Source organism: Bifidobacterium pseudolongum subsp. globosum, assembly GCF_000741295.1.
Classification (GTDB): domain Bacteria; phylum Actinomycetota; class Actinomycetes; order Actinomycetales; family Bifidobacteriaceae; genus Bifidobacterium; species Bifidobacterium globosum.
This window is the reverse complement of the sequence record NZ_JGZG01000002.1, coordinates 115,343-173,013: the sequence shown is the minus strand read 5'-3', so window position 1 is coordinate 173,013 and position 57,671 is coordinate 115,343. Positions and strand designations below refer to the sequence as shown.

The 57,671-nt window shown below is 62.2% G+C and carries 43 protein-coding genes, 1 tRNA gene and 3 pseudogenes (2 of these 47 running past the window's edge); 26 read left to right on the top strand and 21 right to left on the bottom strand.

Features of this window, described 5'->3' with window-relative positions; genetic code table 11:
- The 4 genes from BPSG_RS08255 to BPSG_RS01660 all read right to left on the bottom strand — a co-directional run.
- Positions 1-463: the 5' portion of a BspA family leucine-rich repeat surface protein gene (locus tag BPSG_RS08255; RefSeq protein WP_080720424.1), read on the bottom strand. Its footprint begins 3,071 nt before the window's first position; only the first 463 of its 3,534 coding nucleotides appear in the window; its start codon is at positions 461-463; its stop codon lies beyond the left edge, outside the window.
- Positions 464-566: 103 nt separating this feature from the next.
- On the bottom strand, positions 567-6,266 hold the full coding sequence (locus BPSG_RS01670; RefSeq protein WP_034878932.1) for a Cna B-type domain-containing protein: 5,700 nt from the start codon (positions 6,264-6,266) through the stop codon (positions 567-569).
- A complete protein-coding gene (locus BPSG_RS08250; RefSeq protein ID WP_238548920.1) occupies positions 6,259-7,197 on the bottom strand; it encodes a sortase in 939 nt (312 codons plus the stop codon). Before BPSG_RS08250 ends, BPSG_RS01670 begins: the two co-directional genes overlap by 8 nt.
- Positions 7,198-7,288: 91 nt before the next feature.
- Positions 7,289-9,190 carry an isopeptide-forming domain-containing fimbrial protein gene (locus BPSG_RS01660; RefSeq protein ID WP_160268239.1) on the bottom strand — a complete coding sequence of 634 codons (1,902 nt, stop codon included), beginning with the start codon at positions 9,188-9,190 and terminating at the stop codon, positions 7,289-7,291.
- 206 nt (positions 9,191-9,396) lie between these two features.
- On the opposite strand from BPSG_RS01660, the gene BPSG_RS01655 reads away from it, so the two are divergent.
- Entirely contained in the window at positions 9,397-10,386 is a 990-nt protein-coding gene (locus BPSG_RS01655; RefSeq protein WP_238548919.1) for an IS256 family transposase, read from the top strand.
- Between the two features lie 272 nt (positions 10,387-10,658).
- Here the strand turns inward: BPSG_RS01655 and malQ are convergent, their stop codons facing one another.
- Together malQ and BPSG_RS01645 are read right to left on the bottom strand one after the other, a co-directional pair.
- A complete protein-coding gene (gene malQ, locus BPSG_RS01650) occupies positions 10,659-12,869 on the bottom strand; it encodes a 4-alpha-glucanotransferase (protein WP_026644128.1) in 2,211 nt (736 codons plus the stop codon).
- Positions 12,870-13,239: 370 nt separating this feature from the next.
- Positions 13,240-14,847 carry an alpha-amylase family glycosyl hydrolase gene (locus BPSG_RS01645; protein WP_026644127.1) on the bottom strand — a complete coding sequence of 536 codons (1,608 nt, stop codon included), beginning with the start codon at positions 14,845-14,847 and terminating at the stop codon, positions 13,240-13,242.
- Positions 14,848-15,105: 258 nt separating this feature from the next.
- On the opposite strand from BPSG_RS01645, the gene BPSG_RS01640 reads away from it, so the two are divergent.
- The 13 genes from BPSG_RS01640 (at position 15,106) to BPSG_RS01580 (ending at position 31,802) form a co-directional block, all read left to right on the top strand.
- Positions 15,106-16,368, top strand: coding sequence for an extracellular solute-binding protein (locus tag BPSG_RS01640; RefSeq protein ID WP_026644126.1), 1,263 nt, complete (start codon positions 15,106-15,108; stop codon positions 16,366-16,368).
- Positions 16,369-16,587: 219 nt separating this feature from the next.
- Positions 16,588-17,991 carry a carbohydrate ABC transporter permease gene (locus BPSG_RS01635; RefSeq protein ID WP_026644125.1) on the top strand — a complete coding sequence of 468 codons (1,404 nt, stop codon included), beginning with the start codon at positions 16,588-16,590 and terminating at the stop codon, positions 17,989-17,991.
- Positions 17,992-18,029: 38 nt separating this feature from the next.
- A complete protein-coding gene (locus tag BPSG_RS01630; protein WP_051592118.1) occupies positions 18,030-18,884 on the top strand; it encodes a sugar ABC transporter permease in 855 nt (284 codons plus the stop codon).
- A 2-nt stretch (positions 18,885-18,886) separates the two neighbouring features.
- Entirely contained in the window at positions 18,887-20,938 is a 2,052-nt protein-coding gene (gene pulA, locus BPSG_RS01625) for a type I pullulanase (RefSeq protein WP_033502359.1), read from the top strand.
- A gap of 28 nt (positions 20,939-20,966) precedes the next feature.
- Positions 20,967-21,740 (top strand): HAD family hydrolase, encoded by a 774-nt coding sequence (locus BPSG_RS01620; RefSeq protein ID WP_051592117.1) that lies wholly within the window; start codon positions 20,967-20,969, stop codon positions 21,738-21,740.
- A 43-nt stretch (positions 21,741-21,783) separates the two neighbouring features.
- Complete coding sequence (locus BPSG_RS01615; protein WP_026644122.1) at positions 21,784-22,548, top strand: TraX family protein; 765 nt, start codon at positions 21,784-21,786, stop codon at positions 22,546-22,548.
- Between the two features lie 50 nt (positions 22,549-22,598).
- Complete coding sequence (locus tag BPSG_RS01610; protein ID WP_026644121.1) at positions 22,599-23,639, top strand: LacI family DNA-binding transcriptional regulator; 1,041 nt, start codon at positions 22,599-22,601, stop codon at positions 23,637-23,639.
- A gap of 435 nt (positions 23,640-24,074) precedes the next feature.
- Entirely contained in the window at positions 24,075-25,937 is a 1,863-nt protein-coding gene (gene dnaK / locus BPSG_RS01605) for a molecular chaperone DnaK (protein ID WP_026644120.1), read from the top strand.
- The gene (grpE, locus tag BPSG_RS01600) at positions 25,937-26,590 is read left to right on the top strand and encodes a nucleotide exchange factor GrpE (protein WP_026644119.1); all 654 of its coding nucleotides are present in this window, start codon (positions 25,937-25,939) and stop codon (positions 26,588-26,590) included. The genes dnaK and grpE overlap by 1 nt, the downstream gene beginning before the upstream one ends.
- 127 nt (positions 26,591-26,717) lie before the next feature.
- On the top strand, positions 26,718-27,761 hold the full coding sequence (locus BPSG_RS01595; protein ID WP_026644118.1) for a DnaJ C-terminal domain-containing protein: 1,044 nt from the start codon (positions 26,718-26,720) through the stop codon (positions 27,759-27,761).
- 4 nt (positions 27,762-27,765) lie between these two features.
- Entirely contained in the window at positions 27,766-28,329 is a 564-nt protein-coding gene (locus tag BPSG_RS01590) for a heat shock protein transcriptional repressor HspR (protein WP_026644117.1), read from the top strand.
- Positions 28,330-28,510: 181 nt separating this feature from the next.
- Positions 28,511-29,233: an HAD family hydrolase gene (locus BPSG_RS01585; RefSeq protein WP_051592119.1), complete on the top strand. Its 723-nt coding sequence runs from the start codon at positions 28,511-28,513 to the stop codon at positions 29,231-29,233.
- Positions 29,234-29,462: 229 nt separating this feature from the next.
- Positions 29,463-31,802 carry a glycoside hydrolase family 3 N-terminal domain-containing protein gene (locus BPSG_RS01580; protein WP_026644115.1) on the top strand — a complete coding sequence of 780 codons (2,340 nt, stop codon included), beginning with the start codon at positions 29,463-29,465 and terminating at the stop codon, positions 31,800-31,802.
- Between the two features lie 127 nt (positions 31,803-31,929).
- Here the strand turns inward: BPSG_RS01580 and BPSG_RS01575 are convergent, their stop codons facing one another.
- On the bottom strand, positions 31,930-32,403 hold the full coding sequence (locus tag BPSG_RS01575) for a flavodoxin (protein WP_051592116.1): 474 nt from the start codon (positions 32,401-32,403) through the stop codon (positions 31,930-31,932).
- 869 nt (positions 32,404-33,272) lie between these two features.
- Positions 33,273-33,345 (bottom strand) — tRNA-Ala (locus BPSG_RS01570).
- 307 nt (positions 33,346-33,652) lie between these two features.
- Here BPSG_RS01570 and BPSG_RS01565 point away from each other — a divergent pair.
- Both BPSG_RS01565 and BPSG_RS01560 read left to right on the top strand, forming a co-directional pair.
- On the top strand, positions 33,653-34,135 hold the full coding sequence (locus tag BPSG_RS01565; RefSeq protein WP_051592115.1) for a LacI family DNA-binding transcriptional regulator: 483 nt from the start codon (positions 33,653-33,655) through the stop codon (positions 34,133-34,135).
- Positions 34,063-34,281: pseudogene (locus BPSG_RS01560) on the top strand (hypothetical protein); the annotation flags it as partial. The gene BPSG_RS01565 and the pseudogene BPSG_RS01560, both read left to right, overlap by 73 nt.
- A 189-nt stretch (positions 34,282-34,470) precedes the next feature.
- On the opposite strand, the gene BPSG_RS01555 reads toward BPSG_RS01560, so the two are convergent.
- The 6 genes from BPSG_RS01555 to BPSG_RS01530 form a co-directional block, all read right to left on the bottom strand.
- Positions 34,471-35,022: a GtrA family protein gene (locus BPSG_RS01555; RefSeq protein WP_026644112.1), complete on the bottom strand. Its 552-nt coding sequence runs from the start codon at positions 35,020-35,022 to the stop codon at positions 34,471-34,473.
- 55 nt (positions 35,023-35,077) lie between these two features.
- The gene (locus tag BPSG_RS01550) at positions 35,078-35,803 is read right to left on the bottom strand and encodes a DedA family protein (protein WP_026644111.1); all 726 of its coding nucleotides are present in this window, start codon (positions 35,801-35,803) and stop codon (positions 35,078-35,080) included.
- 76 nt (positions 35,804-35,879) lie between these two features.
- Positions 35,880-36,359, bottom strand: a complete 480-nt coding sequence (locus BPSG_RS01545) for a YesL family protein (protein ID WP_129865824.1) — start codon at positions 36,357-36,359, stop codon at positions 35,880-35,882.
- Positions 36,284-36,808, bottom strand: a complete 525-nt coding sequence (locus BPSG_RS08385) for a TetR/AcrR family transcriptional regulator (RefSeq protein ID WP_080699285.1) — start codon at positions 36,806-36,808, stop codon at positions 36,284-36,286. The genes BPSG_RS01545 and BPSG_RS08385 overlap by 76 nt, the downstream gene beginning before the upstream one ends.
- A 79-nt stretch (positions 36,809-36,887) precedes the next feature.
- The gene (locus tag BPSG_RS01535) at positions 36,888-37,709 is read right to left on the bottom strand and encodes an alpha/beta hydrolase (protein ID WP_026644110.1); all 822 of its coding nucleotides are present in this window, start codon (positions 37,707-37,709) and stop codon (positions 36,888-36,890) included.
- Between the two features lie 85 nt (positions 37,710-37,794).
- Positions 37,795-39,396, bottom strand: a complete 1,602-nt coding sequence (locus BPSG_RS01530) for a dolichyl-phosphate-mannose--protein mannosyltransferase (RefSeq protein WP_080699284.1) — start codon at positions 39,394-39,396, stop codon at positions 37,795-37,797.
- A 107-nt stretch (positions 39,397-39,503) separates the two neighbouring features.
- Between BPSG_RS01530 and rsmI the strand changes: the two genes are divergently transcribed.
- Positions 39,504-40,442 (top strand): 16S rRNA (cytidine(1402)-2'-O)-methyltransferase, encoded by a 939-nt coding sequence (gene rsmI, locus BPSG_RS01525; RefSeq protein WP_051592113.1) that lies wholly within the window; start codon positions 39,504-39,506, stop codon positions 40,440-40,442.
- A 2-nt stretch (positions 40,443-40,444) separates the two neighbouring features.
- Here rsmI and BPSG_RS01520 read toward each other — a convergent pair whose 3' ends face one another.
- Both BPSG_RS01520 and BPSG_RS08595 read right to left on the bottom strand, forming a co-directional pair.
- On the bottom strand, positions 40,445-40,765 hold the full coding sequence (locus tag BPSG_RS01520) for a variant leucine-rich repeat-containing protein (protein WP_236710311.1): 321 nt from the start codon (positions 40,763-40,765) through the stop codon (positions 40,445-40,447).
- Positions 40,766-40,782: 17 nt separating this feature from the next.
- Positions 40,783-41,436 (bottom strand): hypothetical protein, encoded by a 654-nt coding sequence (locus BPSG_RS08595; protein ID WP_052108660.1) that lies wholly within the window; start codon positions 41,434-41,436, stop codon positions 40,783-40,785.
- Between the two features lie 167 nt (positions 41,437-41,603).
- Between BPSG_RS08595 and metG the strand changes: the two genes are divergently transcribed.
- On the top strand, positions 41,604-43,472 hold the full coding sequence (metG, locus tag BPSG_RS01510) for a methionine--tRNA ligase (protein WP_026644107.1): 1,869 nt from the start codon (positions 41,604-41,606) through the stop codon (positions 43,470-43,472).
- Positions 43,473-43,742: 270 nt separating this feature from the next.
- Here the strand turns inward: metG and BPSG_RS01505 are convergent, their stop codons facing one another.
- Together BPSG_RS01505 and BPSG_RS01500 are read right to left on the bottom strand one after the other, a co-directional pair.
- Positions 43,743-45,539: an ABC transporter ATP-binding protein gene (locus BPSG_RS01505; RefSeq protein WP_026644106.1), complete on the bottom strand. Its 1,797-nt coding sequence runs from the start codon at positions 45,537-45,539 to the stop codon at positions 43,743-43,745.
- A gap of 12 nt (positions 45,540-45,551) precedes the next feature.
- Positions 45,552-45,875, bottom strand: a pseudogene (locus tag BPSG_RS01500) (hypothetical protein); the annotation flags it as partial.
- Here BPSG_RS01500 and BPSG_RS01495 point away from each other — a divergent pair.
- The 8 genes and pseudogenes from BPSG_RS01495 to BPSG_RS08240 all read left to right on the top strand — a co-directional run.
- A pseudogene (locus BPSG_RS01495) lies at positions 45,874-46,407 on the top strand (glycoside hydrolase family 36 protein); the annotation flags it as partial. The pseudogenes BPSG_RS01500 and BPSG_RS01495 overlap by 2 nt on opposite strands.
- A gap of 21 nt (positions 46,408-46,428) precedes the next feature.
- On the top strand, positions 46,429-47,385 hold the full coding sequence (locus BPSG_RS01490) for a TatD family hydrolase (RefSeq protein WP_026644103.1): 957 nt from the start codon (positions 46,429-46,431) through the stop codon (positions 47,383-47,385).
- A gap of 213 nt (positions 47,386-47,598) precedes the next feature.
- Positions 47,599-49,788: a KUP/HAK/KT family potassium transporter gene (locus BPSG_RS01485; RefSeq protein ID WP_026644102.1), complete on the top strand. Its 2,190-nt coding sequence runs from the start codon at positions 47,599-47,601 to the stop codon at positions 49,786-49,788.
- A gap of 207 nt (positions 49,789-49,995) precedes the next feature.
- The gene (locus tag BPSG_RS01480; protein WP_026644101.1) at positions 49,996-50,865 is read left to right on the top strand and encodes a class II glutamine amidotransferase; all 870 of its coding nucleotides are present in this window, start codon (positions 49,996-49,998) and stop codon (positions 50,863-50,865) included.
- A gap of 82 nt (positions 50,866-50,947) precedes the next feature.
- On the top strand, positions 50,948-51,535 hold the full coding sequence (locus BPSG_RS01475) for an IS607 family transposase (protein ID WP_034878931.1): 588 nt from the start codon (positions 50,948-50,950) through the stop codon (positions 51,533-51,535).
- Positions 51,528-52,760 carry an IS607 family element RNA-guided endonuclease TnpB gene (gene tnpB / locus BPSG_RS01470; RefSeq protein ID WP_238548918.1) on the top strand — a complete coding sequence of 411 codons (1,233 nt, stop codon included), beginning with the start codon at positions 51,528-51,530 and terminating at the stop codon, positions 52,758-52,760. The genes BPSG_RS01475 and tnpB overlap by 8 nt, the downstream gene beginning before the upstream one ends.
- A gap of 79 nt (positions 52,761-52,839) precedes the next feature.
- Positions 52,840-53,973, top strand: coding sequence for a glycosyltransferase family 1 protein (locus tag BPSG_RS01465; protein WP_033502307.1), 1,134 nt, complete (start codon positions 52,840-52,842; stop codon positions 53,971-53,973).
- Positions 53,974-53,981: 8 nt separating this feature from the next.
- Positions 53,982-55,106 carry a glycosyltransferase gene (locus BPSG_RS08240; protein WP_051592015.1) on the top strand — a complete coding sequence of 375 codons (1,125 nt, stop codon included), beginning with the start codon at positions 53,982-53,984 and terminating at the stop codon, positions 55,104-55,106.
- A 69-nt stretch (positions 55,107-55,175) separates the two neighbouring features.
- Here the strand turns inward: BPSG_RS08240 and BPSG_RS01455 are convergent, their stop codons facing one another.
- The 3 genes from BPSG_RS01455 to BPSG_RS01445 all read right to left on the bottom strand — a co-directional run.
- Entirely contained in the window at positions 55,176-55,433 is a 258-nt protein-coding gene (locus BPSG_RS01455) for an S-layer homology domain-containing protein (RefSeq protein ID WP_034878930.1), read from the bottom strand.
- 84 nt (positions 55,434-55,517) lie between these two features.
- Positions 55,518-56,405 (bottom strand): Ig-like domain-containing protein, encoded by an 888-nt coding sequence (locus BPSG_RS01450; protein WP_026643696.1) that lies wholly within the window; start codon positions 56,403-56,405, stop codon positions 55,518-55,520.
- On the bottom strand, positions 56,353-57,671 hold the 3' portion of the coding sequence (locus tag BPSG_RS01445; protein ID WP_034878928.1) for a leucine-rich repeat domain-containing protein. 301 nt of this gene lie beyond the right edge of the window; the window shows 1,319 of its 1,620 coding nt (coding positions 302-1,620); its start codon lies off the right edge, out of view; the stop codon is at positions 56,353-56,355. Before BPSG_RS01445 ends, BPSG_RS01450 begins: the two co-directional genes overlap by 53 nt.

Sequence of the window (57,671 nt, the reverse complement as noted above, 5' to 3'; positions counted from 1 at the left end):
GGAATTTTTGCCCATAAAACAGATAACTTGAATCCTGATTCAGGATGATCGTACCTTGAGACTCGATGCGCGTCACATTCATTCCGTACCAAGGAGCTCCTTCCTCACGGCCATTCGTGGAACCCAGTTCACCGCTATCGCCCGACTTGGGGCGAATACGAAGCACACCATCCTCAACGCTCCACAAGCATGTACCCCATTCATTCCATTGCATAGTGTCCTCAACCGGGATAACCCTGTTCTCCATGGTTGTATCATTCACTGCTGGTCTGACGGTCGGCTCGTATTCCACCAGTGTCTGCGTGATGCCGGTGTCTCGCTTGATCTCGTGAACCTTGGACTGTTCACTGTCCGTGTTCGCGCCCATGCTCGACACTCGGCCCAACCATTGCGAAGTGGTCATGGGAATACCCGGCATCATCACCGTAAGTCCCATGACAAGTGCAATCAGTGCGCGTACCATGATGCTCCTCTTCCTCTCGTTCTGTTCCTATCAACGGGTTGTTGTGTGTTGTGTGAATGTGGTTGGGGAGGGGAGTGCCGGGGCGGAGCCCCCGGCACCCGTGTCAGTCGATCGAGGCGACTTCGGAAACCATGTAGGTGGTGCCGCCCGGCAGTTGGTCGATGATCTCGATCCAGCCTTCGGCGGGAACCATGATGCGGATGCGGTTGTTCTTGACTTCGATCTCGCTGGTGGTTTCGTCCATGTGGTCGATTTCAAGGTCGGTGGCCTCAGGATTCCTCCACACCGGGGTCGAGGTCTTCACGGTCAGCTTGCCGGGCAGGCTCGCCCCCCTCGGCGCGTTGAACACGATCTCTACAGGGAATTGCGTGTCCCTGCGGGCCACGGTCTGTTCGTCCTCCGTGATGTTCTTGACCACCTTCAGGCCGCCGTTCGCTGCTTGGTTCGTCCACACGAGCGGCTGGGCCGGGTTGCTGAACTGTTGTGCGATGTTCAACGAGCCGTCGCCGTTGTCCGTCACAGTCACGGTGACGGTTTCCTCGTGGTTGTCCCAGATGATGCTCTTGTCCGCGGCATCGACCTGTTCTCGAACCGTGTAGGTCAGTGTCTGGCCGACGTTCTTCTCCGTGTAGGACAGGGCGGGGAAGCGGGCTTCGCCGTTCGTGTCGGTGGTGGCGGTGGAGACGATGTTGCCTGCCGCGTCCACGAGTTCGAACGTGAACCGCTTCTTGGACAGGTCGCCGCCGATGAACTGTTTCGCTGCGGTCAGGTTCACCGTGCCGGATGCATGGTATTCGTTCCTGAACTCCGGCAGGTTCACGTTCTCACCGTCCTTGACCCGATAGGTGGGGGTGGCGGTGATTGTGCCGTCGCCGTTATCCACGACCGTGACAGTTGCCTCATAGGTCGCTGTGCTGTACGTGTATCCGGGACGGTTGGCGTTCACCTCACGGATCGTGTACGTGTAGGTGCGTCCCACGTCCTCGTTCGTGTAGCCGATCTGGCTGAACTGGACTTTCCCGTTCTTGTCGTTGGTGGCCGAACGGATGACATCGCCGTCCTCGTCCATGACCTCGAAACGGAACTGGTTGGCGCGAAGGTCGCGGCCCTCAAGGGTCTTCTTGGCTTCCAACTGTGCCGAGCCGATGGTGGTGTACACGTTTTCGACTTCGGCCGCATGGCTGCCGCCGGACGTGACCGTGCCGCTCATTCCGGTGCTGCTGCCGATCTGGAAGCCATTCGTGTCGCGTTCGACCCACACGTATTCGAAGCTGGACGGCACCTTATGCACAGTGATGGTCTCACCGTCACGGATGGTCACGGTTCCCCCGTTTTCGATGGTGCCTTCGCGATCGCCACGGCTGCTCGTCCACTCGTATCGGCCGGTCGCATACTCGTAGATGGGTGTGCCGTCCGTGCCGGTGCCGATCTTCTTGCGCAGGGTCAGTTCGAACGTGAACGGCGTGTCCTTGCTGGCGTCGGTCGTGTCGGTGGCGCGTTTGGTCAAGGTGATGTCGCCATACGGGTAGTACGTGTTGACGATGCCTTCCGCCGTGTATGCGGGGGTATAGCCTTCCGTGTACTCCTCTTCGACCTCGTACACGTATGCGACGGTCTTGCCATCCACGCGATGGTTCTTCAACAGGTTTACGAACTGGTAGTGCCAGTTGCCGTTCGTGTCCGCATGGACGGTCTGTGACTTGATGCGCTTGCCGTCCTGCTTGAGCCAGACGGTGATGCTTGCCGGCCGGGTGTTCGGATCGGTCTCATTTTCCCATGTCTTGACGCCTTCGATGTTGACACGATCCGGTTCGTGCCGGTTCGTGGCGGTGATGGTGGCTGTATTGCCATCCTGTTTCACCGTGTTCGACACTTGGTATCCATTGGGAACCGGCTCTTCGCGCAGTGTCCATTCGATCATGTCACCGTTCGGCAGGGTCTTGGGTAGATACTCGTATCGGTGCGTCCAATCGTTGCCGTTGTCCAACGTCACCGGCTCGCCATACGGTTCGCCGTTGCGCAGCAGTTGCATGGTCACGTTCGGCGTGCGCAGACCGTCACGATCGTCGTCATCGTCCCACATCTTGCTCACGTTCAGGTTGTACGGTTCCAAGCCGAGTTTCGTGTAGTCCTGATGGATGTAATGGTTGGATTCCTGCCCGCCGGAGGTGAAATGCGTGCTGGACATGTACACGTTGTTGTAGGCGTGCGCCTTGGCTTCGATCGCCTGTCTTGCCGTGTCGGAGTCGGGTGCGCGCATGCGGATGGTGAACTGGACGGACTGGTTGGCGTCAAGCACGAATTCGCCCCCGTCACTCTGGTGTCTGCAATCCACGGCGATTGCCTTGACTTCGGCGGGATTGGCGGGCATGCTTGTCGTCCACACGCCGGTGTCGTTCAGGTCGGGAAGATGCACGGCCTCGCCGTCGTCCTTGTATTGGGTCAGATCGACATGGCGGGTCGCGTAATACACGGTCGGTTCGATGCCCTTGCGTCTCAATGCTTCCACGTCCACTCCGAGGAAGGAGCCTTCCCACTGCCTGTCACCATGGTCGGGCTTGTCCGCCGTGGGCTTGTAGGCCTCCAGATCATCGTAGAACACGATGTTCTTCAGCCTCTCACCGTCCGTGTTCTCCATGCGGATGCGGTACTTGTAGGTGCCGCTCGTGGGGACGACGATGGACTGGGTTTCGTCGATCGAACCGTCCTTGTCCTTGTCCAAGCCGGTGCCCCAACGGCCGTCCACGTCGCTGGACACGTCCTTCTGCAAGCCGGTGAGCGCGTAGGTGCGTGCGTGGATGATGTTGCTTGCCTTCGCGTAGACGACAGACGGGTTGTCGTTGCCGTCCACGAGGCCGGTCATGAGGTCGGCCGCACCGGCCGTCGCGTCCTTGGAATACGTGTTGTTACCGGCGTCGGGATTGTCAGGCTCGCCTTTCATGCCGTTCACCGTGCCCAGATAGGGGGCGGTGGACGCATAGGCGATATGGTTGTCGAGCTTGATGTCGATATCCTTCATCTCGTTCCATGTGTAGTAGCCGTCGAACGTGACCGAATGACGCTGTCCCCAACGGTAATCCTCGGGGTATGCGCCCTCATAGCGGGGCACCCATTGCGGTGCAGTGTTGTTGTCCACGGTGACAATGAGCATGGTTCGTCCCGAGCCACGCCAATTGTCCACGGTTCTGAACGACTTCAATCCGGGTGCGCTCACACTGTTCGCATTGAGACGGAAGCCCAATGGCAGCAGATCATAGTAAGTGCCCGACTCGTCCAATGGGAGCACATGGTCTGCCACGACCTCCTCGTAGTCATTCCTGGAGGTCTGGTTCGTGACCACGGTGACGGTCGCGGAATAGTTCACGCGCACCTGTTTGGCGATCTTGTCCGCCTGCCCTTGCGGCTGGGGTGTGCCGGTCTTGGTCATCCACACCGACTGTGCGGCGCTGGAGAGACGATCGACGCCCTGTGTGCGGTCGGAGTAGAGTGTGACGGTGGTCGGATTGCCGCTCGCCGCGCCCTGTACTTGGGTGATGGTCTCACCTGCCGTGTTGCGCACGTCCGTGTACCCGTTCGTATCCGAGTTCGCCATCAGATCCTGCACGGTTTTGACTACTTTGTCGGTGGCGCGGAAACGAATGGTCGCAAGCGCGCCGGTCAGGATGCCTGCGGCGGCGGTCTCGTATTCGCATTTCCATTCGGTCAGGCGCGCCCCCTGCGGGAATGTGATGGTCGCACCGTTCGCGGTGGCACCGTTATGTGCGGTGACGGTCGGAGTGGCCGCCAGCCCGTCGTCGCCCCATGTGACGGTCGCGTAATGCACCCATTCGCCTTCACCCGAACGGGCATGGTATTCCTGTACCGGGCGTGCAACCGTGCTGTCTGTACGATAATTCCAACCGTAGTGGCTGGAACCGCCATAGGAGTACATCTGCGGGGTGAGCACCCTGATCTTCGTGAATTCATAGTCGTCGGCGGTCAACTTGTCACCGCCCGCGTTGTTCAATTCGTTGAAGTAGATGCCGTCGTCGAAGTTCGTCACATGCACTGGCAGTTTGCCGTAATGCTCGGAGCCTATGATCGCACATCCGCCGCGAGACCATGTGCCGTCCGTGGGGTTCTGCACAGGCGGCTGTGATTCGTCGCACGTCCACGGATACGGATAATTGTGTGTGCCCACATTGTAGGTCAGATCGACGTCCTGCCCCCTGGCGAGACGGTTGAGCACATATGGGTATTGGCCGATGTGGTCGGAGGCCCCCAGATACGAGTAGTCGCCGTTGGAGCTGACGCCCGACTTGTAGCTGATGAAGTGGCCGGTGGGCACGCTCCACGGGTATTCGCGGTATACGTCGGTCGCCACGGCGTTTGTCGAGGTGACACGGTTCTTGCGGTATTCCTCACTCGATGGGTCGTTGCCTCCGTCGCCACGTTGGGTGAGGCTGTCGGCTGTGATCAGCGTGTAGTTCACATTGTTCTTGACCTGTTTGATGTTCACCGGCCCGCTCGGCTGCCCGTTCTTGTCGTAATCATACGCGAACTGCTCTTTCGGGTAGGCGCAATACGTGTGGTAGAAGAAGTTCGTCCCATTGTTTCGATACACGGCGCCGTTCGTCACGTTCTTCGCCGTCAGCGACTTGCGGTCGGCGCTGACGGTCGCGTTCGGGATGGTGGTGCCGACGATGATGCCGTCCGCGTACCGGTTGTCCGGCGTGTCCGGCCTGTTCGGGTCGATGATCTCGTTGAATGCGGGTGTATCCTCTACGTCAACGGTGAAGTATTGGTTTCCCGAGATGTAGGCGTAGGAATACCAGTCCACGTAATAGTAGTCGTCCGGGTTCAGACCGGCTGGCATCGTGAACCCGCTCGGCTTGCTCGTCACGACACCGCTGGAACGTTTCGTCGCGGAGCTGATCTTCTCATCCGTGATGATCTTCGCGTCGATCAGATTCGACGTCTTGGAAATCTCGTTGCCCTCATGGGTGGTGACCTCGATGACCGCGCCGAACTCGGCCGACAACGCGCCGGAGACGACTTCGGCGGGCACCACGTCATCCCAATACACTTCGAAGTAGCCTTGGTAGGCGGCCGGTATCGTCTGCGCGTTGGAGATGACGATCTTGTCGTCCACACGCTTGTAGGTGAGCACCGCGCCCTTGGCCGGGTCTTCAGGCACGGATATGTCGATCCGGCCCTCGTCCTTGCCGAACCTGTCCTTGAAGATGTTCAACGGTATGGTGATCCGCACGTCACCCGGCTCACACTGGTATTGGCCGGACACGGAGAAATCCACGCGCGCGCCGAATGTCAGACCGGTGTTCGTGCTCGGCTGTTTGACCAATGTTTTCTCGCTGGTGTCCAACCATTTCGCGGTGATCTTCTCGATGGTCGTGCCATCCAGCGTGGGGCGATCGTCCTCTCCGTCGGCGTTTATTGCCGTCTTACCGACGTTCCTGTCCGTGACGAACAGTCTGTTGAGCAGTCCGCCGATCAGCGGCCATCCGCTGTATCGTTCCTGCGGCAACGGTTCGGCCTGCGTCGGCTTATATTCGCCGACAAGCCCATCGAGCTTCGTGTCCTGTTCGGATTGCTTGGCGAGATCGTCACCGGTTATCATGTGCTCGCCGTCACCTTGCGTTGTTGCCTTGTCGTCCGCTTTCAACGTCTGATCTGCCGTGGTGATCGTCGTGTTCGCCTTCACTGTGTGCAGCATGTTTGATCCGGTGGCGTACGCACTTGTCGGCATGAGCAGACCGAACGAGACGGTGAGTGCGGTCAACGCCTTGAGAACTCGCTTACGCATGATGCCTACCTTTAGCTGTTTTGATGTTCGAATGCTTGCGGATGATATGGAAGATGACGGCGGCGGTGATTGCAATGACGAGAACGACCAGTGCCCAAATCAATGCCTGCAATCTGGTGTCTTTGACCGAATCCGCTGCGGGGGCGGGCGACGGTGTTCCGACCCTGTGCCCGCTGATGATGAGCCGGTGCGTGTTCACGCCGATCGGGGTGCATGTGACCATGCTCACCCTTGCCGTTCCCGACTTGTCCGGCGCTGGTATCTGCGTGCGCATGTCACTGGGGTCATCGGTCTTCTTGGCTGTTACCGAGGTTGCCGTGCGGGCTTTGGCTTTTTCCTCTTGGAGTGCTTGTTCCACTTGGTCGGGTAGCACGGTTGTGGTCGCATCCACTTGGTATGCGTGGGTTGTGCCGTAGATGTTCACGTAGAAGTATGCGCCTTGCCTCAGTTCGACGAGCCTGCTGAACAGCAAACCCTGCACGCCTCCCGAATGGGCGGCGATCACGGAACTGGTGCCTTCCTGACCGACCGGCAACGCAGTGCCGTACATGTGGCCCGCTCCCTTGTCGAGCACTGTGTCGAGGGTCGTATGGTAGATCGGCACGGTCACGCTGATGCTTGGTATGTTCAACGTGGCGATGGTATTCCCACCCATGTTGATGTATTCGGAGTCGAGCAATTCCAGTGGCTGTCCGTCCTCATTGCGCATGTCCGCCGGAATGCTGGACCCGAATCGTTGCTCAAGACGGTTGTTGTATTCAAGTGCGGCCTGGAACATTTCGGCGCGCTTCACCATGGGCCATCCTGACGTCTCGTGAACCGCGTCCTTTGCGCTTTGCCTCACCATATGGTCATTGACGAGGATATGGTAGATACTCCATGACAGGAGGAGTGAGCTGAGCAGGTACAACAGCCACGCGATGACGGTCACGGCGAGAAGTATCCGGTCTTCCGCAGTCCTGTGCGCCTTGCGTCTGGCTGTGCCCATGCTGTGTGCTCACCCCTCCCCGGAGTTCCGATTGTCAAGCCATGCTTGATGTGGAGCCGTTCTCGTCGGACATCTGCTTACGACGCAGTTTCACACCGACGATCAGCAGTGTTGCGAACGCGCCAGTGGCGAGGGCAGCGCCGATGGCCTTGCTGATCGTGCCGCCGGTCTGAGGCAGGTCGGAGATGTTCTTCGTGTTCTTCACCGTGACCTGTCCGACGTTGAACTCATGGCCGGAAACCGGTGCGTTCGTGTTCGAAGTGCCGTTGACGACGAAGTTGCCGAATGTGCCAGCATTCACGGCGGCGTCCACGCCATCCACTGTTCCGTCGCTGTTCGCGTCCTTCGGGGTCAGGGTCACGGTGAACGTGACCGGATTCGCGCCGAGGATGTAGCCTTCCGGCGCCTGCGTTTCGGTGAACGTGTACACGGTCGCACCGGAGTTGTCCGCAGCCAGGCCATTGATCGTCACCGGTTTGACGGTGCCGTTGTCGTCGTAGCCCACGCTGATCGAATCGACGCTGTTCGCGTCCTGAGCGCTACCGGCCTTGACCGCCGTGTACTGGTCTCCATTGGCGCTCTTGATGAACTTGATCTTCGTGCCACCGACGGTCACATCGAACCTGGCTCCCAAGAGCTTGCGGGTTTGCATATCCGTCTTCTCGATGTCGAGTTTGACGTCGTAGAGGTTCACGTCGTCGGTGAGCCTGGCCTTGTCGTCGGCGACGTTCGGATTGTTGGAGAAGTCCAAGTCCACTGTGTTCAGCGTGGTGTGCGCGTCATCGTCGGCGGTGTCCATCTTGAGGCTGGTGATGACGCCATCGTAGGTGAGTTTGATCCGCTCTCCCTGATGTGCGATGAGCGCCGCCGGGGTCAGTGCGACGATGAAATCGTTTGAATCCTCGGTGGTGGTGTTCTTTGCCTGTGTGTACTCGGAGGCAACCATGTCCGTCCATGTGGTGCCACCATCATTGCTGGACTGGAGCTTGAGATTGCGCACCGTGCCGTCCGTGTTGAACGGGTCGATGTTGTCCGACGGATTATCGGTGAACTGGAACGTGGTGGGCGTCCATGTCGGATAGTCCGTCTGATAGTTCGGCACGTTCGTGGTGATGGTGAACTGGCGGCTCGTGCCGATCTGGATAAGCTGGTCTGGGTGTTCGACCTCTTTATCCAAGGTGACTTTCTCGGCCTTGAGGTTCAATGCGCCGAGCGTGTAGGTCACATCCGTGTCGCCGTGTTTGGTGGATACCTGAGTGTAGATGGTGCCGTCCACGGTCGCGCCGGTGCCGGTGAGCATCGCACGGGAGACGGTCTCTCCCTTGAATGCGTCGGTTGTGGTGTCGATCTTCGGTTCCTCGACGATGAGGTACAGGCCTTCCCGATCGTCGGGCACGTCGATGACCACCTTGCCCTCTGAGCCGATGGCGGTGATTGCCGGGTTAGAGGAAAGCGAACCCATCAGCGAGTCGGCCAGTTTGCGCACTGCCTCGGAGCCCGCGTTCGTGTTGCCATACACGTCACTGCCGTTACCGTAGAAATACTGTCCGATGAATTGAATCAGCGTCATGTTCTCGTATGCGCCTTGCAGGGTGATCTTTCCGTCTGTGACGGTGAACACGCTCTCCACCCCACTCGGGTAGGCGGCGAGGATCGCCGTGGTCAGTGCCGAGTCGGTCACTCCGTCCGCTAGGGTCAGGTCGAAGCCGGTGATCTTGCCGTCCTTGACCGCCACATCCTTGTAGCCGGCGATACGAATCGCTTTGAATGTGCGCCCGTCCACGGTGGGGGCGATCAGATTCGTGCCGCCTGCGGGCGCGGTGATGGTGATGTCGTTGTTCGCCGATGTTTCGTCGGCGTTGGCGATCAGGCCGGTTGCAAAGGTCGCCGTGATGGAAAGCAGGGCGATTACGGCCAATCCGGTTCTTTTATGCATGCTCGCTGTCCTTCCTCGATGTTCGTGTAATGGGTCGGGGCACTTGATGGCTCTTCTCTCCATGACGAACCGTTTTCGCAAGTAGACACAGTGTAGCATAGTTGTCTGGTTGTGCGTCAAATGTTGGTGTCTGGCTCCGGGTATGAAAAGGGGTCGTCGCCTGGAATCGGTTAAAGCCAAAAAACAACTGATTTGAGGAGATGACCTTGACGGCCAGTGTATCCGATGATGTGGCCTTGACGATGGATGACATGCCGTTGGGCGAGGGCGACCGCAGGAACGGCTACCGCGAGAGAAGGCTTCGGACGGTGATCGGCGAGATCGTGCTGCGGGTGCCCAAATTGCGTGAGGACACGTATTTCCCCGAACGGGTGACGCGCCCGTACTCGCGTGTGGACCGGGCGATGGTGGGCGTGGTCTCCAGGGCGTATGTCAACGGGATGAGTGCCCGCAGGATCGAGAAGGTCGCGGGCGGGCTGGAGTTCGGCCGGTCGGGCCCGTCGACGGTCTCGCGCATGCTCGCTTCGCTGGACGGGGAGGTCGACGCGTCGCGCCAGGGCGAGTTCGACGCCGGTTCGCCGGTGCCGTACCTGTGGCTGGACGCGACCTACGTCAAGTGCCGCGACGACGACTCGCGCGTGTGTTCCCGGGCCACCGTCACCGCGATCGGCGCGTTCATGGACGGCACGAGGCGTTTCGTGGGCTTCGACCTGGTGGACACCGAGTCGTACGACTCGTGGAAGCGGTTCCTGCCCTCGCTCAGGAAGCGTGGGGTGGGCGGGGTGCGCTTGGTCACCTCGGACGCGCACGCCGGCCTTCGCCGCGCGGTCATGGACCGCATCGGCCGGATCGGCCGGCGCGCCGGCGAACTGCTCGAGGACGCGCTGGCCCATCTGGCGTTCCACCGGGAGCACTGGGTCGGACTGCGCATCAACAACGTGCTTGAACGCGCCAACGCCGCGATCAAGCGACGCACCCGCGCCGTGCGGATCTTCCCCTCACGCGAGTCCCTGATCCGGCTGGTCGGCGCCGTGCTCGTCGACATGAACGAGACCTGGACCCGGCACCGGTTCATGAGTGCGGACGACATGAAAACCACACTCGACCCTGACGAGAAGCCATGCGTGAAGATCACCGCCGAGACACGGCAACGCGCCGACCAGATCACCATGACCGCGCTCGAGTCCGTGGCATGAGCATATAATCAAAACCAACCGAGGCCGGCGACGACGCCGACACCAACATTTGAAACGCGATCATGTTTTTCGCCGTTCCTGTCATTTTTCCAATGCTTTTGTGACCAAAACAGCGAAAGCAGGGGGATGACAGGGCGGAAGGCATGGTAGTCGTTCGGCGGTGAAGATGGCGCCGCAATGTAAATGGCCTCCCCTGAGGAAGGCCATTTACATATGAGGTACAGGCGAATCAGTGGTCCGTAATTTTCGGCGGCACCATCACACGCGGTGAATCAGCGGTTCATGATCTTCGACAGCGCCATCACGCGCGGCGAATCAAACACCTCGTCGGTTGGCACGACCTTGCCGTGCTTGTCGCACAGCGGCATGCGCCAGTTCGGGTATTCGCTCGACGTGCCCGGCTGGTTCTGCGTGCGGGTTTCGCCCACACCGTCCACAAGCGCGGCCTGCAGCAGCAGCGAAGGGGCGTCCTTGAGCATCGCGTGCATCGCCTCGACGATCTCTTCGATATGCCCTGGCACATCCTGCGCGGCCTCGGCGTTGAGCCAGCCGCCTTCGATGAGCACGTCGAGCATGGCGCGCTGTTCGGCCTTCGCCGAGGCCATGAACGCGTCGACCGGTTCGCTGAGCAGATGCAGCCGCTCGCGCAGCTTGACGTGCTCGTACTGCAGGTAGCCGGCGGTCGGAGGCAGGTCGTGCGTCGTGACCGAGGCCAGCGCATATTCGCGGTAAGTGCTCGGCATGGCGTATGGGTCGCCGGCGGTGGGGGAGTCGTCGATGCGCGCGAACCATTCGACGATGGTGCCGAGCACGCCGTGGTCGGCGAGCACCCTCGACACGTACTTCGGCACCGTGCCAAGGTCTTCGCCGATGACCATGCCGTTGACACGCGAGGCCTCGAGCGTCAGCACGGCGAGCATCGCCTCATAGTTGTAGCGCACATACGCGCCGCCGCGCGGGCCTTCGCCGGCGGGAATCCACCACAGGCGGAACAGGCCGAGCACATGGTCGATGCGGATCGCGCCGGCGTGCGCGAACATGTTGTGCACCATGTCGCGGTAGACGGTGTAGCCGGTCGACTCCATGTAGTTCGGGTCGAACGGCGGCTGGCCCCAGTCCTGGCCCTGCTGGTTGTAGAAGTCCGGCGGGCAGCCCACGGTCACCGTGCCGACGGCGAAACGTTCGGGGCTCCACCATACGTCCGAACCGTAGGTGTGCACGCCCACGGCCATGTCCTGCATGAGGCCGAGCGCCATGCCGCTATCTTTCGCGGCCTGCTGCGCGGCCGACACCTGCTCGGCGGCGATCCACTGCAGCCAGCACGCGAACTCGTACAGGTCGGCATGGTCCTGCTCGAGTTGCGCGATCTCAGGGCTGTCCCGGTTCGTGGTGGAGAACCAATCGACGCCTTCCTCCCACGGTGCGCCCCACACTTCGAACGCGACGCACCACAAGGCGAACGCGCGCAGGTCGTCGCCCGCTGCATGGCGGAACTCCGCGAACGCCGTCTCGCGCTCGGCGGAGCGCTTCTGGTGGAAGATGATCTCGAGCGCCGCGCGCTTGGCGTCCCATGCCGCGTTGATGTCGATCGGCTCGGGATTGGTGTTGTTCGCAGCCACGCGGTCGTGCAGGTCGCGCACGGTGGCCCGGTCGGCGTCATCCAGCTTCTCGAATTCCGGGATGTCCTGCGGGCGGATGTAGGTGACGTTCAGGAACCGGCGCGACTCGGGCAGGTACGGGGAGGGCTCGAGCGGGGTGATCGGGGCGCTCGCGTGGATCGGATTGATGAGCATGAAGTCGGCGCCGGATTTGGCGGCCGCGTCGGAGGCGAGCATGCGCAGGTCGCCGTAGTCGCCGACGCCCCACGACCCGGCGGAACGCACCGAGTACATCTGCGCCATCCAGCCCCAGCGCTGCTGGTCCTGCACTGCCTGCGGCACGGGGATGCGCGCGGGGGCGCACAGCAGCGCGCACGAGATGGTGCGCTTGCTGTCAGTGAACGTGAGCGTGTGGTAGCCGGCCGGGATGCCGTCGTTGAGGCTGAGCGTGTAGACGTTCACGTCGTCGCTCTCCGACTGGAACGCCAGCTCGCCGAATTCACCGGTGAACTCGGAGCCGTCTTCGAGTATGAGCGTGACGCGCGGGTCGGTGCCGAAGACGTGCAGCTGCACCGACTTGGGGGTGCCCAGGAACTTGACGATGGTGGGGGGAGCCAGCAGTTCGTGCTCGTACTTCCGGCGGTCTTCGAGCGCCGTCGTGATCGCCTCGTCGGTGGAGGCGTCCACGCCGAGCGCCTGCAGCACGGTGACGAGCACTTCGTCGCGGATTTCCACATAGGTGCCCAGCTGGTCGATGTACGAGGTGGAGATGCCCCATGCATTGGCGAGGCGGATGAGCGGGCGGGCGAGACGCTCTGCGCTTTCCCTGGGATTGTCGGACGCCTTGAGCGCGTTCCCCTGCTGTGCGGCGTTGGCTTCGGCCATCATTGCTCTCTTTCCCCTGCAATACGCAAGTAGTCAACATAGAGGGTGGTTGGCGTGCGCGGTGGTCCATCGTTGGCTCCGCGCGCGTCTGATTGTGCTTCAGTATACCGCATTGTGAAAGCGTTTGCAAAATAGTTGACACGAGCAAACAAGCTGGAAAAGCAAGGAAACAGTGAAATCTGACTGTGTTCTGGGCGCGTTGCGTTCTCCCACGTTTGCAAGAGCCAAAGCGTTGTGTGGAGGTGTGGAACGGGCGCACTGCATGGGCCCGGCGGTCGATTGCAGGCGCCAGACCCATGCCGGTGCATGCAAAAGCCCGCGTGCGCGGGTGGTGCACGCGGGCTGGGATGGTTCGTGCGGTTAGCTGGATCTACTGCAGCACGGCGAAGGACTGCGGGGGCAGTGTGAGCGTGGTGCCGTCGAGGGCGGGTTCGCCCACCTCCAGCGTAATCGTGCGCGCGCCGGAACCGTCGCCGGCCGGCAGCTCAATGATCTCCGTCTCGCGGCCCGGATTGACGGCGACGATTGCGCTGACGCCTTCGGCGCTGCGCTTGAAGACGAAGGACCGCTTGTCGTCCGCCGCGAACAGCGTCTCGAACGCGGCGTCCGGGCGGAATGCCGGCGTGGCGTGGCGCGTCTGGAGCGCCGCGTGCACGATGTGCCACAGCGAATCGCCATCATCGATCTGGCCCGCCACGGTCGGCGCATCCTGCGCGCCGTCGGTAGGCAGATAGAGCGCATTGGCCGAGGCGCCGGAGAAGCCGGCGTTCGCCGAGGTGTCCCACTGCATCGGCGTGCGGCTGCCGGTGCGCGTATAGGCGCCTTCGTGCGTGGGCAGGTCGCGGTAGCGCATACCGATCTCGTCGCCGTAATAGATGAACGGCACGCCTGGCATGAGGAGCATCGTCGCGTAGGCGAGTTTGATCTCACGCGGGCTGAGGCGCGGCGCCACGCGCGCGGTGTCGTGGTTGCATGTGATCAGGTTGAAATAGCCGTGCGCACGCTCGGCTTCGCGCAGGCGCGGCTCGTATTCGGCGAGGAACGGGCGGATGCCCGCACCGCTGTCCGCGTTGAAGTAGCTCTTGTCGCCTTCGTGAACGAGCGGCGTGTCTGTGTTGCGCAACAGCAGGTTGTAACCGTTCGGCTCGCCGTCCCAGCGCCAGTCGAGGTAGAAGTCCATGTCGAATCCGGCCTGCAGCGATTCTTCGGGGCGGCCCCATTCGGCCACGAACGCCGCTTGGGGGAACTCCTCGCGGATTTGGCCGAACATGTACTGCCATGTGGCGATTGTGGCGGGTTTGCCGCTGTCGTCGCCCTTGACGAGGCTGTCCGCCATGTCGACGCGGAAGCCGTCGGCGCCGCGCGAGAGCCAGAAGCGCATCACGTCGAGCATGGCGTTGCATGTGTCGATTGCTGGATCGGAGAGCACCGCGTTCTGCCATGGGCGTGAAGGATGCGCGAACCCGTAGTTGAGTGCGGGCTGGAACGCGAAGAAATTGACGATGTATGCACCGTTGCGCGGCATTTCGCCACCGATGAACGGCAGGCCGTCGCCGCCGGAGATCCATGTGTCGGTCCAGATGTAGCGGTCGGTGTACAGGTTCGGCTTGTCTTGGCCGCTCGCGATGAACCACGGGTGTTCGTTGCTCGTGTGGCCTGGCACCAGGTCGAGCAGCACATGCATGCCACGCGCGTGCGCTGCGGCGAACAGGTTCTCGAGGTCCTCATTTGAGCCGTAGCGGTCGGCGACACGCGTGTAATCGCTGATGTCGTAGCCCGCGTCGCGGAACGGCGAGGCGAAGCATGGGTTGATCCACAGCGCGTTGCAGCCCAGCGTTGTTATATAGTCGAGGTGCTCGGTGATGCCGCGGATGTCGCCGATGCCGTCATTGTCGGAATCGGCGAAACTCGCGGGGAACACTTGGTAAAACGCCGCATCGGAGAGCCATGGTGCGGGGGTGTGTTGCGGTTGATTCATGAGTCGCTCCTTAACAATGCAAACGTGTTTCATTTGTCGAAAAACTGGTACTCGCATGGTGGACAATTTTGACAACGTTTGCAGGTGTGGTATACAGTATAGGCCACTGAAGCGTTGCGCGGATTGGTGGTGAACAGCATCACCGCCTGCGCTGTTTCATTGCGGGGGCTTCCCTTGGGAAAGTCGCCGTATGAGGCATGTCCGCGTGGCGTTGAGGATTGACAAAAATGCGATTGCATTGATGGAAAGGAAAGGTCAATGATGATCAATTGGAAGAAGGCGGTTGGGGTCACAGCTGCTGCAGCTATGCTCATTCCGATGGCGGCTTGCGGTGGCAATGACAACAACAGCAACGGTGGTGCGTCGAGCGCCCCGGCTGAGACCCAGTCCGTGAACCTGAGCGTGTGGTCCCCGCAGGAGGACGCCGACTGGCTCAAGGATATGGAAGCGGCCTTCGAGAAGGCTCACCCTGAGTACAAGGTGACTTGGAAGAACTCCGTGGTCTCCGAAGGCGACGCGGCCAAGACCGTGCAGACCGACCCGTCTGCCGCCGCCGACGTCTTCATGTTCGCGAACGACCAGCTTGGCACCCTGCAGGAAGCCAACGCGATCGCCCCGGTGAACGACACCGTGGCCGCCCAGGTCAAGGAGCAGAACGACCAGACGATCGTCGATTCCGTCACCGGCACCGATGGCAAGATCTACGGCGTTCCGTACACCGGCAACACCTACTTCATGTTCTACAACAAGTCCAAGTTCACCGAGGACGACATCAAGTCGCTCGACACTATGCTCTCCAAGGGCAAGGTCAGCTACCAGCTGCAGAATTCCTGGTACATCCCGGCCTTCTATCTGGGCGCCGGCATGACCATGTTCGGTGAGAACGGCAATGATGCCAAGGCCGGCATCAAGTTCGAAAACGCCGATGCCGTCTCGAAGTACCTCGTTGACCTGGTTGCCAACCCGAACTTCACCAACGACGATGGCACCGCCGGCCTGTCGAACCTGACCTCGGGCGCCGTCGACGCCTACTTCTCGGGCTCCTGGGACGCCGCCAAGGTCAAGGAAGGCCTGGGCGACAACTACGGCGCCGCCGCCATGCCGACCTTCAAGGCCGATGGCAAGGACTACCAGATGAAGTCCCTCGCCGGCTCCAAGGCCGTCGCCTTCAACCCGAACGCTCAGAACCAGAAGGCCGCTTCCGAGTTCGCCGCGTTCCTCGGCTCGACCGAAGCCCAGAAGAAGCACTGGGAGATGCGTCAGATCATCCCGACCGACAAGACCCTCACCGATCTTGAAGGCATGAAGGAAGACCCGGCCGTCGCCGCCCAGCAGAAGACCCTGGCCGAGACCTCCGTCGTGCAGCCGACGATCGCCGCCATGAACGCGTGGTGGACTCCGGCCGAGACCTTCGGCAAGTCGCTCGTCAGCAAGGAAACCAATGCTGACAACTACAAGGAGAAGACCCAGGCCTTCATCGACAGCGTCGACAAGGACGTTGCCGCTCAGAGCGCTGAATGATTCTGAGCCTGGCATTCACCCCGGTGAATACTAGTCAGCGATAACTCAAGTGTGCGGAAGGTTTGAGACTCTGAGCCTTCCGCACACATCATGTTCGGAGTCACCACAACGTGCCCCGGGCGCTTGCCGCACAGCCGCGCGAACGTCCCATTCCAGTGCAATGCCGCCGGAACCGCAGGCACCAACCATCTGTTAGTACAAGAAGAGAGGCGGTAGGGGATGAGTACAGTCACCCTTTCACAACGAGAACTCAAACGCCGCCGGAAACTGGGCGCGGAGTATGTGGCCCCCTCGCCATATACGCTCAAGGCAGCGCTCGAAAAAGGCGACATCTTCACCAAGCTGTCGGCCCTGGTTTTCGGTCTGGGCAACATCGTCCATAAGCAGTACGTCAAAGGTCTGCTGTTTCTTGCGGGCGAAGTCGGCTTTATCCTATTCATGATTTTCTCGGGTGCACACAACCTGTCCATGCTGCCGTCGCTCGGCTGGCGCAAGGAAAGCTCGGGATGGGTCGGTGACGAGTTCGTGCACACCCCCGGTGACAACTCGGTCACCATCCTGCTGTACGGCGTCTGCACGCTTGTGATCTGCCTGCTGTTCCTGCTGTGGTGGTCGCTCGCGATCCGCTCCGCCTACAAGGCGCAGTGCCTCGGCGGCAAGAACGGCCGCGCGCCGTCGTTCATGGACGACATCCACACGCTGTTCGACTCGAAGGCGAACATCCTGCTGCTCGCCCTGCCAGTGGCCGGCATCCTGATCTTCACCGTGCTGCCGCTGATCTTCATGATCTCGATGGCGTTCACGAGCTACGACCACAACCACTTGGTCCTCTTCGATTGGGTCGGTCTGCAGAACTTCAAGGCCGTGTTCTCGAACTCTGGCAGCATCATCTCCGGCCGCCTATTCCTCTCGGTCCTCACATGGACCCTGGTCTGGGCGTTCTTCGCGACCTTCCTGAACTTCTTCTTCGGCCTGTTCCTGGCGATGATCATCCAGCGCAACACAACGCGCGGCAAGGGCTTCTGGCGTGCGGTCTTCTCGATGTCGATCGCCGTGCCGCAGTTCGTCTCGCTGCTCGTCATGCACCAGATGCTGCAGCCGCAGGGCGCGGTGAACCGCATCCTCGAGCAGTGGGGCTGGATCAACGGCCCGATGCCGTTCTTCACCGACACCACATGGGCCCGCGTCACGGTCATCGTGATCAACCTGTGGGTGGGCATCCCGTACACGATCATGCAGGTCACTGGCATCCTGCAGAACATCCCGGCCGAGCTCTATGAGGCGGCCAAGATCGACGGCGCGAACTGGTGGCAGATCTTCGTCAAGATCACGATGCCGTACATCATCTTCGTGCTTACCCCGTACCTGATCACCACCTTCACCGGCAACGTGAACAACTTCAACGTCATCTACCTGCTGACCCGCGGCGACCCGATCCCGGTCGGCGACTCGGCCGGCAAGACCGACCTGTTGATCACATGGCTGTACAAGCTCACGGTTGATCGCAGCGACTACAACCTCGGCGCCGTCATCGGCATCATGACGTTCATCGTTCTGGCTGTCGTGTCGCTGATTACCTACCGCAGCAGCGGTTCCTACAAGAACGAGGAGGCATTCCGGTGAGTAAACACACTCAAATCAAACCGCAGAGCCAAGGATTCATGCATGACCAGCGCAAGCGCCGCATTGTGGCCGACATCGCGACCTATGTGTTGCTGACGGTGCTGGGCATCATCTGGCTGCTGCCGATCGTGTGGATCTTCCTCGAGAGCTTCAACAAGAACACGGCCCCGTACCAGGAGACATTCTTCCCCACGGAGTTCTCGCTCGACAGCTATATCAGCCTGTTCACCGAAACGAAGGTGCTCAACTTCCCGCGCATGTTCATGAACACGTTCATCATCGCGGTCTTCGTGTGCATCATCTCGGTGTTCTTCGTGCTCTCCGTGGCGTATTGCATGAGCCGCATGCGCTTCCGCGGCCGCCGTTCGTTCATGAACTTCGTGCTGATCCTGGGCATGTTCCCGGGCATCATGTCTGTTGTCGCTATCTACTTCATCCTCAAGGCCATGGGCCTGACAAGCGACGGCATGACGATCCTGGCGCTGATCCTCGTGTACTCCGCCGGCACCGGCGCGGGCTTCTACGTGATGAAGGGCTACATGGACACGATCCCGACTTCGCTCGACGAAGCGGCGATGCTCGACGGCTGCACCCGCTGGCAGGTGTTCACCAAGATCATCATCCCGATGTGCCGCCCGATGATCGTGTACCAGGCGATCGTGGGCTTCCTGACCCCGTGGCTCGACTTCGTCATGGCGAAGGTCATCGCCCGCACGCAGGACAACTACACCGCCTCGCTGGGCCTGTGGCTCATGCTTGACAAGGAGTACATCAACAGCTGGTTCGGCCGCTTCGCGGCGGCCGCGGTGCTCATCTCGATCCCGATCGCAATCCTGTTCATCGTGATGCAGCGCTTCTACCAAGAATCCATGTCGGGCGCGGTGAAGGGCTAATCATGATCCAGGCATTCGAGCCTCTGTCCGAAGGACTGGAGCCGGGTGTCGCAGAACCGTTCCCGCTGTGTCTGGAACGCCAACTGGGTGCCGAGGTCACTGAATCCGGCACCCAGTTCGCTCTCTGGGCACCTTCGGCGCAGGCTGTGACGCTGAGGCTGTTCACATGCGGTTCGCAGCAGCAGACCGGCGACCGGCTCATCGAGTCCGTTGCCATGCAGTTGCAGGACGATGGCGCATGGACCGCCGCGTTCGACCGCAATCTGGACGGCGTGTACTACGACTTCATCGTCGACTTCGCCGACGGCGCCTCGTTCCGCTCGGCCGACCCATGGGCCCGTGCGGCCGGCATCAACGGCCGGCGCAGCATGGTCGTGGACCTGCCGCGCACCAATCCGGAAGGCTGGGCCGACGACGAGCGCCCGCGCACACCGCTGAGCGAGACGATGGTGTGGGAGGCCCATGTGGGCTCCTTCAGCAACAACCCACACGGCGGCTTCCCGAAGGAGCATCAGGGCAAGTACCTCGCGTTCACTGACACCGGGACCTCGCTCGACGGCGACGGCACGTTCCCCACCGGCATCGCCTACCTCAAGAGGCTCGGCGTGACCGCGGTGCAGCTGCTGCCGTTCTACGACTACGGTTCGGTCGACGAATCCGACGCCCGCCAGTTCAACTGGGGCTACGATCCGCTCAATTACAACGTGCCGGAAGGTTCGTTCTCGACCGACCCATACGACGGCGCTGTACGCATCACCGAATGCAAGCGCATGATCCAGTCGCTGCACGCGGCCGGGTTCAAGGTGATCATGGACGTGGTCTACAACCACATGTATTCGGCTGACAACTGGTTCGAACGCACGGTGCCCGGCTACTTCATGCGCCGCAACGAAGACGGCACGCTGTCCAACGGCTCCGGCTGCGGCGACGACATGGCCACCGAGCGTGAGATGTTCCGCCGGTTCATTGTGGAATCCGTGACCTACTGGGCGCGCGAATACCACATCGACGGCTTCCGCTTCGACCTCATGGGTCTGATTGATGTGACGACGATGAACGCGATCCGTGCATCGCTTGACGCGCTGCCGGGTGGCCATGAGATCATCATGTACGGCGAGCCGTGGGCCGCCGCTTCGACCGCGACGCTCGCCGGCACCGATCTGGCCGACAAGCAGGGCCTGCGCCTGCTCGACCCGCGCATCGGCCACTTCTGCGACCGCACGCGCGACGCGATCAAAGGCCACGTGTTCTACAGCGAACTCAAAGGTTACGTGAACGGCGACGCCCACACGAACAAGCCGCTCATCGAGCTGGCGGCCGACGCATGGCGCGCGCCGGAGACGAACGAAGGCAACGCCGGTCAGATCGTGCAGTATGTTTCGGCACACGACGACCTGACGTTGTGGGATAAACTGAGCATGAGCATGTTCGGCGCGGACGACGCGGTCGATCCGCAGGCGTTGTATGAGGCCGAGCCGGGCGAGCAGACGGAGCGCGTGCTCGAGGCGAACAAACTCGCCGCCGGCATCATCTACACCGCCGCCGGCCTGCCGTTCATGCTCTCAGGCGAGGAATACGGCAAGACGAAACACGGCAACGACAATTCGTTCGACTCGGGCAAAGAGGTCAATCAGATCGACTGGGTGCGCGCCGCGCGCATGGGGGATCTGCTCGACTTCTACCGCACGCTCATCGCACTGCGCCGCGCGAACCCCGACTGGTTCAGCACCGAGCACATCGCGGTCGAGGCGCCCGGCGACACCGTGGCGTACCGCGTGCACGACACCGCCGTGCTCATCAATCCCGGGCATAACGACGCCGCACTCGACGCGCGCGCGATCGAGCAGGCATATGCCGACGACGCGCACGACGACCTGCCCGCCGCGCCCTCCGGCACGCAGTCCGCACAGCCGCAGGCCTGGACGTGCGTGCTCGACTCGACGAGCGCCGACCCCGCGCGTCCGACGCTCGCGGCGGTGCGGCCGGACGGCGTGTTCCCGATGCCCGCGCGCGCACTGACCATCTGGAAGCGCACACCAAACACCGGCGCATGAGCTGCGACACTGACTGGAGTTGATAGCGATGACCGCGAACCGTTACCCTGTGGTGCTGTTCGATCTGTACGGCACTTTGGTGGACATCCACACGGATGAGCAATCCGAGGACGCCTGGACCGCGTTGCGCGCCGCACTGTACCGGGAGGGTGCGGAATACCCGACGAACGGGCGCTTGCGCGAGCAGTTCGCGCGCGAAGTGGTGCGCGCGAACGCCCGCCGCGACCGCGGCGACTGGTTCGAGCCGGATCTGCTGCCCGCGTACCGCGCGCTGTTCCGCGCGTGCTGGGTGGACGGCACGCTCGACCAGGCGCGCCGCGCCGCATGGACGTTCCGGCGCGCCTCGACGTCGAAGCTGCGGCTGTTCCCCGGGGCGAAGGACCTGCTGCACACGCTCAAGGACGAAGGGCGGCGCGTCGTGCTCGTCAGCAACGCGCAGGCGAGCTACACGCGGCCCGAACTCAAGCTGCTCGGGCTCGACGACATGTTCGACGATGTGCTCATCTCGAGCGACGAAGGCATACGCAAGCCGTCGGTCGAAATCTTCCGCCACGCGCTCATCCGCGAGGAAGTCGAGTCCGATCACGCGCTGATGGTGGGCAATGACGAGGCGAGCGACATCTTTGGCGCCGCGCAGGCCGGCATCGACGCGGTCTACCTGCACACCGACGACAACACGGGCGGAGAGACCGCCGACCAGGCCGTCGCGTCGTTCGAAGGCGCCGACTATCAGGGCCTGCTCGACTACATCCATAAGGCCGAAGCCGAAGCATCCGGGGCCAACGGAATGGGGCAAGCGTGACGAAGCCATGCCCGGCATGCCGGATAACTACAGGAAGTGAAAGATGGACGAATACGCGAAGTACCTCGAAGAGAAGAAAGCGAAGCCGAAAGGCCTGTCGACGTTCAAGCTGAAAGTGATTGGCGATGTGCTCATGTTCCTGTCCGCGGCGAGCATGACCCTCGTGCCGAGGTTCCTTGGCGCACCCTCGACCGACGACATGGGTGTGCTCACCGTGGTCGTGCTATGCGAGGCGATCTCGTGGGTGGCCATCCCGATCTACGCGTGGCTGCTGTACATGGGCTTCGACAGGACCCGAAGCTGGTTCAAATACGGCATGCGCCTGTTCATCCTCGCGCTCGTGTGCGAAGTGCCGTACGACATGGTCACCTTCGGCCCCGACCACCTCTTCGACTTCCGCTCGCAGAACCCGGTGTTCGGCCTTGTGGTGGCGCTTGTGGTGATGGTGCTACTCGACGCCGTGGAAGACCTGAAGACCGGGGTGCGCGTCACGCTTTCGGTGCTCCTCGTGATCATCGGCCTGCTGTGGGACGTGCTCCTGCGCGTCGGGCAAAGCCAGGCGATTCTCAACATCGGCTCGCTCACGTTGGGCTTCTGCGTCATCTACTACTACCTGCACCGGCGCGAGAACACGATGATGCTCACCGCCGCGACACTGGGCGCCGTCTCGGGCATCGCCCCCGGCTTCGGCGTCGCGTTCCTGCACTACCGCAATGGAGAGCTCGGCTACCGCCACTTCTGGACGTCATGGGTGTTCTACGTGGTCTACCCGGCCATCCTCCTCGCCTGCGCATGCATGGCGCTCTGATTCCAACCATCCAACGTAACTGACCAATTTCACCACCAAGGGGGGCAATCGTGCACAAGAAAGGCATTCGTGAAGTAGCGCATATCGCCGGCGTGTCGATTTCCACGGTTTCCCGTGCGTTCACTCGCCCGGAGCTCGTCTCCGAAAAAACACGTGAACGGGTTATGGAAGCGGCATCGATGCTCGACTTCAATATCTCCCGTTCCGCGACCGCGCTCAAATCGGGGCAGACGTTCCGCGTGGCGCTGTTGATGAACGAAGAGGTGACGAGCTGGTTCAACACCCAGGTCTTCACCGGCCTCAATTCGGTGCTGCACGACGCGGGGTACGACATCTCGCTGTTCCAGCACATCGACGACGCGAAGAACCGCGAATCGTTCTTTGTGAACCTGCCGGTGCTGCGCAACGTAGACGCCGTGTTCGTGGCGTCGTTCGCGATCGAGCCGAACGAGGTCGAGCAGCTGCGGCGCACGCATGTGCCGATCATCGGCATCAACACGCCGTCGAGCAGCGCGTTCGACGCCTCGATCAGCATCGACGACGAAGCGGGCATGTTCCGCGCGGCACAGCACATGATCAACCTGGGCCACCACAAGATCGTCTACACATGCTCCGCCGCCGAGGAGTCGCTCGAAGCGTCGATCGACGCGCGCGGGCGCGGGTTCGTGCGCGCGTGCGAGGCGGCTGAAGGCACGCACGACATCGATTGGAAGGTGCTTTCGGTGCCGCGCGGCCGCGATTTCGCGGATGCCGCGCTCGCCGCCGTGCTGTCCGAGGAGACATTCCCCGACGCGATCTGCTGCCAGATGGACATGATGGCGATTCCGCTGATCATCAAACTGCAGCGGCACGGGTACTATTCGCCGCGCGATTATTCGATCATTGGTTTCGACGACAGCTCATATGCGGATACGGTCGATTTGACCACCATCCGGCAGGACCCGTTCGCGATGGGTGCGACCGCCGCGAAGAAGGGCCTCAAGCTGTTGCGCGGCGAGCCACTCGATGAGCCGCATTCGATTGTGGAACCGCGCCTCGTGCTGCGCGGCACCGATGCTCGCTTGGAGCCAGACAGGCCGCTCGAGCGGTAAGCGTGGCTCTCCGCGACAGTCGTCTGATTGGGTAGACGGATATCGCGGATAGCGGCATAGATGATGACGTCCGTCGGAATGGCTCTGACGGACGTCATGCTTTTTGGGGGTGCTGCATGACGTTCGTCTGTGCTGCCTTGACGAACGTCATGTTTTGCGCCAGTCCGGTATCAACCTACGCTGAGTGTTGGCTGAAACGCCGCCTCAACAGTCTGTTTGAGGCGGCGTTTTTGTTGGGATTCCGCGGTTCCGGGAATTATGGAGAAAATCTTTTCCGCAGCGGGAATAAAGTTTGACATCCAATAGTTGAGTGATGTAGGCTCAAGTTTTGGAAGGTCCAAGAAGGCCGCCCACGCGAGAGTGAGGGCAGCGCGCCTGACGGGACTTGAGCAAGCATTGTTAATGAATAAGCGAACCTAACAAAGGAGAACAAGTATGGGACGCGCAGTTGGTATTGATTTGGGTACCACCAATTCCTGCATCGCAACGCTGGAAGGTGGCGAACCCACCGTTATCGTGAACGCCGAAGGATCGCGCACCACCCCGTCGGTGGTGGCCTTCAGCAAGTCCGGCGAGATCCTCGTCGGCGAAGTGGCCAAGCGCCAGGCCGTGACGAACGTCGACCGCACCATCAGCTCGGTCAAGCGCCACATGGGCACTGACTGGACCGTGGACATCGACGGCAAGGAATGGACGCCGCAGGAGATTTCCGCACAGATCCTGATGAAGCTCAAGCGCGACGCCGAAGCGTACTTGGGTGAGCCGGTCACCGACGCCGTCATCACCTGCCCTGCGTACTTCAACGACGCCCAGCGCCAGGCCACCAAGGACGCCGGCACGATCGCAGGCCTCAACGTGCTGCGTATCATCAACGAGCCGACCGCCGCGGCTCTGGCCTACGGTCTGGAGAAGGGCAAGGAAGACGAACGCATCCTGGTCTTCGACCTCGGTGGCGGCACCTTCGATGTCTCGCTGCTGGAGATCGGCAAGGACGACGACGGCTTCTCGACGATCCAGGTGCAGGCCACGAGCGGCGACAACCACCTTGGTGGCGACGATTGGGACCAGCGCATCATCGACTGGCTCGTCGGCGAAGTCAAGAACAAGTACGGCGTCGACCTGAGCAAGGACAAGATCGCCCTGCAGCGTCTGAAGGAAGCCGCGGAGCAGGCGAAGAAGGAACTGTCTTCGTCCATGTCCACCACAATCAACATGCAGTACCTGGCCATGACCCCTGACGGCACGCCTGTGCACCTCGACGAGACGCTCACGCGCGCCCACTTCGAGGAAATGACGAAGGACCTGCTCGACCGCTGCCGCACGCCGTTCAACAACGTGCTCGCGGACGCCGGCATCTCCGTCTCGCAGATCGACCATGTCGTGCTCGTCGGTGGCTCGACGCGTATGCCGGCCGTCAAGGACCTCGTCAAGGAACTCGATGGTGGCAAGGAACCGAACCAGTCCGTGAACCCGGATGAGGTTGTGGCCATCGGCGCGGCCGTGCAGTCGGGCGTCATCAAGGGCGACCGCAAGGACGTCCTGCTGATCGACGTGACCCCGCTTTCGCTCGGCATCGAGACCAAGGGCGGCATCATGACGAAGCTCATCGAGCGCAACACCGCCATCCCGGCGAAGCGTTCCGAGATCTTCTCGACGGCCGAGGACAACCAGCCGTCCGTGCTCATCCAGGTCTATCAGGGCGAACGTGAATTCGCGCGCGACAACAAGCCGCTCGGCACGTTCGAACTGACCGGCATCGCGCCGGCGCCGCGTGGCGTCCCGCAGATCGAGGTCACCTTCGACATCGACGCCAACGGCATTGTGCACGTCTCCGCGAAGGACAAGGGCACCGGCAAGGAGCAGTCGATGACGATCACCGGCGGTTCCGCACTGCCGAAGGACGAGATCGACCGCATGGTGCGTGATGCCGAGGCCCATGAAGCCGACGACAAGAAGCGCAAGGAAGAGGCCGAGACCCGCAACCAGGCCGAGGCGTTTGCCTACCAGACCGAGAAGCTCGTCAACGACAACAAGGACAAGCTGTCCGACGACGTCGCGAAGGAAGTCACCGACGCGGTCAACGAACTCAAGGACGCGCTCAAGGGCGACGACATTGAGAAGATCAAGGCCGACCAGGAGAAGCTCATGACGGCCGCGCAGAAGATCGGTCAGGCGCTGTACGCGCAGCAGGGCGCTGAAGGCGCGGCCGCCGCGGGCGATCAGGGCGCCGCCAACAACGGTGGCGACGACGACGTGGTGGACGCCGAGGTCGTGGACGACGACAAGGACAACAAGTAATGTCCGAATTCAACAAGGACGATTACCTCAACGACCTGCCTGACGCCGACGAACTCGCGGCCGGGCAGGTCGCCCCTGAGGGGGACGCCGATCAGGCGGAACCCGAATCGAACAACGATGCGCAGTCCAGTGAGGCGCAAGGCGAGCAGCAGCCGAACGAAGAACCGGCCACGCCCGAAGAGGGCGAAGAGGCGGACTCGGAGGATGGCAAGCTGACCCCGCTTGGCCAGGCCAAGAAAGAGGCCGCTGAATACCTCGAGGCGTTGCAGCGCGAGCGTGCGGAGTTCATCAACTACCGCAACCGCACCAAGAAAGACATGGAGCGTGCCCGCCAGCAGGGCATCATCGATGTGCTTGCGGCGGAGCTGCCCGCGCTCGACGACATTGACCGCATCCGCGAACACGGTGGCGAGATGGACGAATCGTTCCAGGCCGTCGCCGCGAAGATCGACAAGGCCTTCGAGAAGTTCGGCGTGGAGAAGTTCGGCGTGAAAGGCGAGGATTTCGATCCGACCCGCCACGACGCCATCCTGCACAAGCCGGATCCGCAGGCCGAGAAAGCGACCGTGGACACCGTGGCCGAGGCGGGGTACCGCATCGGCGACCGCGTAATCCGCGCGGCGCGCGTGGTGGTCGCCTCACCGCAGGAGTGACGACTGCCGCACATGCAGGCGAGCGTGGCCGTGGACCGCATTCGATTCCGGTCCACGGCCACGCTCGCGTATACACAGACTTACAACGACCAACAGTGCAACATAAGACCTCGAAAGGAGGCACAATATGGCTGAGAATGAATGGCTGAACAAAGACTTCTACAAGACCCTCGGTGTCTCCAAAGACGCCACGGAAAGCGAAATCACCAAGGCGTACCGCAAACTCGCGCGCAAGTACCACCCCGACATCAACAAGACGAAGGAAGGCGAGGAGAAGTTCAAGGACATCTCCGAAGCGTACGACGTGCTCAAAGACAAGGATTCGCGTGAGAAGTACGACGCGATTCGCCAGTTCGGCATGGGCGGCGCCCGCTTCGCCGGTGGCGCCGGTGGCGGCGGCTTCGACGGCGCCGATTTCTCCGACATCTTCGGTTCGATGTTCGGTGGCGGCGCCGGCGGCAACGGCTCGCATATCCGTTTCTCCACGAATGGCGGCGCGTCGAACCTCAACGACATCTTCTCGATGTTCGGTGGCGGTGCCGGCGGTGGCGAAGGCTTCGGCCGCGGCTATGGCTATGACGATTACGGCGAGGGCGCCTACCAAGGCTACCGCCCGACCCCGGTGCCGGAGGACGGTGGCGACCTGAACTCGAAGATCACGCTGACATTCCGCCAGGCGGTCAAGGGTGCCACGGTCTCGCTCAAGGCCAACGGCAAGAAGTTCAAGACGCGTGTTCCGGCCGGCGTGAAGAACGGCCAGAAGATCCGCCTCGCCGGCAAGGGCAAGCCCGGCAAGCACGGCGGCAAGACCGGCGACATGTATCTGCAGGTCACCGTGACGGAAGATCCCAAGTTCACGATGGACGGCGTCGATCTGGTCATGGACCTGCCGATCACCGTGGGCGAAGCGGTCGACGGCGCGAAGGTCACCGCGAAAGACATGGACGGCGAACAGGTCACCTTCAAGGTGCATGCCGGCGCTTCGAGCGGAGACGAAGTGCGCATCTCGGGCAAGGGCGTGCAGACGCCGCGCAAGACGGGCGACCTTGTGGGACGCGTACAGATTCGCGTGCCGAAGAAGCCGAGCATGCATGAGAAGCATGCGGCAAAGGAGTTCGACAAGATGTGCGGTGATTTCGCCGCCGACATCGCGAACGAGCGGGAGGCCTGATCCGATGTCGCGCATGGAACAGCAGAAACGCAGGCTGTACGAGATGTGCGCGATGGCGATTGTGGCCGGGCGAGCTGATCTCGATGGCGCGTCGCGCGTCGGTTTCGACATCGACCTGCCCGTGTTCAGTGTGGGGCGTGCGGCCGAGCTCGCCGCCGTGCACCCACAGACACTTCGGCAATACGACCGCAGCGGGCTCGTGGTGCCGCAGCGCACCGGCGGCGGCGCGCGCCGGTACTCGCTGCGCGATGTGGACCGCCTGATCCAGGCGCAGCGCATGAGTCAGCGGGACGGCATCAATCTGACGGGCATCGCGCGCATCCTCAATCTGGAGGAAGAGAACCGCCAGCTGCGCCGGCAGTTGCGGGCCGCGCGCGCGGATGACCGTGTGAGCGTCTTCACGGCGGACATGGACGGACGGATCACCGAGATGCGCCGCTGCCGGCGCGCACGGCATTGGAGGCACCGGCTCCAGACACAGACGCGTGAGCTGGCGGCGGGCGCAAGCTACCGGCCGGCGGAGGCGCACTCCAAGTCGGTTGTGCTTTGGCGCACGAATCACCGCTGACGCAGCGCCCGACGCCGATAATGCCGGCCGGAACCGGTCATGGGTTCCGGCCGGCATCTTTTTGCAATGGACAACGTGCCGGCGGACACACGCGGATTCGGCTGCGCTCAGTGCAGCGGGTATCGTGGGCAACGACGATATCCACGTGGTGAGCATGGCGACAATGGCGAAAGAGGCGCGCATGGGTGTTCAAGGAAACGGAGCTGCCAAGCTCGAGGCGTTGCAGGGTGTGTTCTGGGACATGGACGGCACGCTCATCGATTCCGAGCCGCTGTGGCATGAGGGCGAGCTGCGGCTCGTGCGCGAATACGGCGGCCACTGGACGAAGCAGCTGGCCGAAGGTGGCTCCGGCCGGCCCGTGCCGCAGATCGCGCAGGAGATGGCCGATCTTGGATGTCCTCTGCCGCCCGAGGAGATCGGCCGGCGCATGATCCAATACGTGACCGACGAAGAGAAGAAGCAGCTGCCGTGGATTCCCGGCGTGCGCCGTCTGCTCGAGCAGCTGCGCGATGCGGGCATCCCGTCGATGCTTGTGACGACCTCGCCGCGCGACCTCGCCGAGAACCTTATCGCGCAGGCGCCGGAGGGTGCGTTCGCCGGATATGTGTGCGGCGACGACGATGTGGCGAAGAAGCCCGACCCGGCGCCGTATAAGCTCGCTGCGGCGAAGCTCGGCATCCCAGACGTGCTGCTGCCGTGCTGTGTAGCGTTCGAGGATTCGATGAGCGGGCGCACATCCGCTGCCGCCTCCGGCATGACGACGGTTGTGGTGACGGGGTATCTCGCCGGCGGCTACGTGCCGGGACCGGGGTACACCACAACCGAGAACTACGACGACATCACGCCAGAAGCGCTCAACCGCATGGTGCAGCGCATGTACGACCGTCTCGCGCCGCTCGCGTGAGCGGGGAGCGGCGTTGCTCCAGTCGTTCTCTTCTCCCATACGCCCCTGTTCGCTGTTGCCGTCACTGTTTTCGCTGTTTTCGTCAGGCATTTCGCCGTTTTCGTCACAAAAACGTCGAAAAAATGACAAAAACGGCGAAATGCCTGACGAAAACAGCGAAAACAGGACTATCCTCGGCAATATACTTCGGGAGCAACCGCGTTTGCCGACACTTCGATGAGGAAGAACCATGTTTTCACGAGAATCCAACGCCGATTATCTCAATCCATCACTGCCCATCGCACAGCGTGTGGGTGATTTGCTGGGTCGTATGACGCTTGAGGAGAAGGTCGGGCAGATGATGCAGCTCGACGCGCGCACAGGCGAGCTTGACGAGCTCATCGTCAAACGGCATGTGGGGTCGATCCTGCACACGTCACCCGACAACCTGGTGCGTGCCGCGCAAATCGTGCGCAACGAGACGCGCCTCGGCATCCCGCTGCTCGTCGGCGACGACTGCATCCACGGGTATTCGTTCTGGCCGGGCGCCACGATCTTCCCCTCGCAGCTCGGCATGGCGTGCAGCTGGGACGCGCGGAAAGTGGAGGAAGCCGCGCGCATCACGGCCGAGGAAGTCGCGTGCACCGGGGTGCATTGGACCTTCTCGCCGGTGCTGTGCATCGGGCGTGACACGCGCTGGGGTCGCATCGACGAGACCTTCGGGGAGGACCCGGTACTGATCGGCGAGCTCGCGTCCGCGATGGTGAAGGGATACCAGAAGCGCGCGCAGGCGGGAGACGCTTTCGACGAAGACGCCATCCTTGCATGCGCGAAGCACTTCGCCGGCTATTCGTATACGCAAGGCGGGCGCGACGCCTCCGAGGCCGACTTGACGAAGCGCGCGTTGGAAAGCTGGTTCCTGCCGCCCTTCGAGCGTGTGGCGAAAGAGGGGTGCGCCACGTTCATGCTCGGGTACGAGGCAATCGACGGCACTCCCGTCACCTTCAACAAGTGGCTGCTCAGCGACAAGCTGCGCGGCGAATGGGACTACCATGGCACGTTGGTGACCGACTGGGACAACGTCGGGCGCGCCGTGTGGGAACAGCACATCAAGCCCGATTATGAGACCGCTTCCGCCGATGCCGTCAAGGCAGGCAACGACCTGATCATGACGACGCCCGGATTCTACGAAGGTGCGATCGACGCCGTGAACAGCGGCATGCTTGACGAGTCGCTGATCGATGACGCCGTCGCGCGCTTGCTTACACTCAAGTTCCAGCTCGGGCTGTTCGAAAACCCACGCTTGCCGGACCGCGAGCGCATCTCGGCCACCATCGGCACCGACGCGCACATGCAGGCGAACCTCGAGCTCGCGCGCGAATCCGTTGTGCTGCTACGCAACAACGACGTGCTGCCGCTTTCCATCGCCGATGCCGAGATGCCGCGACGGATCGCGGTCGTGGGGCCGCTCGCCGATGATGCGCAGAACCAGCTGGGAGACTGGGCTGGCAATTCGGGGCAAGTGCCGTGGATGCCCGAGGGGCAGCCGCGTGAGATGGTCACGACGGTGCTCGACGGCGTACGCGAGCTCGCGCCTGACGGTTGCGATGTCGTGGTTGCGCGCGGCGCGAACGTCGTCGAACTGGTCCCCGATCCCGAAGGTGAGTTGTTCCCGGACGGGCAGCCGCGCCCCAACATCGCCGTCGCCGCGCCCCTCGACGAGGCATTGCTTGACGAGGCGGAAGTCGTGGCGCGCAGCGCGGACGCCGTTATCGCGGTCGTCGGAGACGTTGTACAACTGACCGGCGAGACGTGTTCGACGGCGACACTCGAGCTGCTCGGCGGGCAGAATCAATTGCTCGAACGGATGGTGAGTGTTGCACGTGAAACACATAAGCCGCTCGTCGTCGTGCTCATCAGCTCCAAGCCGCAGGTGCTGCCACCGTGCATCATCGGCACGAATGGTGTCATCGTCGACGAGTCCGCCACCGAGGGGCTCGGTGCGTTCCTCTGGGCGGCGAATCCAGGCATGCAGGGCGGGCGCGCGATCGCCGAGATCATCTTCGGCATGACCGACCCGAGCGGGCGTCTGCCGATCACGTTCCCGCGCCATGCCGGGCAGCTGCCGGTCTTCTACAACGAGATTCGCGGGCAGCATGGCGACCGTTACGCGGACCTGACGCAGGACCCGGCGTTCGCGTTTGGCGAGGGGCTTTCGTACACGACCTTCGCATACGGCGAGCCGTGCATCACGAACGGCGCCGAGTTCACTGCGCAAGACGCGGTGCATGTCGAAATCGACCTGACGAACACCGGCGCGCGCACTGGCACGGAAGTCGTGCAGCTGTACATCAGCGACGTGGTGACGTCGTACACATGGGCGTGTAAAGAACTCAAGGACTTTCGGCGCGTCACGCTCGAGCCGGGGGAGACGGCGCGCGTCGCCTTCGACTTGCCGGTGAGCGCGTGCACGATTGTGAACGGCGACGCCGAGCGGATCGTGGAGCCGGGCGAGTTCGAGATCCTCATCGGGCATTCCAGCCGGTACAGCGACCTGCACACGACGATCTTCAACGTTGTGGAGGGGTGATTGGCGCTTCCGGCGCACCGGATATGCCGCACTTGCCGGTTTGGCGGGGCGAGCAGCAGCGCGAAACCGGCAATCGTGGCATTTGACGTTTTGCCGCCACCCGCATCCACGGTGTGCGCATAGGTGTTCAGGACTGCTGCTTGATCCAGTCTTCGACGGTCTGTGTGTTCGCCAATGAACTGAACCGTTGGCCTTCCTTCCAGTCGCCCGTTGTCGCGAGTTTCGCCAGATTGCTCGCACTTGAGCCGAGCGGGGAGCTGGCGGACGTACAGAACGGGATCACGGTTTTGCCGCTGAAATCGTTGGCGCGCACAAAGGCATTCACCGGCCATGCCGCTTCGCCCCACCAGATCGGGTAGCCGATGTACACGGTCGTGTAGCTACTCCAATCAGACACGTCGGTCGTTTTCAACTTCACGTCGCGCAGCGATTCGTCGTCGTGCTCCTTGCTCACGCGGCTATCGGGGTCGCTGTAGTTGAGGTCGTCGCTCGTGTACGACTCGGCCGGCTCAATCTCGAACAGCGTGCCGCCGGTGATGTGACGTTTCCGGCGCTGCCACACCCCGCCATCGAGATGATGGCCGCCACGCCCGCGACGCATGTGAGAAGACGCTTGCCCCACTGCATGGTTTCCTCCCTGGTGTCCCTATGTGTTTTTGTGTATCTCTGTCTCTTGTCTCTGCGCCAGTGCATCTGCCATATTTGCAATGCGTACGACCAGTGTCTCATGCGCGCATTGTGCAAACTAATGTGCATGTGTGCGCAGAATATATGCGCAATCGCAATCTATTCCTGCTGTCGATTTCATATTGCTGCTACGGGTAGTGTTCCCTACGCTACGGGTAGTGCTTTTCTTGCTTACCCCACTCTATAATCCGCTATTTTCCAACGATTGTAGAGGGATGTTATCCGTGCAAGCACTACTCGTAGCGAAGAAGGCACTACCCGTAGCGGAGGAGGTTGGAGCCTGTGCGCGTGTTTCAGACGGAAGTCATGCTTTGGGCTCCGAGGGGTGACAAATCTCGCGGATCTGCAGACGAGCGTCGTGATTGAGATGGTTGTACATGACGAATCTCTGGATTCCGCAGACGAACGTCATGGCATGGGCGGTTATATATGACGAATCTCTGGGGCTGCAGACAGAAGTCATATTCGGGGCCGCGGAGCATGACAATCGTCTGTAATCGTCCGAAATCCCGGGTTATAGGCCAAAAAGTGTGTCTGGAATCGTGCCTTAGGTCTTGTGGCGCATAGGGTTTCATGGGTTCGAAAGTTGGTGGCCTGGCTTTCGCGCCCGGCCAGAATGTGTGTCCGGAATCCTTGTCGGCCCTTACTGCCGCTTGGGTTGACAGCTGTCCGGAAGCACCCGGAGCCGACGGCTGTCGACTGTCAAAACAGCGCCGATTGTAGACCCATGGTGACTGCCGAAAGAAAAAGACCGCTGCGGTGGAATGAATGCAGCGGTCTTCGTGGAGCTGATGGTAATCGAAACCACGACCTCTTCGATGCGAACGAAGCGCTCTACCAACTGAGCTACAGCCCCGTGGATGTTGCTGTGCTCCGCATAGCAACTTGACACAGTCTACTCACATCCGCGAACAAACGCAAATCGACCGCCCGAACAACACTGTTCCGCGTGTCGCGGTGCGACGCCAGACGGCAAAAGCGCCATAGGCGCAGGACATATGTGCGCATTCCGTGCGCATATTTCGATGTATTTCGACAACGGCGCCCGCGCAATGGAACGCATCGTCGAAACCCGCTAATATGGCGCGCATAGTTCACTTGCATTCGGGTGCGCCAGGCGCAATGCGGCGCGGGGCGCATACCCATCATCGAACGGGGTTGGCATGGCCGGTATCAAAGACGTGGCGGCGCGCGCAGGCGTTTCGATAAGCACCGTCTCCTATGTGGTCAGCGGCAAACGCAGGATTGGCGCCGAAACGCAGGCGCGCGTGCGCGCCGCCGCGCTCGAGCTCGGGTACCGCCCGGTGATCGACGCGACCGAACCCGCCTCCGCGCGCGGCACGCATGTGCTTGCGGTGAGCTCGCCGCTGCGCCCGTACACCGACGTGACGAATTACGCGGCGTTCTTCTTCGCGCTCGCCACGGCCGCCAAACGCCACGGCTACGACATCCTGCTGCTGACGCACGAGGCCGGCGATCAGGAACTGCGCCGTGTGGCCGATCGTGGCATGGCGGACGGCGTCTTCCTGCTCGACGTGCTGCTCAGTGATTCGCGCGCGGACATGGCCGGTGCACGCTCGACCGCCAATACATGCTCGGCCCGTCGCTGCTTGTGGCGCCGGTGTTCACCTACGGCGGCGACGTGACGTATTACCTGCCGACCGGCGGCTGGACGAACTGGTTCACCGGCGAGCGCGTGCACAGCGAGCATGGCGTATGGCGCACCGAACGCCATGGGTTTGATTCGGTGCCGCTGTGGGTGCGCGACGGATCGGTGATTGTGACGCGCCCCGACGGCGGCAGTGTGGTCTTCACCGCCCGCCGTGAGGGTGAGGAGATAAAGGTTATGCGTAGTTGAGCGCGCACTTTTTTCGGGTGCTGCAGAAAAGTGTAAGAATGCCGGAAGCGGGTTCGTTGGAATTCCAACGAACCGCTTCCGGCATTCTTACACTTTTTGGGTGGTGAGGAAAAAAGTGGGAGACTACTTCCATCCCTTGGGCGTGTGTTCGATTGACCACATGCCCAGACGGTGCGAGAAGCTGTGCTCCCATTTGGCTTCGAGCTCCTCTTCGCTGAGCACATGGCCTCGCAGGCGGTTCATCGCGTTCGTATGCGTGTCGTCGAGCAGCCACTTGCGGATGATGAAGTTCCAGATGGCCACCACCACCGTGGCGATGAGCTTTCCCACGTTGGTGCGCAGCAGGTATTCGGCGTGCTGCGAAATGAACGCGTCCTTGTTCATGCCGTAGGTGGACAGCCAGATGATTAGGCCATTGATGAACAGGCCGACGACCGCGGAAAAGAGGAAGATCGCCATCTCCATCCACCGCGCCATGTCGGGGCGGTGGCGGAACACGTATTTCATGCTGGCGAAGTAGTTGAAGATGAGCGCGATGGTGAACGATATGGTGGCCGCGATCACATTGTGCATGTGGAACACGCCCACCAGCAGGTTGAGGATGCCCCAGTCGATGAGGAACGCGATGATGCCCACCACGCCGAATTTCAGGATCTGCTCAATCAGTTTTTTCACGCCAACCACTGTACGCAATGGTGTGAACTCGTTGGCCTGTGGAATTCAGCCTCTGTCAGCGCGCGTCGTCCTCAGTGAGGGGCGTCGTCTCCTCTTTGGCGATCACGGCCGCCGACTGCGGCTTCTTCTTGCCGAACTTCGCCTTGATGAGGCCGACCACGGTGGGGATCAGCGAGATGAGCAGGATCGCCACGATCACGAGTTCGAAGTTCTCCTGCACCACCGGGATGCCGCCGAAGAAATAGCCGAGCAGGGTGAACAGCGACGACCACACGAGGCCGCCCAATACGGAGAATGGCGTGAAGCGGCGCCACTGCATGCCCGAAATGCCCGAGATGAACGGCATGAAGGTGCGGATGAACGGGAAGAAACGCCCCAGGAACACGGCGAGCGGGCCCCAGCGGTCGATCATCGTCTCAGTTTTGGCGATGCGCTCGGGCGTCATGGCCTTGACCTTGCCCGATTCGATGATGCGGCGCCCGAAGAAATGCCCGATGAAATAGTTGCACTGGTCGCCGATGATCGGGGCGAGCCACACGACCGGCAGCAGTGCGGCGATCGGCAGCGCGGACTGGCCGGTGGCCGCATCCGGCGCGGCGAAGAAGCCGGCGGCGAACAGCAGCGAGTCGCCGGGCAGGAACGGGAAGAACACCACACCGGTCTCGATGAAGATGATCAGGAAGATGAATCCGAGCGTTGGCGCCACGCCCATCGCGATCCAGCTGGCGATCGCAGCGCGCGGGTCCTTGAGCAGTCCGGCGATGAAATGAAAGAATCCCATGGGGCAAACGTTCCTTATGCGGTGTGACAGTACAGCTGCTACCGCATTCATTCATAGCAAGACTGAGCGACGGGCCTCACATGCCGCTGTTGGCGTTGACGTACGTGGTGCGCTCGACCTCGCCGTAGCCGCCGTACTTGCGAAAGCCCCACAGCAGGATCAATGACTTCGCGTAGAAGACCCAGCTCAGGCCGAAGATGAGCATGAGCACGCGGATGAACGGCACGAACAACGCCAGACTGAGCGCCACGATGTCGACGCCGATCAGGGCGAGCGTGCAGCCGAACGCGCGCCACGGGAACAGCGCGGCGAGCTTCCACTGGCGGGGCAGCGGGTTGGCGAAGCGCGCCTGCAGCGCGAAGATGTATTCGGCGATCACGAGTGTGACGACGGTGGCCGCCACCATGACGATCAGCGGCGCGTATGCCAGGTCGGTGTCCCATGAGGCCCAGAAGCCCAGTCCAAAGAGGACGGCCGCAATCAGCGCGAGCAGCAGCAAACCCGAGATGAAGTCCTGCTTGAACTCCCGCTTGAAACGGCGCAGGTATTCGCGCACCAGATTGATATCGTCGTTCTTGTCGTAGGCGAAGTGAGGCAATAGCGCGGGTAATAGTAGATGCGGTGGCCGTCGGCGTCCACCGCCGACGCGCTGAACGCCGCGAACTCGTTCGACTCCGTCGTGTCGTACCCCTCGGTGAGCACCATGGCCAGCAGGTCCTCTTTCGAGGCGATGTAATGGTAGAGCGCGGCCTCGCTGATGCCGATCTCGTCGGAGATATCCTGCAGCGACATGCCCCAATACCCTTTGACGGCGAGGATCTTCGACGCGGCGCGCAGGATCTGCAGATGGCGTTCCTCCTGCGTCATGCGCTTGCGCTTTTCGAAGCGCTTGGCCGATGTGGTGTCGCGCACGGTCACCTCATGTGAGGCGAGGATCGGCTTGGGCCTGCCCGAAGCGGCGACGCCGTGCTGGTCGAGGATCTGCTGCCATGCTGCGAGGGTCATGTGGATTGGCGTCCTTGTTGGTGGTCGGAGGGGTGGAATCGGCACTGCCATCGTACCTCACGCACGATGGCAGTGTGCGTCAGTCGGCGAACGTGCGCGCGAGCCAGTCGAGGGCCAGCCCGATCCACGCCTGCACGCCGGGTTCGATGCCGTTGACGCCTTGCCATGCGGTCTGCGCGGTGGCGAGCGCAAGGCCATGGCCGCCTTCGGGGAACAGGTGCGCTTCGACCGGCACGTGCGCGGCGTGGCACGCCTCGATGAGCATGAGCGTGTTCTGCACGGGCACACAGTCGTCGGGCATGGTGTGCCAGACGAAGACCGGTGGCGTGCGCGCGTCGATGTGCTCTTCGATGCTCACCTCGTGCATCGCGTCGTCGTCGCCGTAGCGGTTGCCGAGCAGCGCGCGGAAACTGCCGTCGTGGCGGTATGCGCCCGAGGTGACGACCGGGTAGGCGAGCATGAGCGCGGTCGGCGCGAGCAGCGCGGGGTCGTAGCCGTGCGCGCGCAGCACGCCGTCGGAGGCGGATGTGGCGAAGTCGGCGGCCAGATGGCCGCCCGCGGAGAAGCCGAGCACGGCGATGCGCGCCGGGTCGACGTGCCACGCTTCGGCATTGTCCAGAATGAGGCGCATCGCCTCGGCCACTTCGAGCAGCGCGGTGGGGTAGACCGAAGGCGCGCACGAGTAGCGCAGCACGAAGGCGTTGCAGTCGGCCGCCAGGAACTGCAGGGCGATCGGTTCACCCTCACGGTCCGACGTCATCTCGTAGCCGCCGCCGGGCACGATCAGCACGGTGGGGCGTGTGCGGTCGGGCACGACCTCGGGGGAATTGTCGGGCACATAGCCGATGAACCGCGCGGTGGTGCCGTCGATGCCGGTGATCGTCTGTTCGATGTACTGCATGTTGCCTTCTTTGTGATTGGTGTAGGCGAGGCTCGCCCATATAGTTCAACGATATGACTATGATACGCCGGCCGGTGGTGGGCCGTCAGATCCACGACTCGAGCCACATGTGGCTCAGCCAGAACTCGTAGGGTACGGGCATCGCCGTCCAGATCGGGTAGAAGAACGCGGAGACGAGCAGGCACAGCCCCAGTGTGGAGCCGAGGGCGGCGTGCCATGTGGCGCGCGAGACGGTTGTGCGCAGCCAGTCGAACACGTAGCAGATCGCGAGGATCATCCACGGCAGCAGCACGATCGAATAGAACGTGAACGTGGTGCGGTTCAGGTACTGCGCCCACGGCAGCCAGCCGCCGAGGAACCCGGCGAGCACCGCCCAGATGCGCCAGTCACCGCGGCGCCAAATCGCGACAGCGATCGCGCCGAGCGCGCACAGCGACCCGAGCCACCAGATGAGCGGGTTGCCAAGCGAAGTGATCGCCGCCACGCATTGCGAGTCCGGCGCGAGCGAACACAGGCCGGGGTGATCGGGCAGCTTCTCCCAGTAGAAGCTCGTGGGGCGGATCTGCAGCGGCCAGGTGAGCGGGTTCGCCTTGTAGTCGTGCGGCGCGTCGAGCGTGGTGTGGAACTGCCACATCTGCGCGTGGTACTGCACGAACGAGCGCCACGACTCGGGCAGCCACTGGATGCCCTCGCCCGGATGCAGCCGCGCCCAGTCGTGCATGTAGGAGTCCGGGTGCAGGAACCAGCCGGTCCATGTGGACACATAGGCAAGCGCGTAGGTCGGCAGCATCGTGCACGCGGCGAGCACGCCGTCGCGCAGCACGCCGGTGAGGAACCAGTGCCGGTAGCCAGCCTGATGGCGCATCCACGCGTCCCACAGCACACTGATCACGCAGAAGACGGCCATGAAATACGTGCCCGACCATTTGACGCCCGTCGCCAGTCCGAGCAGCACGGCCGCGCTGATGCGGTACCACGAGACCGCGATCTGCGGCGGCCGCGCGGTCGGGTCGGCGGCGCGCTCGAGTCGCGCCTTGGCCCAGTCGCGGTGCATCAGCAGCAGGCTGAACGCGCCGAGCGCGAGCACCATGATGAAGATGTCGAGCAGGCCGGTGCGGCTCATCGTGATCCCCACGCCGTCGATCGCCATCAGTACACCGCCGAACAGCGCGATCGGCAGGTTGCGGAACAGGCGCAGGATCACGCGGATCAGCACGATGATCGCGATCGTACCGGCGATCGCCGTCGCGGCGCGCCATGCGAAGGGGTTCGCCGCGCCGCCGAAGAGCTTGAGGCCCCACGCGATGAACCATTTACCCACCGGCGGGTGCACCACGTATTCGGCCGAATCGAGCCATAGGTCGGTCTCGCCGCTCGCGAACGGGATGTTCGGGTTGACGTCCTGCCCCAGGTACGGTACCGTCTGCGGCCAGTTGCGCGGCTCGCCCGTCTGGAGCATCGTCCACGCGTCCTTGACGTAGTACGTCTCGTCGAACACGACCGCGCGCGGCTCGCCGAGGCGCACAAAGCGCAGCAGCGCGCCGAACAGCGCGACGATCAATGTGCACGCCCACTCCACGTCGCGCGTGGGGTGGGCTAACAGGCCGGCATGCACGCGTGCGGCGTGCGCGGCGTGCCGTGCGCCGGTGCGGGCGGCGGATGCGCGTGGTTGCGGCGGTTGCGACATGGGGTCCTCCTTGGGCTGCTGCGTTCCATTATGGTCGTGCTCTTATATTTGAGGGAAGGCATTCGCATAGGGCCGCGCAGCGGCGGCCATGATTGGAGGCAGGGCACATGACTCAGGTGGGAGCGCAGGCGCAGGTGGGGGAGCAGGCTGTGCAGGCGCCGGATGTCACTGTTCCACGTGGAACAGTCGTACTCGCGGCCACGCCGATCGGCAACACGGCCGACGCCTCGGCGCGGCTCGTGGCGCTGCTCGAGCGCGCCGACATCGTGGCGGCTGAAGACACGCGGCGGCTGTACGCGCTCGCCAACAGGCTCGGTGTGCACGTCGGCGGCCATGTGGTGGCGAACCACGACCACAATGAGCGCGGCAAGGCCGACGGACTGCTCGACCAGGTGGAGGCCGGCGCCACGGTGCTCGTCGTCTCCGACGCCGGCATGCCCACGATCAACGATCCCGGGCTCGCGATCGTGCGCCGGGCGATCGAACGCGGCCTGCCGGTCACGTGCGCGCCCGGGCCGTCCGCCGTGCTCGACGCGCTCGCGTTGTCGGGCCTGCCGACCGACCGTTTCTGCTACGAGGGGTTCCTGCCGCGCAAGCACGCCGACCGCATGCAGCATCTGCGCATGCTCCAGTCGGAACGCCGCACGATGGTCTTCTACGAGACGGTGCACCGCATCGACGAGGCGATGGCCGACCTCGAAGCGGCCTTCGGCGCCGACCGCCCGATGGCGCTGTGCCGCGAACTGACGAAGGACTACGAGCAGATCCGCCGCGGTACAATCGGCGAAGTGCGCGCGTCGGTCGAATCCGACCCGCCGCGCGGCGAGATGGTGCTCGTCGTCGGCGGCGCGACCGGTGCCGAGCCACAGCAGGGGCGCGCGCTCGATGTGCAGGAGCTCGCACGGCTCGCGCAGCGGATGGCGAGCGATGAGCACATGCGCATCAAAGACGCGATTGCGCACGTCGTGGAGCAGCATCCGGCGCCCGACGGGTCGCTCGCGAACAAAAAGCAGGTGTACGCGGCCGTACTTGCGCTCAAACAGTGAGTTCAGGCGCGCCGTTCGAGCGCGTCGAGCAGCAGCTCGAGCGTCTCGCGCACACCGGGGCCGCCCTGCTGCGAGATGAACTCGAGCAGGTTCGCGTCGGCGGCGCGGTTGACGACGACCCATTTGCGCAAATGCGGGGCGTGGCGTGCGATGTGCCACAGCACATCGATCGGCGTGTCCGGATCGCTCGCCACCACGGCGTTCAGCGCGATCGGCGGCGCCGGTGGGTCGAGCGGGCGCGCCGGCCCGTCGTGTTGGCCCGTGCACGTGGTGGCGGCGAGCCGGCGGCGGGCGCTCGCGTTTCCCCTGCGGGTGGAAGGCATGGCGGGTCCTTTCTGGGTCAGGCGATGCATGCGAAGTCGGTGAGCACGTCGCGCGCCTGCTTGGCGGTGTGCAGGTAACTGCAGCCATCGAGAATGTTCAGGCACGGCTGCGGCCCGAAGTCGTATTGTTTCATCAGTTCGGCGATGACCGGCTGCCAGCTGTGCGCGCGGATCTCCTCGATCGGGCTCAGCGCGAGGTCGCACGCGGTGCGTTCGGGCGTGGTGAGGCTGAGCGTGCCGATTGACGTGATTTGGTCGGCTGGCACACGCCGTGCGCGCGTGCGGATCGGCCGGCCGAACACGCGCGTGCGGTGGTGGCTCGACGAGAGGATGTCCACTGTGGTGGGGAAGTCGCCGCCGTGCCACACCCATGCCGCGGTCGCCCCGCACACGGTCATCGAGGTGATGCGCTTCGGCAGCGCCGCTGCCGTGATCGCCGCGCGCCCGTACAGCGAATCGCCGTCGTCGCGGCGGTAGGCGTGCGCGTCGTCAAGTGGGATAAGGATGCCCAGATCGATGAGCATGTGCATGCCGAGCGGGCCGGTCACGTGCTCGGCTGTGATGATCGGCGGCGGTCCGGGCAGCGAAAGCGGCGCTGGCGGCGGGTCGCTGCGCTCGGTGGGCGGCTCGTCCCACAACGGCAGCATGGGCTGGTACATGTCGGTCGTCATGGGCGCACAGCGTAAGCCGCATGCACGGTGTGGCGCAACCCGGGGCGGGTGCATTGTGGATATGTGGACAACCCGTGCCGCGCGCCCGTGCGCATGTGGACACGGCGGTGGATTCGACGGGGGCCGGGCGGCCCCGCAGTGTCCTAGCTCGGCCGGATAATCGGCGCATGACTCATATTATGGTGAATGTTGCTTGGCCGTATGCCAACGGCCCCCGTCATATCGGCCACGTCGCCGGGTTCGGCGTGCCCTCCGACGTCTATGCGCGCTACCAGCGCATGAAGGGCAATGATGTGCTCATGGTCTCCGGCACCGATGAGCACGGCACCCCGATCCTCGTGGAAGCGGACAAGGAAGGCGTGACCCCGCAGGAACTCGCCGACCGCTACAACCGCGTCATCGCCAGCGACCTGTGCAAGCTCGGCCTGAGCTACGACCTCTTCACGCGCACCACCACCAAGAACCACGAACTGGTGGTACAGGAGCTGTTCCGCCAGTGCCTTGCCAACGGCTACATCTACAAGGGCGTGCAGAAAGTCGCGATCTCGCCGTCCACCGGGCGCACGCTGCCCGACCGCTACATCGAGGGCGAATGCCCGATCTGCCATGCGCCGGGCGCGCGCGGCGACCAGTGCGACAACTGCGGCAACGAGCTCGACCCCGACGAACTGATCAACCCGGTCTCCAAGATCAACGGCGAAACACCGATCTTCCAGGAGAGCGAACACTACTTCCTCGACCTGCCGGCGCTCGCCGACGCGAATCTGGCGTGGCTCAAGACGCGCCAGGGCTGGCGCACGAACGTGCTGAACTTCTCGATCGGCCTGTTCCGCGAAGTCAAGCCGCGCGCGATCACGCGCGACATCGACTGGGGCATCCCGATCCCCGTGCCCGGCTGGATCGACAACCCGAACAAGCGCCTGTACGTGTGGTTCGACGCGGTGATCGGCTACCTTTCCGCCTCGATCGAGTGGGCGCGCCGTTCGGGTGACCCCGAGGCGTGGCGCAAGTGGTGGAACAGCCCAGAGGCGCCGGGCTATTACTTCATGGGCAAAGACAACATCACGTTCCATTCGCAGATCTGGCCCTCCGAGATGCTCGCCTACAACGGCCAGGGCTCGCGCGGCGGCGAAACCGGTCAGCTCGGCCCGCTCAACCTGCCCGAGCAGGTCGTGGCGTCCGAGTTCATGACGATGGAAGGCAAGAAGTTCAGCTCGTCGCGCGGCATCGTCATCTATGTCAAGGACATCCTCGAACGCTACCCGGTGGACGCCGTGCGCTACTACATCTCGATGGCCGGCCCGGAGACCTCCGACTCCGACTTCACGTGGTCCGAGTTCGTGCGCCACAACAACGAGGAACTCGCCGCGTCGTGGGGCAACCTCGTCAACCGCGTGGCCAACCTCATCGCCAAGAACTTCGGCGAGGTGCCGCCGGTGGTGGAATCGAAGCTGACCGACGACGACCGCGCGCTGCTCGCCGAATCGGCCGGCGCCTTCGCCACGGTGGGCGACCTGATCGAACACCACCGCCAGAAGAACGCGCTGAACGAGGCGATGCGCGTGGTGGGCGACATCAACAAGTACATCTCGGCCACCGAACCGTGGAAGATCAAGGACGACCCGGAACGCCTCGGCACCGTGCTGCATGTGGCGGCCCAGGCCGTGATGGACGCGAACCACCTGCTCGCGCCGTTCCTGCCGCATTCGGCGCAGAAGGTGTTCGAGGCGCTTGGCGGCACGGGCGTGTTCTCGCCGCTGCCGCGCATCGAAGAGGTGGAGGACCTCGACAACCCGGCGTTCCACTACCCGGTGATCACCGGCGACTATGTGCTCGGTGAAACGGTGCGCCCATGGAAGAGCGAGCCGATCGAGGTCGGTGCCCCGGTGGCCAAGCCGACGCCGATCTTCGCCAAGATCCCTGCCGAGGCGGTCGACGAGGAACTCGCGCGCTTCGAGGAGGCGCTCAACGCCCGCAAACAGGCGGAATCCGAGCGTCTGGAAGCGGAGAAGGCGAAGCTCGCCGCCAACGAGTGATGCGCGCTGGCGGCGGGTGTGCGCACACCCGCCGCCAGCGAACGTCCAGCTTAGATGTGTGCGCGCTCACACCCAAGCTAGCTGTGAGCAAAAAAGTCGAACGTGGTACAGGCCGATGGCGTATATTGATACCTATCAGCGATGCCTGTGACGTCGTTGACGAGGTTCCTTCTCTAGAACCCCATAACTGAACCCTTCTTCTCTCTTCTCTCTGAGCCGGCGGCCTTCTCTCCGCCGGCTTTCTCTTTTCCTGCACGCTGCCGCCGGCACTCAGCAGAGCGCGTCGGCGATCATCGCGTATTGCGCCTCGACGAGGCGCCAGTAAGCGCCGCGCTTGGCCATCAGCTCGCTGTGCGTGCCCTGCTCCACAATCTGCCCGTGGTCCACGTAGCAGATCATGTCGGCGTCCTCGATCGTGCTCAGCCGGTGCGCGATGATGAAGCTCGTGCGCCCCACGAGCAGGTGCGCGAGCCCCGCCTGCAGCGCCTCCTCGGTCTGTGTGTCGATGTTGCTCGTCGCCTCGTCGAGGATCAGGATGCGCGGGTCGGCGAACAGCACGCGCGCGAACGCGATGAGCTGGCGCTGGCCCATCGACAGCGTCGAGCCACGCTCCTCGACCACGGTGTCGTAGCCGTTGGGCAGCTGCATGATGAACTCGTGCGCGTGCACGGCCTTCGCCGCGCGCTCGATCTGCTCGTCGGTCGCGTTGAGCTTGCCGTAGCGGATGTTGTCGCGGATCGTGCCGGAGAAGATGAACGTGTCCTGCAGCATCACGCCCATCTGCCGGCGCAGCGACTCGAGCGTCACACTGCGCACATCGTGCCCGTCGATCGTGACCGACCCTTCCGCCACGTCGTAGAAACGCGACAGCAAGTTGATGATCGTCGTCTTGCCGGCGCCGGTCGGCCCCACGAGCGCGACCGTCTGCCCCGGGCGCACATGCAGGTCCACGAGGTTGAGGATGGCGCGTCCGTCGGGCTCATACCGGAACACGACATCGTTGAAATCGACCTGCCCGCGCACCGGCGGCAGTTCCACCGCATCAGGCGCGTCGGTGATCTCGGGCCGCACGTCGAGCGTCTCGAAGATGCGCTCCAGATACGCCGAACACGTGATGAGCTGGTTGTAGAAATTGCCGATGTTCATGACCGGGTTCCAGAAATTGTTCGCGTAGCCGATGAACGCAATCAGCGTGCCCGTTGTGGCGGCCACGCCGCAGATGTTCATGATGCCCACGTAATACAGCAGTGCCATCGTGCTCACCGAGATGATCTCCATGCTCGGCCACAGCAGGAACTGCAGGTGCACCGCGCGCATCCACGCGCTGCGCACCTGCCCCTGCTGTTCTTGGAACGTGGCGAACTGCTCGCGCTCGCGCGCGAAGGTCTGCGTCGTCTTCACGCCGGCGATCGACTCGTGGATGTAGGCGTTGAGGTTGCTCTGCTTGTTGCTCAGCCGCTGGTACGCCTTGCGCTGGAAATGCTGCAGCACGCGCACCACCACGATGAGCAGCGGGAACAGCACGAGGCTCCACAGGGCGAGCCGCCAGTCGATCGCGAACATGATGATGAGCGTGATCACGAATGTGAACACGTCGGAGATCACGTTGATCAGCCCCGAGCTGAGCGTGTCGGACAGTGTGTTCACGTAGTTGACGACGCGGATCAGGATCTTGCCGTGCGGGCGCGAATCGAAATAGCTGAACGGCAGTGTCTGGATGTGCGTGAACAGGTCGCGCCGCATGTCCTTGAGCACGAGCTGGCCCACGCGCGTGATCTCGTACGTGCGGTAGCGCAACGCCACTTCGTACAGCATGATCAGCACGAGCATGATGAGCGCGATCCAGCCGAGCAGCGCGTAGTCCTTGTGCGGCAGCACATCGTCGATCACGATCTTCGTCAGGTACGGCACACTCACGGCGATGCAGCTCATCGAGACCACGACCGCCACGATCGCGGCGATGCGCTTGCGGTACGGCTTGAGATACACGGCCACACGGCGCAGGTCACGCAGGTTGATCTGCTCTTCGAGTTCCTCATCTTCGCGGTAGGTATTGCGTTGTGCCATGGTGCACCTCCCTTAGTTCGTCTTGTCCGTTGCGCCGCCGGCCGTCTCGCTGGCCTGTGTGTAGCCCTGCGACTGACCCGATTGCAGGCCGAGCTGTTTGCGGTAGATCTGCCAGTAGCGGCCGTGCGCGGCGACCAGTTCCTCGTGCGTGCCGCGCTCCACGATGCGCCCGTGCTCGAGCATGAGGATCAGGTCGCAGTCCTTGACCCACGAGATGCGGTGCGCGATCGTCACAATGGTCTTCGTGCCTTCCAGATCGGCCAGATGCTGCTGGATCTTCGCCTCGGTCTCCATGTCCACCGCGCTCGTCGTGTCGTCCATGATCAGGATCGACGGGTACGCGCAAGAGGAGATGGATGACGAGACCGCCGTGTTCACGTTGACCGCCGGCATTCTGGGCCGCCTCTACCTCTCCGGGTTCATCAACCGCATGGGCGAGCGCCGGCTCACGCTCGTGCGCGACGCCGTGGCGCTGCACCGGCGCGTGCTCGACGAGCAAGGGCACCTCATGCCATGGTGGCCCGACGACCTGCCGGATTTCAACGGCCCGTGGCTCGCCTACGGCCTGCGGCACAACCACGCGATCGCCGAAGCGGTCTACCCGGATGTGGCCGCGCTCATGGACGGCAACGAGCATGTGGAGTATCTGGCCGTCTGGCGCCGCGGCGGCGTCGACTCGATGTACCTGCAGCTCGGGCATGGCGCACATGTGCGGCAGGTGTTCCCCGACCCCGGTCAGCCGGGCCATGCGCCCGGCGCGCGCCCGTGGACGGTCGAGCATGTCGACCCCGATACCGTGCGCCTCACCGTGTCGGACAGCGAACGGCCGTCCGCGCGCATCTTCGCGGTGAGCTACGACGTGCGGTGATGCGCGCGTAGACTTGCATCCATGAGCAAAAAACACCGCGACCGCAATTGGGCGCCCGCGCCTCAGGCCCTGCCGGCCGACGCACACGTCGTCGACAACCATACGCATGTGGCCTCCGTCGTGCCGTTCTCGCGCGCGATGAGCCACGAGGCGCAAGCCAAAGGGCAGCCCGAAGTGCCTGTCTACAGCGTCGATGAACTGCTGGGGCAGGCACAGGAAGTGGGCGTCGAAGGCGTGATCGACTGCGGTTGCGAACTGCCGGACCTCATGACCGCGGTGGACATGGCGCGCGAGCACCCGGGCGTGGTGCACGCGGCGATCGCGATCCACCCCAACGAATCCGTGTTGCACGGCCACCGCGGCGTGCCCGGCCCCGACGGCCTGCCGCTGCGCTACAAGCCGTGGCACGAGGTGAGTTTCGACGACGCGATCGCCGAAGTGGAGCGCATCGCGCGCGCCTACCCGCGGCAGGTCGTGGCGATCGGCGAGACAGGCATGGACCTGTTCCGCACCGGCGAAGGGGCCAAGGAACTGCAGCGCGAGGCGTTCCGCGCGCATATCGCGCTCGCGAAGGAACTCGACCTGCCATTGCAGATCCACGACCGCGACGCGCACCGCGAAGTGATCGAGACACTGCTCGCCGACGGCGCGCCGCGGCGCACCGTGTTCCACAGCTATTCGGGCGACGCCGAGATGGGGCGGATCGCGCGCGAACACGGCTGGTACCTCTCGCTTTCCGGCACGTCGAGCTACAAGGGCAATGACGGCATCCGCGAATCGGCGCGCATCGTGGGGCTCGACCATGTGATGGTGGAGACCGACGCGCCGTACCTGACCCCGATGCCGTACCGCGGACGCACGAACGCGCCATATATGATTCCATACACTTTGGATGCGCTTGCCCAATATCTGGCATTGCCGATCGACGAGGTGGCGTGCGCGACCCGCGCGACGACGCGCGAGGTGTATGGGGTCTGAACACGGCCTGTTGACTGGGGAACCCGTTGGTGCGCATTGCGCGCGCCATCACGATTTCGCGCATTGAACGGGCGTGAAGGGCAAGGCCTCGACCATCGCGCGGCGAGTGCGCTGTACGAAAAGTGCGGCCATGTCTGGCCATACGAGGTATTACCGTACCCTAATGCCGTATTTTGAGGGTGGGGCTAGCCCCACTGTTGAAAGGACATCGTGATGGCTCAACGGCCTGATGACGAACAAGACCCGTTGCTCACGCAGACCGGGCAATACACCCGCGCCCCCAAGGTCTCGCATGAGGTACTCACCAAGCAGGAGCGCGAAGAGCTGCTCAAGGAACGCGCCGTCAAACAGCAGGCGGCACAGCGGCTCAACCAGCCATGCGCGGGCGGGCCGATGGGCCGGTGGTGGCGCAAGCTGCAATCGGGGCCGGACAAGGTCACGCTCGCCATGTCGATCGTGGCGCTCGGCGTGGTGTATGGGGACATCGGCACGTCGCCGCTCTACACGATGCAGACCTTCCTCGCCGGCCAAGGCGGCGTGACCCATGCGGACGAGACTGCCGTGATCGGCATGCTCTCGCTCGTGTTCTGGACGATGACGCTGATCACGACAATCGAGTACGTGGTCATCTGCATGCGCGTGGACAACAAGGGCGAAGGCGGCATCTTCGCGCTGTACACGCTGCTGCGCCGATACGGCGGCTGGCTCATCGTGCCCGCCATGATCGGCGGCGCCGCGTTCCTGGCCGATTCCGTACTGACGCCGGCCATGTCGATCAGCTCGGCGGTCGAAGGCCTGCAGACCCTGCCGGCGTTGCAGGGCGTGTTCGCCTCCAACCCGAACCTCATGCTCATCATCACGTTGGTCATCATCGTGGGCGTGTTCGCGGTGCAGTCGCGCGGCACCGAGCGCATCGGCAAGGTGTTCGGCACCGCCGTGCTCATCTGGTTCCTGTTCATCGCGGTCACCGGCGCCATGAGCATGGCGCACAACCTCGAGGTGCTGCGCGCACTCAACCCCGTCTATGGCGTGGAGTTCCTGCTCAGCGGTGACAACCATGCCGGCCTTGCGCTGATGGGCACCGTGTTCCTGTCGATCACCGGCGCCGAGGCGCTGTATTCCGACATGGGCCATGTGGGCCGCGGCAACATCTACGCCACATGGCCGTTCATCAACCTTGCGCTCGTGCTCTCGTACTTCGGGCAGGGCGCGTGGATCATCCGCACGCTCGAAGACCCGGCGTATGTGCAGGAAGGCGGATCGCCGAACCCCTTCTTCGCCATGCTGTTCCCGGAATTGCGCTATGTGGCGGTCGTGCTCTCGGTCATAGCCGGTGTGATCGCCTCGCAGGCGCTGATCTCCGGCGCGTTCACGATCGTCTCCGAGGCCACGCGCCTCAACTGGATGCCGCATCTGCAGGTGCGTTACCCGGCGCGCACACGCGGCCAGCTGTACATTCCCACCATCAATGTCGTGGTGTGCGTGGCCACGGTGGCGGTGCTGCTGATCTTCCGCAATTCGGAGCACATCGCGGCCGCCTATGGCCTGGCGCTCACTGTGACGATGGTCATGACGTCGATCCTCGTGACCGTGTACCTGTGGCACAAGCGCATGCATGTGGCCGCCGTGGTGTTCGCTGTGGTGTTCCCCACGATCATGCTCCTGTTCTTCGTGGCGTCGATGGCGAAGTTCATGCACGGCGGCTGGTTCACCGCGCTGCTCACGCTCGCGATCCTGACCGTGATGGTCACATGGAACGAGGGCACGAAGCTCGAACGCGCGCAGCGGCGCCACATGCAGCTCGACGACTGCCTGCCGGTGCTGCAGCGGCTGCACGACGACGCCACGATCCCGTATTATTCCGACAACATCGTGTACCTGACCTCGGATCAGGACATGAAACGCATGGAGACCGACGTGTTCTTCTCGATCTTCGCCAACCACCCCAAGCGCGCGCACGCCTGGTGGGTCGTGTCGGTCGAGACGACCGACGACCCGTTCACGCGTGAATACACGGTGGAGGATTACGGCACGGATTACCTGTTCCGTGTGTGCATCCGCCTCGGGTTCAAGGTCTCGCAGTCGATCCCCGCATACCTGCACCAGATCATGCATGACCTGCTGCGTACCGGCGACCTGCCCCAACAGACGACCCGCTACCCGAAGGTCGACGCCGACCCGAAGATCGGCCCGATCAAGTACGTCCTCATCCACAAGGCCCTCATGCCGGAATCCAAGGTCTCGGCGAAGGGGGCGTGGGCGCTGCGCATCAAATACGCGATCCGGCATGTGGCCGGCTCGCCGGTCAAATGGTTCGGCTTGGCGCCCTACAATCCGGTCACCGAAGTGCAGCCGCTCTTCCTGTCCACCGTGCGGCCGCCGCGCCTCAAGCGCGTGGGCTGAGCGGCCCCGGCCGACCGTCCGCGTCTATCCACTAGCCACGGGCGGCCGCCCAGTGCGCCCCGCACAGCCGTTGGCGTCTAGCCCCTAGGCGCCAACGGCTGTTTTCATTGGTATTCCAACGGTCTTGCGGTGGGTACAGGCAAAACCGATAGCGAAATCCTGAGAATCGGTGGCGGGCGCCGTGTGGAGCCGTTACAGTAAACGACTATGTGCAGATTACTGGGATACGCCACCGCGAATGTCAATGTGAGCCTCGACGAGATGCTTGGCATGCGCGAGTGCGCCGCGTTCCGTGATCTGAGCGAAATCCACAACGATGGCTGGGGCGCCGTGCTCATCAACGAACCCGGCCACGCGGCGCACATCAACGACGGCGGCGCGCCCTCCCCGGAAACGGGTTCGGCGCTCTACCGCAACACGATCGCCGCGCAATACGACCCGATCTTCAACGAGCTCGCGCATGCACCCGCGCGCGGCGCCATCTGGCACCTGCGCCTCGCGAGCTCGAACCTGCCGCTCATCCTCGAAAACCAGCAGCCGTTCTTCGCCAGCGGCCTCGGCTTCGCGCACAACGGCGACATCTCGGATGCGCAGGGCCGCAACATCACCACGAACCGCGCCTACCCGATCGACCAGAACCTGGTGCAGTCCACGGGCGGACGGTCTGATTCGGCCATGTATTTCGCGATCGTGCTGCAATACCTGGGCTTCGGCTTCGCGCTCGAGGAGGCGCTCGCACAGGCGGTGCGCGAACTGCGCGCCACCTACCCCGATTCGAGCTACAACTGCATGGTCCAAAGCCAGGACCAGTTCATCGCCCTGCGCGCGGAAAGCGGACGCCCCACCGCGCAGGCGATCGTCGATATTTACGCCCGCTACGGGCGCGAAGACGAGGCGGGCGACTATAGCGTGCTGCACTACCGTGAGCTCGGATCCAAGCAGGGCGAGCCGAAGGGCGTCGTCGTGGCGAGCACCGGCTTCGAGCAGCCCGCCGAAGACGGTTGGCGCGAACTGGAGAACAACCACATGATCGTCGCGTCGAACCGCACCGGCGCATTCCGCGTGCGCGGCATCTGATTCGTCGCGTTCGCACAGGGGGCTGTTAGCTGTTTCCAAAATGTTTTGCTTTAATATATTTTAATATGCTATACTATACTGCATGTTAGTGAAGGAATGGGCTGAGCTTGAGCACCTACACCCGCAGACCGTGTGGAAGTGGTGCCGCACCGGAAAGATGCCTGTTCCTGTCGAGCGCACGCCGTCTGGCATGTGGCTCGTTCACGATCCCAAGTATGAAACACCCGCACCGTCGGATGCCAAGCAGTCGCGCACCGTCTGTTATGCGCGCGTCTCGTCGGCCGATCAGAAGGCTGACTTGCAACGGCAGGCCGATCGGCTCAAGGCGTTCGCGCTCAGCATGGGCGTGGAAGCTCCCGAGGTTGTCGCAGAGACTGGTTCGGGTATGAACGACAAACGGCGCAAGCTCAACCGGTTGTTGTCCGATCCGACCGTAACCACTTTGATTGTGGAGCACCGGGACCGTTTGGCGCGCATGAACGCGGGACTGGTCGAAAGCGCGTTGAAGGCGCAAAACCGTAGACTCATCGTCGTGGACGACACGGAGTTGGATGACGATCTGGTGCGTGACATGACCGAGGTGCTCACCTCGTTCTGCGCGCGGCTCTATGGCAGGCGCGCCGCCAAGCACAGGGCGCAGGCCGCGTTGGAGGCGATGCGCGGTGTATGAGGCGGTCAAGGTGGCGCTCGACCCCACACCACGGCAGGAAAGGCTCTTGGAAGGCCATGCGGGTGCGGCGCGCTTCGCGTACAACACCATGCTCGCGCGCATCCAATCCCAGTTGGCGCGAGGGGAGAAGGCGGACTGGACGATGTACGCGCAGCGCCGCTGGTGGAACGAATGGAAGAATGAGATCGCCCCGTGGTGGGCCGAATACAGCAAGGAGGCGTACAACAGCGCGTTCGAATCATTGGCGGCCGCGCTGAAAAACCATTTCGACTCGAAAACCGGCAGGCGCAAGGGAAAGCGCATGGGTTGGCCGAGGTTCAAAAGCAAACGGCGCAGCATGTTGAAGTTCGCGTACACGACCGGCTCGTTCGGCCTGATCGACAACGACCCCAAAGCGTTGAAACTGCCGCGCATCGGCCGCGTGCACTGCATGGAGAACATCGCCAGGCGCGTCGGGGACGCGAAAGTCGCGCGCATGAGCGTGGGCAGGCATGCGGGACGCTGGTATGCGTCCCTGACCGTCGAACGCGGCGACCCACCCAATCCATGCGCGCCAAAGGGCGGCGCGGTGGGCGTGGATCTGGGCGTCAAGACCCTCGCCGCATTGTCAGATGGCACGGTGTTCGCCAACCCGCGCCATCTCAAGCGCGGCCTGCGCGCACTCGGACACGCGCAGCGCGCATTGGGCCGTCGTCAAGAGGGCTCCCGCCGTTGGTCAAAGGCCAAAGCCCGCGTGCAACGCGCGCAGGCGCGCATCGCCGCCCAACGCCATGACGGGCTGCACAAGCTCACCGACTGGCTGACCCGCACCTATGCGGACATCAGCATCGAGGACCTGAACGTGGCGGGCATGGTCGGCAACCACAGGCTCGCACAGGCCGTATCGGACTGCGGGTTCGCCGAACTGCGCCGCCAACTCGTGTACAAAAGCGCGCGCACCGGCGCGGCCATCCACATCATCGACCGTTGGTACCCATCAAGCAAGACATGCTCGAACTGCGGGACAGTGAAAGCCAAACTGTCCCTCAACGAACGCACCTATGTCTGCGATGCCTGCGGTTTGAGGATCGACCGCGACCTGAACGCGGCCATCAACATCAACGTCGCCGGGAGTGCCCCGGAGACGCTAAACGCGCGCGGAGGGGACGCAAGACACGACCGGCATGCACCGGCCGCGCAGACCCCAGTGAAACGCGAACCAAGCAACGCCCGCCAAGGCGTGTGAGGCTTGGAGCTGCACTGAGCAATCAGCGCATGCAAACTAGAACAAACTAGCTTGCAACGGAAAGAAAGAGGACGGGTACATGAGCAACGACAAGATTCGCGTGGTGCAGGTCGTGGGTCGGATGAACGGTGGCGGTGTGGAATCGACCATCATGAGTCATTTTCGGTTCATTGACAGAGATCGATTCCACTTTGATTTTGTTGCCAATGCCGACTCCACGCACATTCCTTACGACGAGATAGAGGAGTTGGGTGGTACTGTGCATACGGTGCATCCCTACCGGTCGTTCGGCAAATACAATCAGGATTGCATGCAGCTCTTCGAGGAGCTGCATCCCCTGATTGTGCATGCCAACGTCAATGCGTTGAGTGTGTTCCCGCTGCATGCGGCCAAGCAGGCGCATGTGCCGATCCGCATTGCGCATAGCCATAGCACCGCCAGTCCGAAAGAGGTTGCGAAAACGGTCGTCAAAGACATCCTCCGGCCGTGTTCCCGTATGTTCCCCACACACTTGGCGGCTTGTGGTGAGTTGTCTGCCCGATGGCTGTTCGGTAATGCCACAGTGGACAGCGGGCGTGTGAAGATGATCTGCAATGCGGTCGATCTGGAAAGGTTCTCGGTTGATGAGGATATGCGCCGGCGGATACGTGAAGAACTTGGAGTTGGCGACGCATTTGTAATCGGGCAGATTGGTCGCCTGTGCTACCAGAAGAACCAAGAGTTCTCGTTGCGCGTGTTTGCTGAGTTGCTGAAGATTCACAAAAACGCTGTACTGGTGTTGGTCGGCGGCGGTGACGAACGTAAGCAGCTTGAGCAGGAAGCCCGGTCGTTGGGGGTGTTTGATCGGGTGAAATTCCTGGGCATTCGCAAGGATGTGCCGGCGCTGTACAATGCGTTTGATGTCATGATATTCCCCTCTCACTACGAAGGGCTGCCGGTGAGCCTAATTGAGGCACAGGCCTGTGGCTGCCCATCCCTGATCTCCGATGCCGTGACGAAAGAAGTGCAGATCGTCCCCGGCATGATTGAATCGCTGCCGCTCAATGCGGGTGCCACCATGTGGGCCAAGACCTTGCTTGCACTGGGGTTGCAGACGCGCGATGCCAGATCGGACGGAGGCAGGTTCCTGAAAAATGCCGGCTATGACATTCGCGACAGTTCCAAGGACCTAGGGGATTGGTACGAGTCGTTGATCCAAAACATTGCCAAGTGAGGTGCGGCATGGGCAGGCAGAGGCAGATCGGCAAACCTTCCGTCCTGGTATTTGAGGCCAGTGAGAATTGGGGAGGAGTGGAAGCATTCATCGCCAATGAAATTCTTCCACTGCTCGATGACTACGACATCGATGTGGTTGTGCAGAATAGCAACTCGAATGTCAGCAAGCGGCTGGAAGGCATGGGTGTCGGCATGGTGGAATGTGCGGGTAGCGTGTTCTCGAAATCATATAAAAAGAATATATTAAATATATTTAATAATAATTATGATATTATACATTTCAATAAGAATTCCTTGCTGAAATTTCCGCCGATTCTCTGGGCCAAGCGGTATACGCAAAGCAAGGTGATCATCCATTCGCATAATACGCAACCGTCATCGACGACTCCTGCAGCACGGCTGCATTATCTCCTTCGCCCATTCGTCGTAGGCAAAGTGGATTGCTTGCTCGCTTGTTCACAAGCGGCAGGATTCTACATGTTCGGCAAACGGCATCCCTTCGAGTTGATTCCCAATGGCGTGGATGTGGAACGGTATGAGTTCAATGCGCAGGATCGTGAACGGATACGGAAAGAATTGGAAATTGCACCGTCCACACATGTCTTCATCCATGTTGGGCGGTTCAGCGAGCAAAAGAACCAGCGGTTCCTTATCGAGGTATTTGCCAAATATCATGCGGAAGATGCCGATTCGGTGTTGCTTCTTGTGGGCAACCACAACGGTATGCTGAATGACATGCAGCGGTTGGCGTCAACGCTTGGCGTGAGTGATAGCGTGCGTTTTCTGGGAGTTCGCACGGATATCCCGCAGTTGTACAGCGCGGCTGATCTGGCTGTTTTCCCCTCCAAACACGAAGGACTGCCCGTCACCTTGGTTGAAGCGCAGGCTAACGGACTTCCTATTTTGGCTTCGGAAGCCATTACGAAAGAGACGGATATCGCCAATCTGATCCGGTTCGAGTCTCTGGAACATGGTGCTGATCAGTGGGCCAGCCAGATGCGGCATGAAGTTCAGCAACCGATTGGGGCCGACGTGCGCAAGGGCTATGCGAACGCGGTGCGTCGGGCCGGGTACGACATGACTGATGGCATACGCCGGATGAAGGCAACATATGGCAGACTTGCGAAATGACCTGTGGTAATGGCTGAGGGGCCCGGTTGACCGGGCCCCTCAGCCATTACCACAGGTCATTGAAAGACTTCATGACTTGCGCAGATAGGTGTACATGCGGTGTAGGAACACAGCCATATCTTGCCTGTTCAGTTTGTTGGTGCCGCGAAAGGTGCCGTCTGGGTTACCTTGGGTGATACCGGTGGAGGCGAGCCAGAGGATTTCCGTAGCCGCGAAGCTTCCCTTCTTCACATCCTTGAACTTGGCATAATCCTTTGCAGAGGGTTTGAAGGTGGACGCGGATCCGATATTCTGCAGCTTGGCAAACCTGTACAGGAAAATAGCCATGTCCTGATGCCTAAGTGTCTGCCCATACCCGTAGGTGCCGTTGCTGTTGCCTGTGTGATGCGCACCGAGGTCAGCCAGTCAATGTCACTGGCGAACAGTGCGCTCGGGGGGTACATCAGGGAATCGCTGGCGAACGGTCAATTTGACGGAGGCCGTTTTGTCGTCTGCCGTGGCGATGACTTCCGTTGTCCCCGGCTTGATGGCGGTGACGGTGCCTTTCTGATCCACCGAGGCTATGGAGGTGTCTTTCACCGACCATGTGATGGTTGGTTCCTTGGCATCGGCTGGAAGTGTGGAGGCCTTCAGTGTCGCCTTTGCCTGTGTATTGAGTTGCAGGGATCCGCTGACGATCTGGTCGCCGTTGATGGCAACGGAGTCGATGGGGATGTCTTTCTTTTCCACATAGACCGTAGTGGTGACCTTCTTGCCGCGGGACGTGCCCTGTACGATGAACGAGCCAGCCTTGTTGTATTGCTCTGCTGGGACGCTTTCCCATGTGACACCCTCGTAGCTGGTTTTCCCGTCGCTCCATGTCGCCTTAGCATAGACCGGGAGCGTGGGGGCGGTTCCGACCTTGGTGGTCACGGAATAGGAAATCAGTGAATCCAGCGTGGCGTTGGTCACGGTGACTTTGCGCCCGCTCCAGGTCTTGTTCTGCGCGTTGTCTTCCACATAATACTGGATGGCATATGTGCCCAACTTATGGATGTCCAGCGTGTTCTTGGGAATCTGGATACGGTCTGTAATATCGCCATCAACGTCATCGGTGGCCTTAACCCCATCCATCCAATCATAGGGCTGGTCGATTGTGGAGTAAGTGTCATAGACTCCGGTGATAACTGGGGCGGTCTTGTCGGTCTGGTTCACAGTGACTGGTTGGCGAACCTTTCCGGAGAACAGGTAATCCCAATTGTCCGATTCACTGAAGGTGAAGGAGTACTTGCCGCTTCGGGATACATTCGTCCAAGTCACGGTACCAGTGGCAGGATCGTATGTGCCCGGCCGGTGAGATGTTCTTAGGCGTGAGATACTGACCCATGCGGCCTTTAGCGGTGCGCACGCTCACGGTCTCCCTGGCATTCACCGTGACAGGGTCGCGCCACACACTCTGCCCATCGTTCATCGAGTATTCTGTGGGCTCCAGCTTCTGGAACGCCGACATGTCGTCGATTCCGTTGGATTCGAGCTGCAGCCTGCGCAGACCCTTGACGTCGGCGATGAGGCTGACGTCAGTGAAGGGGTTTCCTGAAACCCATAGGGCGTTCAATGTGGGCCACTGACGAACAATGGAAAAATCGGTGATGTTGTTCGAATAAATGTCCACCCAAGCGAGCTTGGGCACATTGGTGATGGTGGAGATATCTTCGATGTAGTTGTTGCCAAGCCCGAGGCCCCACAAATCAGGCTTGTTCGCCAATGCACTGACATCCACCACTCGGTCGTTGTAGAACTGTACATCGTAGAGCTTTGACAGCGATGCCAGCGGCGAGATGTCACTGATCGGATTGTCGGACATGTGGATGCTTCGCAGATTGACGAGGTGCTCCATGCCTGAAAGGACCTTGATGCCGGTGTTGTTGGCGAGCAGCTTGGTTACCTTCCCCAACTCGCCAACGGCTACCACATCGGAAGATGTGCGTCCCAATTCCTTGGAGACCGCCGTTGCAAGAGCGGCGTCGGGGAAACACTGTGCGAAAGTGGAAGTCCCCTCCTGGCATGTTGTTTTAGTGGCCTCTGTTCCGGCCGGGGCTTCACGCCAGGCAGGAGGTGTGGCGGTATCTTCCGGCTCGACGTTTTCGGCGCCTGTATGCGTCACATTGGCGCGAACGATTCCGGAGAACGGCCGGTCGCCGGATTGGCCACCGCCTTGCGACTGGTATACGGCAACCAGACCGATGCCGCTGTACTGGTCCGCCTTCCAGGTGATCTTTCCGGTGGAAGCGTCATAGGTGCCATTGTTGGCGATGGACATGGGTTGAATATGCTTGCCGTCGTATCCAATAGGGGTGTCCACGCTGAACGTGGCACCGAAATCGACGGTGATGTCATATTCGATTACCTGACCGGTCATCACCAAATACTTAGGGGGATCCAACTTGATATTAGCTGCGCTGAACACCTTGTTGCGGCTCAGATCGGCTCCCTTCATGTGCGTGAAATTATTGATTACATCAACATTGGTCAATTGGTTGGAAGAGGCCCACAGATATTCGAGGTTCTTGGCCGAAGCCAATGGGG

Coding starts and splice junctions, on each gene's coding strand:
- BPSG_RS01575 (WP_051592116.1), bottom strand. CDS start 32,403: ATGCGTCGCGGGCGTGGCGGCCATCATCTCGATGGCGGGGTGTGGCAG.
- BPSG_RS01635 (WP_026644125.1), top strand. CDS start 16,588: ATGAGTACAGTCACCCTTTCACAACGAGAACTCAAACGCCGCCGGAAA.
- BPSG_RS01480 (WP_026644101.1), top strand. CDS start 49,996: ATGTGCAGATTACTGGGATACGCCACCGCGAATGTCAATGTGAGCCTC.
- BPSG_RS01630 (WP_051592118.1), top strand. CDS start 18,030: ATGCATGACCAGCGCAAGCGCCGCATTGTGGCCGACATCGCGACCTAT.
- dnaK (WP_026644120.1), top strand. CDS start 24,075: ATGGGACGCGCAGTTGGTATTGATTTGGGTACCACCAATTCCTGCATC.
- BPSG_RS01465 (WP_033502307.1), top strand. CDS start 52,840: ATGAGCAACGACAAGATTCGCGTGGTGCAGGTCGTGGGTCGGATGAAC.
- BPSG_RS01590 (WP_026644117.1), top strand. CDS start 27,766: ATGTCGCGCATGGAACAGCAGAAACGCAGGCTGTACGAGATGTGCGCG.
- BPSG_RS01620 (WP_051592117.1), top strand. CDS start 20,967: ATGACCGCGAACCGTTACCCTGTGGTGCTGTTCGATCTGTACGGCACT.
- BPSG_RS01670 (WP_034878932.1), bottom strand. CDS start 6,266: ATGCGTAAGCGAGTTCTCAAGGCGTTGACCGCACTCACCGTCTCGTTC.
- BPSG_RS01585 (WP_051592119.1), top strand. CDS start 28,511: ATGGGTGTTCAAGGAAACGGAGCTGCCAAGCTCGAGGCGTTGCAGGGT.
- metG (WP_026644107.1), top strand. CDS start 41,604: ATGACTCATATTATGGTGAATGTTGCTTGGCCGTATGCCAACGGCCCC.
- BPSG_RS01485 (WP_026644102.1), top strand. CDS start 47,599: ATGGCTCAACGGCCTGATGACGAACAAGACCCGTTGCTCACGCAGACC.
- BPSG_RS08240 (WP_051592015.1), top strand. CDS start 53,982: ATGGGCAGGCAGAGGCAGATCGGCAAACCTTCCGTCCTGGTATTTGAG.
- BPSG_RS01640 (WP_026644126.1), top strand. CDS start 15,106: ATGATGATCAATTGGAAGAAGGCGGTTGGGGTCACAGCTGCTGCAGCT.
- BPSG_RS01455 (WP_034878930.1), bottom strand. CDS start 55,433: ATGGCTATTTTCCTGTACAGGTTTGCCAAGCTGCAGAATATCGGATCC.
- malQ (WP_026644128.1), bottom strand. CDS start 12,869: ATGGCCGAAGCCAACGCCGCACAGCAGGGGAACGCGCTCAAGGCGTCC.
- BPSG_RS01490 (WP_026644103.1), top strand. CDS start 46,429: ATGAGCAAAAAACACCGCGACCGCAATTGGGCGCCCGCGCCTCAGGCC.
- BPSG_RS01475 (WP_034878931.1), top strand. CDS start 50,948: ATGTTAGTGAAGGAATGGGCTGAGCTTGAGCACCTACACCCGCAGACC.
- BPSG_RS01615 (WP_026644122.1), top strand. CDS start 21,784: ATGGACGAATACGCGAAGTACCTCGAAGAGAAGAAAGCGAAGCCGAAA.
- BPSG_RS01535 (WP_026644110.1), bottom strand. CDS start 37,709: ATGCAGTACATCGAACAGACGATCACCGGCATCGACGGCACCACCGCG.
- BPSG_RS08595 (WP_052108660.1), bottom strand. CDS start 41,436: ATGACGACCGACATGTACCAGCCCATGCTGCCGTTGTGGGACGAGCCG.
- pulA (WP_033502359.1), top strand. CDS start 18,887: ATGATCCAGGCATTCGAGCCTCTGTCCGAAGGACTGGAGCCGGGTGTC.
- BPSG_RS01595 (WP_026644118.1), top strand. CDS start 26,718: ATGGCTGAGAATGAATGGCTGAACAAAGACTTCTACAAGACCCTCGGT.
- BPSG_RS08385 (WP_080699285.1), bottom strand. CDS start 36,808: ATGACCCTCGCAGCATGGCAGCAGATCCTCGACCAGCACGGCGTCGCC.
- BPSG_RS01550 (WP_026644111.1), bottom strand. CDS start 35,803: ATGGGATTCTTTCATTTCATCGCCGGACTGCTCAAGGACCCGCGCGCT.
- BPSG_RS01660 (WP_160268239.1), bottom strand. CDS start 9,190: ATGCATAAAAGAACCGGATTGGCCGTAATCGCCCTGCTTTCCATCACG.
- rsmI (WP_051592113.1), top strand. CDS start 39,504: ATGACTCAGGTGGGAGCGCAGGCGCAGGTGGGGGAGCAGGCTGTGCAG.
- BPSG_RS01580 (WP_026644115.1), top strand. CDS start 29,463: ATGTTTTCACGAGAATCCAACGCCGATTATCTCAATCCATCACTGCCC.
- BPSG_RS01565 (WP_051592115.1), top strand. CDS start 33,653: ATGGCCGGTATCAAAGACGTGGCGGCGCGCGCAGGCGTTTCGATAAGC.
- BPSG_RS01645 (WP_026644127.1), bottom strand. CDS start 14,847: ATGAATCAACCGCAACACACCCCCGCACCATGGCTCTCCGATGCGGCG.
- BPSG_RS01505 (WP_026644106.1), bottom strand. CDS start 45,539: ATGGCACAACGCAATACCTACCGCGAAGATGAGGAACTCGAAGAGCAG.
- BPSG_RS01530 (WP_080699284.1), bottom strand. CDS start 39,396: ATGTCGCAACCGCCGCAACCACGCGCATCCGCCGCCCGCACCGGCGCA.
- grpE (WP_026644119.1), top strand. CDS start 25,937: ATGTCCGAATTCAACAAGGACGATTACCTCAACGACCTGCCTGACGCC.
- BPSG_RS01520 (WP_236710311.1), bottom strand. CDS start 40,765: ATGCCTTCCACCCGCAGGGGAAACGCGAGCGCCCGCCGCCGGCTCGCC.